Consider the following 57,671-nt stretch of genomic DNA (forward strand, 5'->3'; position numbering starts at 1 on the left):
GGAAAAAATACGATCAGTGGCCTCCGAGAAATACCGTTGAAAAAAAGCTCTACTTCCATCCTGACGGCACATTGTCATTTACACCCACTATGACAACCATGCAAGCAGGCGCGAAACCTGCCTTTCACGAATACACGAGCGATCCTGATAAGCCGGTGCCGTATACTTCCGAAATCCGCATTATCCGTGGGGCCGATTTTATGTACGAAGACCAGCGTTTTGCTGCTACCCGGCCTGATGTGCTGGTTTACGAATCGGCTCCGCTGGAACAGGACGTAACCATCTCGGGTAATGTATTAGCTGATCTTTTCATTTCATCCACGGGTACAGACGCCGATTTCGTAGTTAAACTGATCGATGTGTATCCGGGCGACGCGCCTAATGACAGTCCGATCAACCCGAACATGAAAATGGGCGGATTTCAGCTGCTGGTACGTGGCGAAGTAATGCGCTCCAAGTTCAGGAACAGCTTTTCCAGGCCGGAGCCGCTGGTGCCGGGCAAAATTGAACATGTGAAATTCGATATGCAGGACGCGGCGCATTGCTTCAAAAAGGGCCACAAAATCATGGTACAGGTGCAGAGCTCCTGGTTCCCGCTTGTCGACCGCAACCCGCAGCAGTTCGTCAACATTTACAAAGCTTCCGAGAAAGATTTCAAAAAGGCAAACCACCGGATCTATCTTTCAGGAAGCAGCTCTTCCTATGTTGGCGTGCGGGTTTTGGAATAAATGCGGTATCAGGCCTTTTTCAACCCGATGGTGAATGTGCTTCCGGCGCCGAGCTCGCTGGCCACCGTGAGCGTGCCTTCCTGCGCTTCCATGAACTCCCGGCTGATCGCAAGACCAAGCCCGGTGCCTTCTCGGGTGGATCCGGGAATACGGAAGTACCTGTCGAAAATGCGTTCCTGGTATTCCTGGGAGATTCCCTGCCCGGTATCTTTGACCAGAACTTGCACCAGATCCGCTAGTTCCTCTACCTGGATACTGATTGTTGAATGGTCATAGGAATAACGGATTGCATTGGAAATGAGGTTGGTAAGTACCCACGCGGTTTTTTCCGGATCTGCTAAAACCGGGACTTCCGGAATGTGATCGGGTAAATGCAACCTGATATGCCGGCTCTCCGCCTGCATTTCATTGGCGGCAACTGCATATTGCAGCATTTCAGTGATACTTGCATTGCCGATGTTGAGCTGGATCTGTCCGCTTTCCACCTGGGTAATGTTCAGGAGCTCACCTGTGATTTTCAGCAGCCGGTCTGCATCTTCGCGGATACTGTCCATTAAGCTCCGCTGATCCTCGTTTGTGGCGCCCACAGCCTCATTTTTCAGCAGGTCCAATGTTATTTTAATGGAAGAAATTGGTGTTTTGAGTTCGTGTGAAACGTTGGCAATGAAATTGGTTTTGGCAAAATCCAGTTCTTTATAAGGAGTCACATTCCTGAGGATAATTACATTCCCAATGGAGCGCACCGCTTTTTCACCGGTCGGGATAATGGAGATATCGACGATTTCCTTTTCGAAATAGCTTTCCTTTCCATTTGCATAAATCTTCATTGGCGCATTGTCGCTGGCCGCCGGGTTGCTTTCGAATGCATCTTTGACAAGCGAGCGGACCAGATCGTTTCGCAGTGCAATTTCGGCGGCATTACCTCCGATGAGCTCTCCGGCTTTCAAACCTGTGACCTTCTGAGCTTCTTCGTTCGCAAAAATGACGGTTTTATGTTCGTCCAGACCGATGACCGGATCGTGCATATTGTTGATCAGCGTTTCTACCCGCTTCTTCTCGATCATCACGCGGGCGAGGTTACTGTTGTTGTACTCCTCCAACTTTTCTGCCATTGTATTAAACGACTCTGCCAACTGTCCGTATTCGTCTTTGCTGCCAAAATGAACACGTTCGTTATAGTTCTCATTGGCAATCTGGCGGATACTCTCCGTTAGCTCGTGAATGGGATTAGCAATGTTTCCCGGGAGGTTGATAAAAAGCGTGAATGCGATCAGGAAGCAGATCGTGCCTGCAATCGCAATCCAGACCGTCGACTCTTTGGCTACTTCGCCCACATACTGGCTTTTCCGGTTGATCGCATTCAGGTTCAGGCTCATCAATTCGGTAATGTCGCGCCGCACAGCCGACAGGATCAATGGATCGTCAGGACTCGCCTTTAGTTCATCGAAGTGCCGCGCCAGCTGACCGGTTACCTCCTTCTCACCACGCTCGGTAATGTTACGCTGCTGACTTGCCAGATTTTCTGCAAATACCTGAAAAGCCCGTGCATCTTCCTGCCGGTCATCGAGTGCTTTCAGCATCAGCTTCGCGTATTGCAGGGAATTATAGTTTGCTTTTAATATATAACGCGCATCGGACGAGAGTACATTCACCTGCCGCACACCGAGGATTGCCAGGATCGTGATCATCGCGAACAGGATCCCGGTGCCCAGCCTCAGTTTGGTTTTGATTTTCATTTCAGGAAAGGATTACGAGGTCAATGTCGGAAGAAGACATCTTTTTTAAAAGTTCATTAAAGACATTCGTAGCCAGTATCACTTTGAAAAGGCTCAAATGCGGCTTACCAATGCAAATCGTCGTGATCTTGTTCTGCTCAGCTACTTCTATGATGGTCTTCGCAATGCTGCTGTTTTCTTTTTTGATTACATTCCCGCCCAATTCTGTAGCCAGCTTGAAGTTATTGATCAAATGACGCTGCTTGGCGAGTCCGATCCTGCTGGCAGATTCGTCCGGGGTTTGCACATAGAGCAGAAACCAGCTGCTATGATAGTAATTGGCGAGTCGCGCAGTTTTACGGATCACAGTCCGGGCCGTTTTTTCATTGCTGCTGATACATGCCAAAAACCGCTCATGCTTCATCGAAAGCTTGGGCTGTACCTCGTTTTCTACCTTTCGCTCCACCTGCGAAGCCACTTCTTTGAGCGCCAGCTCGCGCAATTGAAGGATATGCTGCGGCTTGAAAAAATGCTGCAATGCTTGCCCGACCTTCTCAGGTGCGTAAATTTTGCCTTCTTTCAGGCGCATGATCAGCTCGTCGGCGGTGAGATCGATATTTACCACCTCGTCTGCCTGCGCAAGTACCTTGTCGGGAATGCGCTCGGCCACTTCAATGCCGGTGATGTTCTTGACTTCCCGGTTGAGGCTTTCAATATGCTGGATGTTCACGGCTGAAATCACATTGATCCCGGCTTCAAGAATATCCAGCACATCCTGCCAGCGCTTCGCATTTTTGCTCCCTTCAATGTTGGTATGTGCAAGCTCGTCGACAATCACAACTTCCGGCCGGAGACTGATTACAGCCTGTACATCCAGCTCTTCCAGTTCCTTGCCTTTATAGAACAGCTTTCGGCGCGGGATCAGCGGAAGCCCGTCCAGCAATGCATGTGTCTCTTTTCGCAAATGCGTCTCAATGTACCCGATCTTCACGTCGATACCCGTCCGAAGCAGCGCGTGCGCTTCCTGCAACATCCGGTAAGTCTTCCCCACCCCGGCGCTCATGCCGATGTATATTTTAAACTTGCCCCGCCTCGATTTTTTGATCAGGTCCAGGAAGTGTTCGGCGCTGCTTTCCACCACGTTTTATTTCAGGTTAAAGGTTCAGGATTAATTTCAAATTGCAGTTTAAAGTGTACCGAAGTCGAAGGTCAATGCGGTAGTCAGGTAAGTTTTGCTTTTGCTGAAATCGCCGCCGCTTCTTTCAAACGTCGCATCTTTACTTTGCAGGTTTCTGGCTTCAATTCGCCACATGAGCTGCGGCGTGATACGAAAATCAAGGTTCAGAGACAGGCCGTAAGTCTGAAATCCGTTTTTTGTTCCTGAGCTAATAATCACTCCCTTTTTGTCATTGAAATACTCTCCGCGAGCGGTAATACTGATCTTCTCGGAAGGTGAAAACCTGGCGATCAGCACAGGCACAAACCACGTTTTGTAGCCGCTACTACCTTTCGCTTCTTGTTCGCTGCCGATATCAAAACCGGCTGTAATGCCCAAATTTTTTGACACCTGGAAAATACCGTAGATATTGTGATAATACCGCATTTGTCGGCTGCTGTCCGGCTTGTCGCTGCCTGCGAAGGTGCTGTAATTGAGCGTAACAGTGCTGCTTGGCTTGAAGGATATCTGTGTCCCAAATGCAGGTGTAGAGTTGCCGTGTGGCCGCTGAATGCGCTGCCAGCCATTGAGATATAATGCCGCCAGGTACCATTTCTGATTGTCACTTGTAAAGCCGATTTTCGCGCCTGATTCAAAATAAGGCGAATTTTCCGCGACGAGACTACGCGAAAGTGCCCAGTTATCCTTCCCGATTGCACTTTCAAAACCGATATGAGAAGGCATAATCCCTGCGTCAATCCACAGGTTTTTGTTTTTTGTAAGCTTAAATCCTGCATTTGCTTCAAAAACATTGCGGAGAACGCCAGGTTCGGCAGCATAATTGGCATTCATGTAAGTTCCTGCTGCCAATGCAAAGTTGCCGCGGACTCGATCATTCTGGTATGCCGCCCTGATGAAAGCAAGGTTCAGGTTTACCTCGCTGGTGCGGTTATGATTATATATAAAGCTGGGCAATGCGTTGTTTTCAATTTTATGCAGATCCTGCGTGTAGTAAGCCTCCACATAGCCGCCAATAGTAAATGGACGGGTAGTTTCCAGTGAATCCTGCACCGCCGCATTCAGCGCGGCACAACTAAATAGGGCATTGAAAAGTGTGGTTTTCATACTGTAAACGAGATACTATTGAAGTCTGTCAAGCGCCAGATTAAGTTCTAAGACATTGATTCTCGCCGGGCCGAAAAGTCCGAAAAGGGGCTTTTCGGTTGCATTGTCGACCAGGATTTTCACCTTCCCCGGAGGCAGGTTGCGCACCCGGGCAATCCGCTCGATTTGCACGAATGCAGCTTTCGGTGAGATGTCGGGATCCAGTCCGCTGCCACTTGCAGTAACCAGCTCCACCGGGATTTCTGAGCGGGAAACCTTTGGATTGTGTACCATGAAAGTATTAATCCTTGCTTTTACAGCAGCGAGATAGTCCGCGTTGGAAGAACCTTTGTTACTACCGCCGCTACCTGCCGCATTGTAATCCACCGCTGAAGGGCGGGAATTAAAATAGCGGTCTTCTGTGAATTTCTGGCCGATATCAGCATAATACCTTTTTCCATTGTGCTCAATGACTTCACCCTTACCATGATTAGGCGCGAGCTGCGCAATCCCAAGTACTATCAAAGTGTATAAGCCGGCAAAGAATACCAGCGTCACGATTGTCAACCTGACTGCCGGAAGAATGTGTTGTTTCATGATTGTTATTGTTATATTTAAGTTTGATTTTACGCTGTTCTTATGTATAGAAAAATATTTGTAGCCGAGCATTCCGACGACCTTACGGTACGGCTACCAGATGAATATTTACACAAAGGCATTGAAGTAATTGCCTTCGAACTCGACGGTAATACAGATGAGCTTTATGCCGCCAAGAAGGATGCTGCGCGAAAAGCACTGCGATTTTTCAACAGCATTCAGGTTGATCTGAGTGATTTTAGATTTGACAGGGATGAAGCCAATGAGAGATAAAGTTTTCATTGGCGGGGCAATCGCCACCGACGGTGAAAGACTCAGTAGTTTCATAATTGTTATTGTTATATCAAGATTCAAATAGAATATTATGGAAGCTGTTTTGAGAATTCAATCCTCTGAGTTTACCGACGATCTGATTGAGAAAATAAAGCTGTTATTGAGGGGAAAAGACAATGCAGAAATAACAATCAGCATCTCCGAATCGCCAAACCACGGTATTCTGCGCAACGAGAGCAGAGAAGCATATTTCAGCCGTCTTGAACGCGCGTTAGTCAACCTCGAAGAAGAAAATGTAGTTACATTCAGCGGGGACACATTCGAGCAGTTTTCGAAGCATGTCGCACATGAAGAATGAGTAACACGATATTCGACCCGATTGCAATCGAAGATCTTTCCAAATGGGCGAAGATCGAGCCAAAGCTTGTTAAAAAAGTATTTGAGCTGATTATGGATATTCATAAACATCCATTTGATGGTCTCGGGAAGCCGGAAGGCCTTAAACATCAGTTCAAAGGCTGTTGGAGCAGAAGGATCACCGATGAACATCGCCTGATCTACAAAGTTTTGAGCAATGGTGATATTTTCGTACTGAGTGTACATGGCCATTATGAACAATAATTAAAACCAAACACTCACGACCAGATCTATTGCCTTAATCCCGACAAATGGGACTAGAATACCGCCCAGGCCGTACATAACCAGGTTTCTTCTCAGCAACGCACTTGCGCCAATGGGTTTGTAAGCAACTCCTTTTAGAGCCAGCGGAATTAAAAGTGGGATAATGACCGCATTGAAAATAATGGCTGATAAAATCGCGCTTTCCGGACTGTGCAATCGCATGATATTCAAGCCCTGCAATGCGGGAATGGAAGCAATAAAGAGCGCCGGGACAATCGCGAAGTACTTGGCGACGTCGTTTGCGATACTAAAAGTGGTCAGCGTACCGCGTGTCATCAACAGCTGCTTACCTATCTCAACAATCTCAATCAACTTGGTAGGATCATTGTCCAGATCGACCATATTTCCCGCTTCTTTTGCAGCCTGCGTACCGCTGTTCATCGCTACACCCACATCTGCCTGCGCCAAAGCCGGTGCATCGTTGGTACCATCGCCCATCATCGCCACCAGCTTACCTTTTTGCTGTTCCGCTTTAATATAATTCATTTTGTCCTCCGGTTTGGCTTCCGCGATGTAATCGTCTACTCCGGCTTTTTCAGCAATAAACTTTGCAGTAAGTGGATTGTCGCCGGTAACCATTACCGTTTTTACCCCCATTTTCCTGAGCCGCTCGAAACGTTCCTGAATGCCCGGTTTGATGATATCCTGCAACTCTATTACCCCGATTACCTTTTCATTTTCCGCAACCACCAGCGGTGTTCCACCGTTGCTTGCTATTTCCCGCACCTTATCAGCCACATTGGAAGGAAAGCTATTGCCAGCCTTTTCAGCGAGCTTTCTGATCGAATCCGAAGCACCTTTGCGAATCCGAGTATCGTCAAAGTCGACGCCTGAACTCCTTGTTTCTGCTGTAAATTCAATAAAAACAGGATTTTCGACGCGCAGCTTTTCCGGGCTTAATGCGGCCAGCTCTATGATCGACTTACCCTCTGGTGTTTCGTCGGCAACTGAGCTTAATGCTGCGCTCGCAATGAAATGGTTTAAATCGACGCCCGCAGCAGGCCAAAAATGAGTTGCTTTTCTATTACCAATGGTAATGGTACCCGTTTTATCAAGCAGCAAAGTGTCAATATCACCTGCTGTTTCCACGGCTTTACCGCTTTTTGTGATCACGTTGGCGCGCAACGCTCTGTCCATTCCTGCGATACCAATCGCTGAAAGCAGACCACCGATTGTAGTCGGGATCAGACATACGAAAAGAGAAATGAATGCGGCAATGGTAATCTGGGTTCCCGCAAAATCGGCGAAGGGTTTCAAAGTAATGCAGACAATAATGAAAACAAGTGTAAAACCTGCGAGAAGTATCGTGAGGGCAATTTCGTTAGGTGTTTTCTGGCGGCTGGCACCTTCCACCAATGCGATCATCTTGTCCAGAAAACTTTCGCCCGGCTCCGTAGTTACCCTGACTTTGATGCGGTCGGAAAGTACTTTGGTACCACCAGTCACGCTGCTTTTATCGCCCCCTGCCTCGCGGATCACCGGTGCAGACTCACCTGTAATTGCACTTTCGTCAATCGTAGCCAAACCCTCGATGATTTCGCCGTCGGTCGGGATGATATCTCCCGTTTCACAAAGAAAAATATGTCCTTTTTGAAGCTGCGATGAAGGAATAATTTTCACTTCATTGACATACATATCTCCCACTGCCTGTATCCATTTAGCGGGCGTCTCTTCTCTTGTTTTACGCAGACTGTTTGCCTGCGCCTTGCCACGCGCCTCGGCGATTGCCTCAGCAAAATTGGCAAACAGCAATGTAAGCAGCAGGATCATAAAAATGATCAGGTTGTAAACCGGGCTACCCTGTGATTTCTCTCCCAGCAAAATCCAGATATTCACGATCAGCATCACCAAAGTTCCAATCCAAACTGTGAACATCACCGGGTTGCGGAACATTACTTTGGGATTCAGCTTGATAAAAGATTGGGTCAGGGCTTCCTTGACCAATTCGCCCTGAAACAGGGCATTATTTTGAGCTTTCATTTGAACAAGATTTATTTCATTGAAAAATATTCGGCAATGGGGCCGAGTGTCAGCGCTGGAAAGAAGGACAGCGCCGTGATAATCACGATCACAGCCAGCACCATGATACCGAAAGTGCCGGTATCCGTTTTTAGTGTTCCTGCACTTTCAGGAATGTGCTTTTTGGAAGCGAGTAAACCGGCAATCGCAACTGGCCCGATGATCGGTATAAACCTGGACAAAATCAGTACAATGCCGCAGCTGATGTTCCACCAGGGCGTATTGTCGCCCAAACCTTCAAACCCGCTGCCATTGTTAGCTGATGAAGAAGTGTATTCGTAAAGCATTTCGCTGAACCCGTGAAAGCCGGGATTATTGAGGGTCTCCGCAGTAAAATCAGGCAATGCGACGCCGAGCGCAGTGGAAGCGAGGATCAGTAGCGGGTGTAGTAACGCGACGATCATGGCGATCTTCATTTCCCGAGCCTCTATTTTCTTTCCCATTAACTCAGGTGTGCGACCCACCATCAAGCCGCTGATAAATACTGCCAGGATAATAAATATGTAGAAGTTAAGAATACCCACTCCTACTCCGCCGTAAAATGCATTGGTCATCATGGAAAGCATTTGAGTCAATCCGGAGACAGGCATGAAGCTATCGTGCATCGAAATCACGGAACCCGTTGAGATAACGGTAGTGGCTATACTCCAGTAAGCTGAAAAGGCTGTACCGAACCTGGTCTCCTTTCCTTCCGTAGCTCCTGACGAAATATCGATTCCCATTTCGGCAATCTTCGGATTTCCATGCAGCTCAGTGATGATGGTTGGGATAGTCAATGCCAGGAATCCGATTGTCATTACGCCAAAGATCATCCACGACAAGCGACGTCTGCGGAGGTAAAATCCCAGCGCAAAAATCATCGCGACCGGAATGAACATCTGCGCCCACATTTCGGTCATATTGGTCAGGAAATTGGGGTTTTCAAGGGGATGCGCAGAGTTGGCACCAAAAAAGCCACCACCATTGGTACCTACATGTTTAATGGGGACGAAAGCAGCCACCGGCCCCCTCGATACCTGAATGGTGTCACCTTGCACGGAAACAAAGCTATCCTTCCCTTCAAATGTCATAGGCACTCCATTGAAGAGCAGTACGACTGCCCCCCCCAGAGAAACCGGCAGGAGGATTCTTGTGCAAGATTTGATGAACAAACCATAAAAATTGCCAAGCTTATCTGCGGTTCGCTCTTTCAAAGCAATAATCACCACAGCAGCCGCGGCCATACCGGTTCCCGCACTCACAAATTGCAGGAACATCAGGAACAATTGTCCAAGATAGCTCATGCCGGATTCGCCGGAATAGTGCTGCAGATTACAGTTGACAACAAATGAAATGGCCGTATTAAAGGCGAGGTCGGGGGATTGGGAAGGATTTCCGTCTGGATTGAGCGGCAGCCAACCCTGGTTCATCAACACGAACATACCAAGGAAAAACCAGACCATGTTCATTGTCAGCAAAGCTGTTAAATGCTGTTTCCAGGTCATTTCCGCGGTACTTCTTATTGCACTCAGCTTATAAAATGCCTTTTCAAGCGGACCAAAAACAGGGTCGAGCAGTGTTCTCTCTCCTGCGTAAACCTTTGCGATGTATTTTCCAGAGGGAATTGCCAACGTCACGGTAGCAGCGAAAACGAAGACAATTCCAAGGATTTCAGTATTCATTAGATTTCAGGTTAAAATTTCTCAGGTTTCACGAGCACGTAGCACATGTACGCGAAAACCGCAACAGAGACGATGAGTAATGCGAGCATGATTTCAGATTATGTCGAAGAGGTCGACGGTTTTGAAAAATAGCCCGAAGCATAGTGCCCCGGCGAGCAGAAGAAGGATAGTTGTCATGATTTAAATGCGTTTTGTTAATGTTTGCAGGGATTAGTGCCAACATCATTCCACTGAAATCAAGACATCCTTAACCCACTCAAAATCAAGTCCTTTTAGGAAATTTCAAAAATTTAGCCAACAAAAAAGCCTATCAAAATGATAGGCTCCTTATCAGGATGATAGGGTTGATCAAAGCTTATATTCTTCGATTTTCCGGTACAATGTAGCGATACCGATCTCTAACAGGCGTGCTGCTTCTGCTTTATTGCCTTTTGTGTAGTTCAAGACTTTCTGAACATGAAGCTTCTCAGCGCTCGCCAGTGAAAATGCAGACAGGTTACCGGAATGACCGATACTTTCCTGCAGCAAATCCGCGGGGAGTGTTTCTATTCCTAAAACAGGTTCGTCGGTGAGAATGACGCTGCGTTCAATGATGTTTTTAAGCTCACGTATGTTCCCGTTCCAGCGGCTTCTTTGCAGGGCAGCGATGAAATCCGCCGAAAGTGACGTCACCTTTTTATTTGCTTTCAATGCATAGGTACTTGCAAAACCCTTTGCCAGCGCTTCAATATCGCCTTTTCTTTCCCTGAGCGCAGGAATGTTGATTTGAAAAACAGATAGCCGGTAATACAGATCGCTTCTGAAATTACCTGATTCGATTTCCCTGGTGAGATCACGGTTCGTAGCCGCGATTACGCGCACATTCACCTTGGTAGGCTGCGTATCTCCTATTTTGATGAATTCATGCGATTCCAGCACGCGCAGCAATTTGGCCTGGAGTTCCAATGCAAGCTCACCGATTTCGTCCAGGAAAATGGTACCGTTATGTGCTTCTTCAAAGAGCCCTTTCTTATCGCGAACTGCACTTGTAAATGCACCAGCTTTGTACCCGAACATCTCACTTTCAAGAAGCTCTTTCCCGAATGCAGAGCAATTAACAGCAACAAACGGTTTCTTCGACCGGCTACTCGCCTGGTGAATGGATTGTGCAAAAACCTCTTTACCTGTCCCGGTCTCGCCTAAAAGCAGTACAGTAGTATCCGTTGGAGCCACTTTCCTGGCCAATGCAATACTTTGCAGCAGGTTTTCCGACTTGCCTATCATCGAGTCGAATGAATATTTCTCGCCAACCTGCTTTTCGAGCTGATGAACGCGCCTGCTCAGCTCGGCCTTCTCAATTGCGCGGTGGACGAGTGGGATAATTTTGTTATTATCGTCGCCTTTGGTGATGTAATCGAATGCACCGTTTTTGATAGCCTGCACGCCATCGGGGATATTCCCGTATGCAGTCAGCAGGATTACCTCGACAAGCGGGTAGGTCTCTTTAACTGTTTTGATAAACTCTACGCCATTTCCGTCTGGCAGCTTTACGTCACAAAGTAACACATCAATGTCTGACTGATCCAGCCACTTCAATCCTGTTTTCAGGTCTCCCGCTTCTAAAACCTCGAAACCTTCCAGTCTGACGATCCGCCCGGTTAGCCCTCTTAACTTTTCTTCATCATCAATGATGAGTATCTTCTTCATGTTACAGCGCCTGAAAGACTTACTCAGGCGTGTTTATTAGGGTGAAGGCAGCATTGCCAGTAATCATAGATAATCTTGAGGCGATTTTTGAGATCTGTGAAGCTGTCTTCTTTCTTAAAAAAGCCTTGGATTGTGGAATCGTACGCAGCTTCAATTACCAGAGGATTGTCGGCGGTACTCAGGAAAACGAATGGAATCGACTTTCTTCTCAAAAATTCATTTTCATCAATGCGGCTCCTTAATTCCAGGCCGTTCATGACGGGCATATTGATATCGCAAATGATAAGGAACGGCTGCTCCTGAGTTGTTTCCAAATATAAAAGTGCTTCCAGGCCATTCCCGAAAAAGATAAGCTGATTTGGAAGGTTCAATTCCTCGATTACGCTTTGAATCAAAAATTGATCGTCAGCGTCGTCTTCGATAGAAATGATCGGTCCTCTAATTGACATGCCGGCTATTTTAAGCTATTAATGTCCGCAAATATCGCAATTATTCGGTCTAATAGCAATGCGAGACCGTGCCGGCGCAAGGGTTTTAGACACCTAGCTGCTTAAAATCAAGCAGCTAGGTTCTTTTCACTTCCAGAATTTAGTAATGGCTTATTTATTTACAATTAGTTTTTGAGTGAACGTCAGTTCACCACGTCTCACTCTGACAATATAAGTGCCTTCAGTTAGGTTGGAGATATCGACCTTCTCTCCCTCCCAGTTTACGTTAAGAACAGCCCTGCCTTGCTGGTCAAATATCTCTAAGGGATGTTGCAGGCCTTTCTTGTAGAGCCCCGGCATAAGCTCTACCTCACTGCTGGCAGGGTTGGGGAAAACCGTCATTTGAACTTCTGGGTATTTGACTTCGAAACCGTAAACCCGCAAAGCTATTTTGGCCCCCGGCTCCGCAGCGGAACGGTGATGAATGGTGTGATCCGCCAGGTTGACTTCGAACAGGAAGTGAAATTGAAGGTTTGTGACGGGCTCGAAAAAACCACCCTGAAAATCGGAGTCCAATTCTTGATTGCCAGTACCTATATCCCAGAGCTGCATCTGAAGATTAACAGATCCCTCAGAAGCTGGCGTTTTTAGGTAAATCGGATCAGCTTTGGTAATCAATGCATCGACCTTATAAATACCATTTGCTACTGGGAGAACACCTTTTGGATTGGAAAAGTGAGACTTCAACCCCATCTTACTAAATATCACATTCCCATTTGGATCGCGAATCACAAGGTTGTAATCAGCCACAGGTCCTGGTAAGCCGAAGCTATCGAAACACAAGAGGCTGAAATTAAAGTTCAGCTCGGGAACTATCGGCGCCCCCTCGGTATGAAACGTTGCGCCAACCTCTTTAGATTCGCAGGACTTATCTGTTCCTATCGAAGAAACAAACCAGCTCACATCCTCATCAAAGGGTAAGTTTTCGAGGGTAAAAGTGTTTCCAAGTACTTCGGTGTCAATCAGTGTAGCCCCGCCCTCTATTTTCGCGAATAGTCTGACATTCGTAACGCCTGGTGGCCGAGTCCACGTAAGTTGGACAGAATTATTGCTCCCAAGCTGCACCCCATTAACATTGTTGGGGCTTAGGTTTGACGGACTTGGGGGAACAATAAAGTAAAACGCCGATGCTGCAGGTCCAAGTAACCATACACCGTCGGAATTCTTCACAGCTCCCCGGACACTGCGAAGGTATGGACCTGGATATACGGAAGCATTGTATATGACAGGAGATTTTGTATCTCCCTCCACCCTATCCATGACAATAAAATTTTGAAATAATGGATCGTAGATACTATACTGATACGCCTCCACTCCCGGGATGGGCTTCCAGGATAATTGCACCTCTTTTCCTGCATTGACACACGCAACGCCCCCAATGTCCGGTTTTGGCGCAAGTTCGGCTTCGGTAGTGAAGTGGAACCACTCGGATACGGCACCTTCTTCCTCCTTTAAAATAAAAGGAGCTGTTGGCTTTTTCGTAGGGATGATGGCCCATGTATACTCTTTGTCATTGTTGAGTTCCAACAAATCTGGAATGTGAAGCGTAAAATCAGTGAACACTGCAGACGTATCCTGTGCAAGAGCCTGGTAGAGTGGATCTTTCACATATAATTGATAGTAGTCTGCACTATTGGGACTGAGCTTAGTAGCCATCAACCGAACGTCCTCGCCAAAAAGCGGAACCTTGGAATAGTTGCTCGGGGCGTTTAATTTAATCGTTGGCACATCTGTTTTGAACCATATCAAATTGCTCCATGCTCCGTAAATGGTTGGGAAATTCTTTTTTTCCTCATCTGTAAAATTGACGATCGTCCCGTTTGGTAAAACATGTACCGCCCACTCGGAGCCGAGCTTTTGCCTGGCAGCTATTTTATAAGTGTAACCTTTCTGCTTCGAAAGTGCGAGTTCGGTATTTACGACAAACTTGTCTTCATCGTACGGTACGTCAACGGGAATGAGATGCCCTGTTACGGGACTTACATCATCCATAACATGGATGTCATAACCAGCAGCCCCAGGTGTACTTCCAAAGGTGAATTGCGTACTCCATGCTGGGACGACGGCAGCCTGTAACGGCTGCGACACCGTAACTGCCGGTACGTCTTGCGTCGTGATTGAAAAAGGCAGAGTCCACTTTTTCTTGTTCAACAGCGATTCGCAAAAAGCAGGATCATCTGTGCCTGCACAATGTTGCCTCGCACCCGGCCCGTCTACCAAATGGGAGTGAACCGTGTATTTTCGACCTGGTTTTAGGTTAATTTGCCCGTAAGTCATACCAGTCATCAACTCTGGCGCTTGATTGCTGACGAAACGATAAACAGGAGCTTCGCTCTCGTTAAATGTAGCACTTTCACTTACTTCGAAAAGGCGGTAGCTCTCATACATCGGATATTCAACTTCCACCCCAACTTTTACAGGCCAGGGATACACCACCGCATCATCTTCTGGTGAATGCGCCAAAGTAGAAGCGTAATCCGGCAATTCCAGAACCGTCGCCCATGCATCAAAGAGTGTTATATGTTCCTTTGATTTGGGACCGTATTGAGGATCGGCGTGCAAAGCCGTCATAGTCGCTTGCCGGAATTCCTCAATGCCTGCATTGTAAGATATTGACCTCGACGCGTCCCAGAGCACACGCAGAGCAAGTTCTCTGGGCATTTTGTTCACGAAGTAGGTCAAGCTGCCTGGTTCATCATTTGTATATCCATTTACCCCTTCTGTTCCGTGCACAAGTAAGTAGTAAAAGAATTGGATAAAACCTGCATTGTGCCTCGCGCTTGTTGCACTCCAATTCGCTCCGTGATAAACCGCGGGTTGACCATAAAGCTTCGGTTGAGAGAAGTCGGTCATTGGAGTAGAGGGACTTATTTCTTCAAAAAGTGTCCAGATACTCTCTGCATTTGGATTTTGCTTAGCTCGCTCCTGATCTTTCTTCATTTCCAGCGCGAAAATGTTAGCAAGTCCTGACTTCCATATTCTAGCATCTTCACTGTAGTCTAAATTAACAGCTACGGGAAAGTCTCTGCACAATTGTATTGTTAATGCATAGGTCCTAAACACTTCATCTTTGCAGGCAGACTCAGGTTGATACGGATAAAATAAATAAGCATCCTTATCCGAATGCCAAAGCTCTGCTATGGTACCTGACGGATCACCTACTGTATTAATCAGGCTAACCTTTCCCTCGCCGTCCATTCCCGAATGTTGAAAGTTAGATCGGAACCAATCCCTGGCCACGCCAGAGAATGCATGTACGCTAACTCCCACTTTCGATTTCAACAAATTTTGATCTTTGCCATATAGGTTGCTTTGCAGCGGAGTGATGTTGATGAACGGCGACTGGCCAAGTGGATTCAGCGGATCAAACTCGACGGTCTCTATGCGGCTTTCGCTGGTACAATCGATTAACTGAAACGCACGTGCACTAGCCGGATCTTCTGTCAGAGTAACTTCCTGAGCATGGAAGCTTACCGGACCATTAAACCAGCTCTCCGCTTCCTTGGTAATCGCGCAATCAGGATTACTGGTAAATGGTAACGCCCCAATTCCAACAGCATAACACGCTATCATGATCCTCTTGTAAACCGGCGAGCCAACGGGATGCCCATTTGAAACTGCTGCGCTTAGAAGCATTTTCCGAAAGTCCGGATAGGTGGTACTTGCGTTCAAGCCAGGCACCAGTGCGTCGTAAAAAAGCTTCAATGCTAATTCATAAGTCGCGTGTTTGTCACCCGGAATGAGGGGTTCTGTAACGAAGAGCTCCTTCGAGGTATCATCGTCGGGATAGCCAACTTTTGCATTATTTAGCAGGTAAAAAAGGTACTTGCCGACCGATGAATTCAGTGCCATAAGATCAGCACCATCCACCCAGTATGTGCCTTTATAAGTACTTGGCACATTATGTTGCTTCGGATTATCAAAAGGAATAAAAGTTGCATAACCCGAAGGCAACACATCTTCGCCTAGAACCCAGCTAGGATTAATAAACTTTTTGGTGGAATTCTCCCAATTTACAAATGCCAGATCGACTACCTGACTGAAAACACTAGTCAAGCTGACTGCTTCGCTGCCACTATTCAACGCAGAGGGGAGGTGCGCAATAATAAGGCCATTCGCCAGCGAATAAGCAAGAGTCGATTTTGACACACGGGATATCCCGCCAGCTGTTTCTGCGTTAAAAACAAACCTCCCTCCAACAATCTCCGGTAAAGCACTTTTTCTTAAAGCGATTTTGATTGGCAATTGCCCCGACTTATCAAGCCCATCATGCCCTAGGAAAGTGTGCGTGAACTGGGTAAAGCGCTGTGCGATATGCAATGCGCTGGTTCCATAAGTCGACAAAATCGGGTTTGGTGTTAAAGGATTCCCCTCTTCATTTAGATTTGACAATAAACTAAATGAACCGGTATGCACCAATTGCGGCGGAATCTTTGCCAATACAGAGGCAAATGGCGATTCAATAGCTGTTTCGAAGTCACCGTCTTCGATAGCTGTAATTTCAATAGGAGCCCACAAACTAAGAGACGGATCCCGGGGAGAGCAAAGCGCCAATGCGGTAGTATAATGTGCCCCGAATGGCAGCGGAGCTTGCAACGGATCATACTCACTTTCAATGAAAGGTAAATACGCCTTCAACCACACACTTTGCATGCCGTAATACGTTGTGGGTACCTGTACCTGAAAATTCTGCGAATTATAAAGCACACCAAACTTATTCGGAGGCGGTGGTTGCAATGGATCGTAATTTACTTTCGGATAAGAAGGCGGCTTGACCGCTTCATCCTGCGCAAACACCGTGCTTTCTCCCCGGGTTAAAAGCACAAAAAACAGAAAGAGCCGGAATAGGGTAATCGGGACAGAGCCACCCTGTTTGGATGGAAAATGTAAAGTTCTGTTCATACATGGGTGTATTAATCTGAAAAACTCACCGATAATACCCCCACTCAGGACCCTTTGATTTTTTCAACGTACAAACGGCCTCAACCTGGTTATTCACCGGATCAAGGCCGCCTCAACTTTGTAGTACAATTGAATTCCGACTACTACAATCAAAAACTACTTAGCAAATCTTACAAGTTCATTCCGCCTGATACCTCTATACGTTGGCCGTTCACCCAGCGCGATTCATCGGAACACAGGAATGCCACTACCCCGCCAATATCATCCGGCTGCCCTACCCGACCCAGCGCGGTAATACTGTTCATGTGAGCCTCCAAGCCAGGATGCGACTCAAAGGCGCGTTTCGTAAAATCGGTGTGAATGATACCCGGAGCAACTGTATTTGCTGTGATACCCCGTGCGCCGAGTTCCTTTGCGAGGTACTTAGTCAGCACTTCTATCGCACCTTTCATGGATGCGTAGGCGGCGTAGCCGGGATTGGTGAAGCGGGCGAGTCCGGTAGAGAGATTGACGATCCGGCCCTGATCTGCGATAAATGGCAGCGCCTTTTGCGTAAGAAAGTAAACCCCCTTAAAGTGTACATTTAGAAGATCGTCAAAATCCTGCTCGGTGGTTTCAGCAAACGGAGAATACCTGTCGATACCCGCATTATTGATCAGGAAATCGAAAGTTGGACGGCCCCATTTCTCGCTTAATACACCTGATAAAGTCTCGAAAAAACTGTCAAAACTCTTGGTATCTGCTGTATTCAGTTGAAGAGCTACTGCTTTCTGACCCAATCCTTCGATTTCTGAAACTACATCCAAAGCCTCTTTTTCGCTGCTGTTATAAATGACAATCACATCATTCCCTTTCGCTGCAAGTGACAATGCCATATTCTTCCCAAGACCGCGGCCGGCGCCGGTAACAAGTGCTATTTTGCTATCTGATTTCATCTTTTTCTTTTGTTTAAATTGATGAAACAAAAGTAAAAGCGTACCCGCCGCGAAATTTGCCAGGATCAAATCAAAACTTGCAAAATTCAAATCTCACTTCGAAATGCACGTGGATTCAATGTCGTATGTTTCTTGAAAAGGTTGTTAAAATGAGATGTTTCCTCAAATCCCAGACTGTACGCGATCTCGGATACATTCCAATCTGTGTGCTTCAACAAGATCTTGGATTCTCTGATGATACGCTCCGTAATCAGCTCAGTCGTGGTTTTTCCGGTGATTTCCTTTAATACCTTATTGAGATAATTAACATGGATTGACAGTTGATCGGCGAAGTCCTTTGCAGAGCGGAATGCGAGTTTCTGGTGGGGAGGCTCGATAGGAAATTGCCTTTCCAACAGCTCCATAAACAAGGAAGATACCCGCCTGTATGCGTTTGTCTCGGTAAATAGTGATGAGGCAGGTTGCAGCTTTTGACCAAAATGGATCAGCTCAATGACATAGTTCCGCAGCAGATCATACTTATAAGTATAATCAGAGCTCATCTCGCGGAACATTTTGGAGAAAATGAGCTTTACTTCTTCTATTTGAGGTTCGCTCAGAAAGAAGATCGGGTTTCCACCCGGTTTAAAAACGGGAAGCTCTTTCAACCGGACACCACTATTATCCTGCGTCAGAAAATCCTCCGAAAAAATACAGAACATACCCGCTTGCTGATCATCAAGCGGGATATAGTGATAAGGGATCTGTGGGGTTGCAAAAAGCAATGCATTCTGCTCAATATCAATCACTTTATCCGCATACTCCGCTCTGTTCTTACCAAGGATCAAGCTGATCTTATAGTAGGCGCGGCGGTTATAAGGCATTTGCTGGTGCTTTCCGCCGCGGTATAGATCCGCGATCTGGAACACATTGAAGTGACCAATTTCCTTCTGAATCTGAGCGGGAATAAGCTGAGAAGTTTCATTGTAGAAACTTTCGAGCGACGTTGCTTTTTGCATAACCCAAACTTACGAAAATCAAATCTGTTCCTGATCTCAGGTATATCTTACAAAAGCTTCGTCTTCGTAGCACCATAACCAGTTTTCACCCGGCTCTGCCGAGATAACCACCGGGTGGCCGGTCGCATTGAAATGCTTTGTCATGTGCGTAGCTGGTGAGCTGTCGCAGCAAAGTGTAACTCCGCAGGTCTGGCAGGTACGCAAATGCAGCCAGCGTCCGTCCACTTTCACGCATTCTTCGCAAACGTGCTCGGCGGGCGTTTTTAACTCCGCTATTTCACTGATATGTTTACAAACCTGGTCCATTATACTTCACTTAAATATTGATGAACAAAACTGATTGACATTGATCCTTCACCTACTGCCGAAGTAACGCGGTTCATCGCGCCGGCACGCACGTCGCCCGCAGCAAAGATCCCCGGCGAGCTGGTTTCCAGCAGATAAGGGTCGCGGTCTGCTTTCCATATCTGTTTGAAGTTGCTGTAACTCTTCATTTCGCGGCCCGTTTCAATGAATCCTTTGCTGTTTTTGATGATTTCCAGACCGACCCAATCCGTGTACGGCCTTGCTCCAATAAAGATAAAAAGTGCATCAGCCGGCGCAGTACGCTGCTCATTTGTGTTCAGATCCACCAATCTGAGCGATTCCAGCCGATCACTTCCCGTGGCTTCCACAATCTCGGTACAGCCCAGCACGCTGATGTTTTCCGTACCTCTGATCTGGTCGATCAGGTAGGATGACATAGAGGACGTAAGGTCGGTTTTGCGGACGATGATGAACACATTTCTTGCAAATTTGGACAAATACATCGCTGCCTGCCCCGCAGAATTGCCGCCACCGAGCACATATACATCCTTGTTGCCACAGGAAGTTGCTTCCGTACTCGCTGCGCCGTAGTAAATGCCTTTTCCTGTAAATTCCTCAATTCCCTGCGTTTCCAGCTTGCGGTAATCTACGCCCGTGGTAATCACGACCGCTTTTGCATTGATCTCGCTGCCGTCGCCCAGGACAATCGTTTTGTATTTGTCTTTCAGCTTAATCTCTTTCACAGACTGCGGAGAAAGCATTTCAGTCCCGAAACGCGTCGCCTGGGTCACCGCGCGCCGCGTAAGTTCAGCGCCGCTGAGGCCCATTGGAAAGCCGAGGTAATTTTCAATGCGCGAACTTGTACCAGCCTGTCCGCCAGGCGCTTTGCGCTCGATCAATAAAGTACTTAAACCTTCCGAAGCGCCGTATACAGAGGCAGCAAGCCCCGCCGGACCTGCACCAATGATAATTACATCATAAATCTGCTGCTTGGTTTTTCCATTCAGACCAATGCGCTCTGCTACTTCCATCAGCGAAGGCGTTTTCAGCAAGCTCCCGTCTTCGAATATGATCGCTGGAAAATCTACCGGGCAAAGGTTGTTGGTAGTCCTGATCTGCTTCCCAAGTTCATTCGACTCGGCATCCAGCCAGGTATAAGGTACCAGGTTACCTGCAAGAAAATCTTTGAGCTCATGCGATTTAGGCGAGAATTGGTATCCCAGCACCTTGATTCCTTTGAAATCTGGGCGATAGTTGGCTTGCCAGTCTCTCAGCAGCTCGTCGACTGCCGGATAAAGTTTTTCCTCCGGCGGATCCCAGGGTTTCATCAGGTAGTAGTCGAGCTGCACATCATTGATTGCCTTGATCGCAGCTTCCGTATCAGAGTACGCAGTCAGCAACACTTTTTTGGCAAATGGAAAAAGGACTTTGGCCTTTTCAAGAAAATCAACACCCTGCATTTCAGGCATGCGCTGATCCGAGATAAAGATCGCCACCTCTTCTCCCTTGTTCTGCAATTCCAGCAAGCTCTCCATTGCTTCGGCTACGGATGTGGTGCTGAGTACCTTGTACTTGTCCCGGTAATGGGATTTAAGATCGCGGCTGATAGCCCTTAAAACCTGAGGGTCGTCGTCAATTGAAAATATAATGGGCAAACCCATAGTGAAATGTTGTTTATGAATGCAGAAACTAAATTATCCATTAATCGGGAAACAAACCAGAAACTCGGTTTTCCCTGGTTCGGAATGCAGTGTGACGGAGCCGTGGTGCTGCTTCACAATGCGCATTACCACATCCAACCCGAGACCGGTACCTTTTCCGACAGATTTGGTGGTAAAAAACGGATCGAAGATCTTGGAACGGATCTCTTTAGGTATTCCCGGCCCATTGTCGCAGATACCTACTTTAATAAACTCCTTATCCAGACTTGTGACAATGCGGAGCTCAGGTTCAGGCTGTCCTTCCAGTGCGTCAATTGCATTGTCTATAAGATTGGTCCAGACCTGGTTCAGCTCACCTACCATTGCTTTGATCTTCGGCAGGTCCGTGTTGAAGTCCTCAATGACTTTGATATTTCCCTTTTTGAGCTTGTAGTTGAGCATAGTAACCGTATTTCGGATACCGGTATGTATATCAATCACCTCCCGCTCGCCGCCACGGTCCATGTGTGTGAAGGTTTTTACAGAACCTACCAGGTCCGCAATGCGCTTGGAAGCTTCCTGAATGTCGGCTACCATTCTCTCCGTTGTCAGACTGTTATTGATCCACAGCAAAATCGGCGAAAAATCGTCTTTATTGATCTTGCTTTTTAAATCTTCCAAGTCTTCCTCACTGATCCCGAACTCTACAAGATTCTCGGCAATATCCTCGCAGCCCACTATATTGTTGTCTTCGAGCCAACCCAGGATTTCATCTTCCTTCTCCGACCTTTTCATCATACTGAGTACAGGCCGGTTCGTATTGCCCAGTATTGCGACCATCTTGTTGTTGATGACATCCACCTCTTCGGGAGACAAATGAATGGAGATCAGCTTCTTGAAATCGCCGGGCTGCATCAGCAAATGGTTCTTCAATGAAACAGAGCCGCGCACGATCGCAGCCGCAGGATTGTTCAGTTCATGCGCCAGTCCTGCCGACAATTTCCCCAACGCCATCATTTTCTCATTCTGCTGTTCGAGCTCGGTAAACTCACGGACCCGCGAAGTCATCACCACGACGAGTGCCTGCGTAAGCTCGTAATTATTGACAATGAGCTCGTGCAGCAGCTCCTTGGGAAAGGTCATAATTTGAGTAGGTTCCAGGCATTGCGCAAATGCAACGCCCACCTTGCCCCGGGAAAAAGGCAGAATGCCCGTCACAGTACCGGGGAGCAATTCTGAAATGGTATGTTTGGAGTTGTTTTGAATGCGGTACAGTTCGATCCGGCCGGAAAAAAGAACGTGCGTGCCGATGAGCGGTTCCTCTGGTTTGCCGAGGAACTCACCTTCCTGCATCTCATAATGATTGCTATTGTCAATCATCCATTGCAGCTGATCCTCAGGAACTTCTGCAAAAACCGGAATAGCCAGCAGATCCTGAACACTGATATTTTTCATAAAAAGGAAGCGTTGTGGTATTTGTCAGACCCTAAGTACGATATTAATCAGGATTCCACAGAAAAAATTCAGGCTGAACCTGCTGAAAACGCCGGTAAAATAGATCAGTTTAGACTCAGGCTGCACCTGGCGTCACAATGCGGTTGTATATCTTATATTCTGGGATACCCTGCATCGCCTCCATAATGCTCAGTTCCACCCAATCCCGGTTATTCTGATGCACGAATGCGCCATTGCAGCCAGGAAAGAGCTTTTGAAGTAAGGCAAGTGATTCTTCTTCCAGGTTGATTTCTTCGTGGCCGAGCTCACTCACATGATAATATCCTTTACACAAACCAATGGATGTTTCAAATTCAATCTTCACCAGACTGCCGGAAAGTTCGGGCTGCAAAGATTCCAGTACGATTTCCTCCCGCAGATCCTCAGCAGTTCCCAATGTTTCCTCCTGCTCACCAAGAATGTCTATCACGCTCATAGTTCCATGTTTATAAGTAAATCTCAGTGTCAAAGCACGCAAAAATTATTCCTGCTCCGCGTGAATAGAAGGTATGATTATTGCGATAACTCCGCTGTTGATAGTGAAAGAGATGCAGCACGAAACGAACATTCATATAGGCACGTCCGGTTGGAGCTATAAGCACTGGGCAAACATCTTTTATCCGCCGGAAGTCAAGCCGGATCAGTATCTGTCTTTTTACGCAAAACACTTCAGTGTTTCAGAACTCAACAGCAGCTTTTACAGGCTACCGCTAAAAAGCACAGTTAAAAAGTGGGTTGATGCAGTTCCGGAAGGTTTTTTGTTTTGTCCAAAAATGAACCGGTACCTCAGCCATCTCAAAAAACTACATGATCCTGAGGAGCCTCTGCAACGCTTTTTCCAGATTTTCGAAACTTACAAAGCCCGGCTTGGACCTATCCTGATCCAGCTTCCCGCCGCCGTCAGGTTCGATGAAGAAGTGGCTAGCCATTTTTACGAACTTTTGGAGCAAGAGTATGGCGATTACCGGTTCGCAATGGAAGTGCGGCACGAGTCGTGGTTTTCGGAGGAAAGTGTGCGATTAATGCGCCGATATAAGGTTACTCTTGTTATTGCCCAATCCGATCGCTACCCCTACTATGAAGAACTTACTGCCAGAGATGTTTTTCTCCGCTTTCACGGCCCACGGCAACTATACAGCTCTTCCTATCCCGAGAGCATGTTACGGGATTACGCGCAGAAGCTGGTGGAATGGAAAAGCAAGGGGCACAATATTTGGGCATTCTTTAATAATGATGTCAATGGTCACGCGCTGAAAAATGCGGCCATGCTTCAAACTTTTGTGAATGAGCTTTCCTGAATGCTTTAACCTAAAAACCTGAATAATCATGAGCTTATCAAAGTACAATGAGAAAAGAAAGTTTGACAAAACACCTGAGCCGAAAGGCGGCAAAGCCAAGTCGGACGAACTCATTTTTGTAATCCAGAAACACGACGCCTCGCGGCTGCATTATGATTTCAGACTCGAAATGGACGGTGTCCTGAAAAGCTGGGCAGTCCCAAAAGGTCCCTCTACGGACCCGTCGGTAAAGCGGCTGGCGATGATGGTGGAAGACCACCCTTACGATTACAAAGACTTTGAAGGCATTATTCCCGAGGGTAACTATGGCGCAGGTACCGTTATGGTTTGGGATTTCGGGACTTACGAGCCACTTGAAAAAGCGGAATCGAAAGAGGATATGGAAAAGATGCTTTTGAAAGAGTTGAAATCGGGCTCACTGAAAATCAGGCTGAAAGGTAAAAAGCTCAATGGGGAATTTGCATTGGTAAAAACCCACATGGAAGAGAACTCCTGGCTGCTGATCAAACACCGCGACAAATTTGCCAGCGAGGAAGATATCACGAAAAAAGACCGCTCTGTGATTTCGAAGAAGACCTTGAAAGGAATAGAAGAGAATCCAAACCATGAAGTTTATGGTGAAGATGCAAAAGATAATAAGAAGAAAAAGGCCGCAAAGCCTCCCAAAAATACCACAGCCGCCAATGAGGTTTTAGAGGAGCAAGCTTCCGAACCGACCAAAGCGGAGCCGAAAAAAAAAACCGCTGACATCCTGAAAAATGCACCGAAAGCGCCGTTTCCTGAAACACTGATACCGATGCTCGCGACGCTTGTAGACGAGCCTTTTGACGATCCCGGCTGGGAGTATGAAGTGAAATGGGACGGGTACCGCGCAGTCGCTTACCTCAATAAAGGTGAAGTGGAGATCAAGTCAAGAAATAAAAAGTCTTTTAATGAGAAATTTTATCCCGTGTACGACGCACTCAAATCGTGGGAGCTGAATGCGGTACTGGACGGAGAAATCGTCGTGATCAAAGACAATGGACAGTCAGATTTCAATGCTTTGCAAAACTGGCGCAGCGAAGCCGATGGTCAGCTCGTGTACTATGTTTTTGACATTCTCTGGCTGGACGGAAAGGACCTTACTAACCTGCCGCTGACGGACAGAAAGGCCATTTTACAAAACATCATCACCGAAGATAGTCCCGCTAAGCTCGGTTACAGCATTGCAGCCGAGGGAGCTGCGTTCTTTGAGGCTGCCAAGGGAATGGGATTGGAAGGTATTATTGCCAAGAAATCGGATAGCACCTATGCCCCGGGTGTGAGGACCAAAGACTGGCTGAAAATCAAGATTAACAAGCGACAAGAGGTGATCGTAGCGGGCTATACGCAGAATGCCGGCACCTCCAAACCTTTCAGCTCGCTGCTGTTGGGAGCTTACGAGAATGGGGTTTTGCAATATGTAGGCAAAGTCGGGACGGGCTTTAAAGACAAGCAGCAACGAGAAATGCTGGCCATGTTCAAACCGCTGATCATCAAAGACAGTCCATTCGAAAGTACTCCCGACTACAACAAACCGTCGCGGTTCAGGCCCAACCCGCCGAAAGCGGATGCGACCTGGCTGAAACCCGAGCTGGTCTGTGAAGTGAGCTTTGCGGAAATTACTTCCGACGGCGTGTTCAGGCATCCTTCATTTGAGGGAATGCGGGAGGACAAAGCGGCCAAAGATGTGGTAAGAGAGGTACAACAACCTACTGAGACCATTGTAGCAGAAAAGGAAAAACCCGAACAAGAGAAATCCGAAGCTCCGGAGGTGATCAAAGCGCCTGCCAAGGCGGGCAGGAAAACCCTTTTGAACCCGAAAGATGAAACACAGGTAAGGAAAGTGAATGGGCACGAGATCAAGTTTTCGAACCTGGGCAAGATTTTCTTCCCGGAGGAAAACTTTACAAAACGCGACCTGATCAACTACTACTATCAGATAGCGCCGTTCATCATCCCCTATCTTGAAAATCGCCCGCTTTCCCTGAACCGGTTTCCGAACGGGATCAATGGAAAAAGCTTTTATCAGAAAGACGTGACCGGCAAAGTGCCCGACTGGGTTGAGACTTTCCCCTATGAATCCGAAGGCGAAAAGAAGAATTTCATGCTTTGTAATAATGAAGCCGCGCTGCTTTATACAGTGAATCTGGGCTGTATCGATGCGAACCCGTGGAATAGTACCACTGCCGCACCCGACAATCCGGACTGGTGCCTGCTGGATCTGGACCCGGATACTTCCAATACTTTTGAGCAGGTGATTTTGACAGCACAAACGATCAAACAGTTGCTCGATTCCATTCAGGTGGAGAGTTACTGTAAAACTTCGGGCTCAACCGGCTTACACATTTACATCCCACTAGCAGCGAAATACACCTACGATCAATGCCAGATGTTTGCGCAATGGGTAGCCAGCCAGGTCCAGCAGGAGTTGCCTGAGTTCACCAGCATTGAGCGCATGACCAAGAACAGGAAAGGGAAGCTGTATATTGATTATCTGCAAAACAGGCCCAAAGCTACATTGGCCGCTCCCTATTCAGTGAGACCCAAACCGGGTGCAACCGTATCGATGCCGCTGCACTGGGATGAGGTGAAAGAAGGACTGCAACTACGTGATTTTACGATAAAGAATGCAGTGGAAAGGGCCCGGAGCGAGGGCGATTTGTTCAAGCCCGTTTTGGGCAAAGGTATCGATCTGGAAGCCGTAATCGCGAAAATTGAAGCAACCAGCGAGCTAGGTTAGTGAGAACTGTTGAATGATTTTTCCTTACCGGAGCCGTTGGTTAACTGAATCTTGCCAGTTACTCATCAACTTTGTAAAGAAGTGCTGCAACTATTTTGTTTGTGACAGCTTAATGAAGTGGGTAACACACACACTATAATCTTTTAAACTATACACACACTTACTTTTTTTACCTCCCCTCTCTTCCTTCCCGCATTTGATCCAAGCCTGCCCTTTAATACAAGTTTATAATCTAAAAGAGCATTCAGTTCAGCGATTCGGCGGCTTGCAGGAAAATCACTCTTCCATAATAATCAGGATCGTATTTCACCAAAACCTGACCTCCCTGCCTGATCTCGTCGTATTTAGAATAGCACAACACCTCTTTCATCTCTGCTACAAAATCTTCACCTTGTTCCGGCTTTATTTTGACCTTCACCTGAAATTCAGGTTGATTGTTCAGGTACTCGCCTGTTGGTGTGATATTCAGTACAGTTGCATTCGCCTCTACTCCTTCTTTAAGTATCTTCCGCTTTCTTTCCTCCCGTATCCGCTTCCTGACTGTTGAATAGCCCCAGTAAGCAATCATGCAAATAAGTATAATGGTTGCCCCAAATTCTCTGTTAGTGATTTCCACGGCTGGTTTTTTAATTGTTTAGGTCAAATTAAAGGGTGAACTCACGCAATTGAAACACTTCATTTAGTGAACGGCATTTGTTCTTAGCAAGTGGTCGTACCGAGGTGGCAAAAAAACAGCTGCTCCCCACCTCTGTTGTCAGAGATTGAGGAGCAAATGCGGCATTTTGACCAGATCGGCCGGATCACAAACTTTCGTTTTCAGACTCCGTCAGGCGATTTTCCGACGTTTTTGCCGGAGGTAGCAAATTGTAGTCAAGCCAGTAATGGCAGATTGTTTCTATCAGAAAACGCAGCTCTTCAAATTCCACCGGTTTGATCATGAAAGAGCTCGCGCCTGCATCATAGCATTTCTGAATGTCTACGCCCGAAGAGCTGTGTGTGAGGATTATCACGGGGATTGTAGACCAGCGTGTTACATTATTATCAGGCGTTTTTCTTAGTAATCTCAATAGATCATAGCCGTCAATATTTGGCATTTTCAAATCGAGAATGATCAGGCCTGGCCGACGTCCTGAATACTCTGGCGAAGACTGCAATATCATAAACTGATAAAGCTCGCTGGCGCCCTGAAAAAACCTTACGTGGTAGTTTGGTAAAAATTCATTGAAGATAGTGCGTACCAGCAAGCGATGATCAGCTGAATCGTCAACTAGATAAACTTCTTTTTTGTCCATAAAACTGGTTGAGGTTATACTGCTGTTAAGAAATAGCACATGACACAGAGCAAATATTGTACCAGATAGACCTCGATTTCCCTGCCGGTAGAACTGTGTACGAAGCCTGTGGCATAAACTTTTACGCGGCCCCGAGACCAAATGGATTGTACCAGAAAACACGATAACAATGGAAATCAAGTCAAACCAATCAACACAGAACCGGCCTGAGGGTGACAGGATATTGAACGCGCCCTATGTTTTTTCAGATATTCCAATGTACCTGGAACAATTAAGGTCTGAAAAGTCATGGGAGAAGAATGACCGCAACGCTATTACTGTATTTAAATCAGACAAAATCACCATTGTACTCTCTATTCTGCAAGCGGGTGCAGCTGTGAGCGAGCACGCAATCGACGAATGCCTGACTTGCCAGGTGCTTTCCGGCGAGCTGAAAGTGGAGGCGGAAGGCCGGACCTTCTACGTGACTACCGGCCAAATGATGACCTTCCATGCGCACCTGGCACATTCTATCCAAGCGCTGGAAGATTCCGAAATCCTGATTACTACTTACAAGGCATAAGAAAAACCCGCACCTTTTTTCAAAAGTGCGGGTCAAGATATTTCAACGACTACACGCGGAAGCTCCGATCATTCTTATACTTCGAATATAATGCTATCCCGATTGCAGTAACAGCGGCTGCCGCGCCGATAGTAAAAAGTACTTCCATCGGATTTGACCCTTCTTTCGGCAGAGAAACTACTCCCTGACTGTCGGTTATAGCCGGTGACATCACATAGCGCCCTTTCTTCGGGACGGCGAGCTGTTGGAAATAGTAGGCAAGTTCCAGCAAGTCCTGCTGCATTTCCTTTCCGCTCATCGGTTTTCCGTGTCCTGTTGCAACTACCTCCGGCAGCAGCGATGCAAGCGTTTCCACTGAATTTTCAGCTTCTTGCCAGTTACAGGTGAAATACTTGGGCGGACCCGATATGATCTTGCTCTGTGTTAATACAGAGAAAGCAGATTCTGATTCAGTCGTGACAAATGCATCACCAGCTATCAGAACCTTGTCCTTCCCGCGCCAGAAGCTGACGTGTCCCGGAGAATGTCCGGGGGTATGCAGGTACTGCCAATCTGGTAAGCCTGGCACATCGTGCCCGATTCCGGGGAATGCTTCAACCCTGTCGATCACATCGGCAGAATGCTTCGGGTAAAATTCCGAGAAGTACGACATCAGCCCACCTCCTACCGAAGGATCAGGTGGCGGATAGGCGGACTTACCTTGCAGATAAGCGAGTTCCAGGTAGTGCGCGTAAACGGGCACATCCCATTCGTCAGCCAGCTTTTTCAATGACCCGGTGTGATCAAAATGTCCGTGTGTGAGTAAAATAGCACTTGGGCGGGCGTTTTCGCCAAACAGGTTTGCGACCATTTTCCTGATCTTCGGATAAGCGGTCCGCATTCCTGCGTCGATCAAAACCCACGAATTGTCGGCTTCATTTCTGACTACATATACATTGACAAAAATATCAGTGAGTCCCCAAACCCCTTCCGCTACCTGGAAGTATGAATTGTCTGTTTCATTCTCATTTTGTTCCATATCAAGCAGAGTTAAGTCAAAGATTTGTCTACCTCATTTCAAAATCATGCCTGAATGGGATCAGCGGCTTCCAGAACCTTAACACCTGCGCCGATAACAGAAGCACGATAGCTGACCAGCGGACGCGCGCTATTCGATAGTGCGCCAGCATCCGCATCTTCCGCCCATTGCATGTCTGTCGAATCGAGGAGTACGGTCCATCGGGGCTTGTCTTCGGGGAAAGTCCAGGTGACGGTGTTATCAGAAAGGTTGAAAATACAAGCAAGCTGCACCTGCTGATCGGCGCTCAGTCTGATGAGCACGAATGCCTGCGAACCAAGCAGCTGAACGCGCAGGTCATTTCTATCAAAGTTCCGGAGCGCGGGATGCGTTTGGCGCAGTTTGATCAACGTGGAATGCCACTCCCGCATTACGCGGTATTTGCCGGTATCCCGTTTTTCCCATTGGATTTTGGATCTTTTAAATGTATCCTCCTCCTGTGGATTAGGCGGTTGCTGGTCCCAGCCAAACTCAGCGAATTCACTCCTTCTGCCCTCAACAACTTTCTCGATCAGCCCTTGGTCGGTGTGGCTTACGAAGTAGAAGAATGGGGTGTCTTCTCCATACTCTTCGCCCATAAACAACATAGGCACGTAAGGCGAAAGCATTATGGCAGCAGCCGCCAGTTTTTGTCGTTCGAAATCCACCAGCACAGTCAGCCGCTCGCCTCCTACCCGGTTCCCAACCTGATCATGATTGCAGTTGAACACCACGAAAGTATCTCCGGGCAGCCCCACTGACGACGCTCCGTGCCTGCGCTTACGGAACTTCACGTACTCACCACTATGTACAAAACCATCGGTAAAGGCTTTTGCCACTTGTTCTATTTTCCCAAAATCGACGTACCGGTCAGCGCCCGCCGGGTCCAGCATGACGTATAACGAATGGTGAAAATCGTCGAGCCACTGTGCGGTAAACCCGAAACCGCCGTACTCGGTGCTTTTCACAACTTTCGGACTGTTCAGGTCACTTTCGGCAATCATGTGAAAAGTGCGGCCATTACGTTGTCTGGCTTGTTTCAGCTTCTGTTCTACAAGCTCCCAGAAGTGTACCGCACCTTTGTCGTAGATGGTGTGGATCGCGTCGAGCCGGAGACCGTCGAGGTGGTATTCTTCGTACCAGAATGTGACCAGATCAGAAAAGTAATCCCGAACACCGTCCGACCACTCTCCATCCATATTGATCGCCTTTCCCCAGGGTGTCACGTAGCATTCGGTAAAATAGGGCCCAAACTGGTGCAGGTAGTTACCTTCCGGACCGAGGTGGTTAAAAACTACATCCAGGATCACGGCAATACCATTCTCGTGCGCTGCATTAACAAAATGCTTCAATCCGTCGGGGCCGCCGTAGCCACTATGCACAGCGTAAGGATAAGTGCCGTCGTAGCCCCAGTTGCGGTTCCCCGGAAACTCGGATACGGGCATCAGCTCAATGGCGTTAATGCCGGTTGCTGCAAGTTCGGGCAGCTTTTCAGCCGCGGCTCTGAATGTTCCTTCTACTGTAAATGTTCCGATGTGAAGCTCGTAAATGATCAGCTCGTTAAATGGTAATCCTTTCCACGCCAAGTCATTCCATTGAAAATGATGATGATCTACTACTGCCGAAGGACCGTGCACACCTTCGGGCTGGAATTGGGAAGCCGGATCGGGGAAAGCACCGTCGCTTTCAGGCATAAACTTGTACTTTGTTCCGTTCGCAACCCGATCTAAATGCAGTTCAAAATACCCCTCACCAACCTGCCTCATATCATAAATTCCTTCGTCAGGGCCAAAAACTTGAAGGCGCATCTGCTTCTTTTCTGGCGCCCATACTCTGAATTGAACTCCGGTTTCTGTGTGCCAAGCGCCGGCTCGTCTCATATAGGTGGTTTTTTCGGTTAATCTCGTGATAAGGTAAAATCAGAATGCCTTAAAATTATGCCACCAAGATTGCTGCGAATATGTGTAACCGTCATGCACATACTTTCCCAAAAGTAGCGTCCGAATGAGACAGGCGCGATTTTTGAGTGCTCGCGAGAAATCGACTTAATTGATAAACACCACTACCTATGATCACGGAGCAAACAAGAACCGAGACACTAAATCAAACCAAATACCTGTGGTGGCAGCACGGGGTTGTTTACCAAATTTACCCGCGCTCTTTTCAGGATTCCAATGGAGACGGTGTCGGTGACCTGAGAGGAATCACGAGCAGGCTTGACTACCTGCAATGGCTCGGCGTCGACTGTGTTTGGCTATCGCCTATATATCCTTCGCCAATGGCGGATTTCGGCTATGATATCTCCGATTACCGCGGTATTCATCCGCTTTTTGGTACAATGGAGGATTTTGACGAGCTGCTGCACGAAACACACAGCCGCGGCATGAAACTGTTGCTTGACCTGGTACCAAACCATACTTCTGACCAGCATCCCTGGTTTCTCGAAAGCCGCTCTTCCCGCGACAACCCGAAACGCGACTGGTATATCTGGCGCGATGGAGGCGAAAACGGCGCGCTGCCCAACAACTGGCTGAGCGTTTTCGGAGGCCACGCGTGGGAATGGGACGAACATACCGGGCAATATTACTACCACGCATTTCTCAAAGAGCAGCCCGATTTGAACTGGCGGAATCCGGAAGTTCAGCAGGCCATGCTGGATGTAATGCGTTTCTGGCTGGACAAGGGAGTCGATGGTTTCCGTGTGGATGTGATGTGGCACATGATCAAAGATGAACAGCTGCGCGACAATCCGCCGTCGCCTGATTCCATTTACAATGCAGATGATCTGATTTATGACCATTATATTCCGGTCTATTCAACGGACCAGCCCGAGATACACGATATCGTGAGAATGATGCGTGAGCTTACTGACCAGTATGACGAGCGCGTTCTGATCGGTGAAATATATCTGCCGATCCAGAAACTGGTAACCTATTATGGTTTGAACAACAAAGGCGCACATTTACCTTTCAACTTCCAGCTCCTGACGTTGCCCTGGGACGCAGCGAGAATTGCTGCGGCGATTGACGAGTACGAAGGCGCGTTACCTGTTGAGGGTTGGCCAAACTGGGTATTGAGTAATCATGATAAACCACGGATTTCCAGCCGCGTCGGCCGGTCGCAGGCGAAGATTGCTGCACTAATGCTGCTGACGCTGCGAGGCACACCTACTATTTATTACGGTGATGAAATCGGAATGCGGGATGTGGCGATACCGATCAACGAGATTGTAGACCCGCAGGGATTGAATATGCCCGACCTTAATATCAGTCGCGATCCGTCCCGCACTCCAATGCAATGGAGCAGCGAGATCAACAGCGGATTTTCACAAAATAAACCCTGGCTGCGGCTGCCTTACAATTCAGGAAGGGTGAATGTGGAAACACAGAAGAACAATCCTTATTCAATGCTCGCCTTTTACAGGAAACTGATTGCGTTGCGCAAAGAATCGGCTGCATTGAATATTGGCGCTTACAGTCCGGTGTACTCCGATCAGCAGCTGATCTCCTATACACGCGAATTCGGTGACGAAAAATTCCTCATTATTCTGAACCTCAGTCACCGCCCCTGCTACTTCAAACCTCGCAACAACACAACGTACCGGGGAACCGTCGTACTCGGAACCGAAAATGAGCGCACTGGAATGCAGGTGGAAGATATCATCACATTAGCCGGCGATGAAGGTTTACTGATCAGGCTTTCTTAATCTTTGAAACATATCTTACAAAAACATGCCTTCACAAATAGTTATTGAATGTGGCAAAGCATTGGCAGCTCAAAAGCTGTCAGTAGCTTTTGCCGAAAGTGCAACCGCCGGAAGACTGGCCGCAGAGTTCTCCTTGTGTGAAGAGTCCGGGACCATTTTGAAAGGTGGACTGGTGTGCTACGACGCGCTTCTAAAACAAACGATTCTGCACGTACCAGCAGACATGATCCGCAAGTTTACTCCCGAAAGCGCGGAGGTGACCCAGGAACTGGCAAATCGCCTGCAATCATTTATTCCGGCCGATATACACATTGGGGTAACCGGACTTACCACTTCGGGCGGCAGCGAAACGGAAGAAAAACCCGTAGGTACCATGTTTGTCCATGCCTATTTCAAGGGGAAGTCGGTGGCAGCCCGGGAGGTTTTCAAGGGAGAGCCCGAAGAGATTGTGCTTCAATGCATTGACATGGTAGCGCAACTGATTTTACAGGAGATACCACGTACATAACCGGGCCGGGAGGCCGCTAACCTGCATAAAGGATATGAAGATTGGTGATAAGTTGTTGAAACAGCTAAGCAAGAAGTACACACCGGCCACGATGATCAATCAAAGGTTTGGCCGGTACGATATTGCATTCAAAACTGACGACGAAGGAAATCCTGTGATGCTGTTCATCGGAACGCTCGACGAAGAAGGCCGCATAAAAGGTGACCGGTTCTCGCGTGTATTGGTGAAAGATCAGTCAGGTAAGCTGATTAAAGATCACTGGGACAATAAGGGGAAAGTCTGAATTGGTAATACTTGCTACTCAGGCAAAACCATTTTGTATATCAATAAGAAAGCCGGCAAACGCCGGCTTTCTCTTCCTTATTTGTTGATGAAGTATAATATTAGTGAAGCACTTTCTCTGCGTCACGCAATCTTTTGATTGTATCGTGGCCGCTTTTCAAAGTTGCTTTTTGTCTTGTTACAAGTGAGTGTAGTTCTGGTGTCAATGCATCTGACTTCAATGCTGCCTCGTAAGCTTTCTGCGCTGCATCTTCGCCAAATTCTGAGTTTTCAAGCGCTGTCTGTCTGTCTTTGCTGCTGAACACTGCTTTCACATCCATCCACGCCCGATATATTTTACCTGAAATCATCGTGCCAGTAGCTGGCTCACCGCCCAATGAAGTCACTTCTGTTCTAAGTTCTTCAACATGCTGTCTGCTATGCTCAGCCAGATTGCTGAATAGCGATTTTAGGTCTGAGTCAGTAGCATTTGTTTCGTCTGATGCCTTCTTATATCCTTCAATACGATCGTTGTTGATCAGAATCAAATCATTCAGTACTTCTACAATTTCTGAATTTTGTGCCATGACAATTTTCATATTTGGTTATGCATTACAAATGCGAAACAATCATTCCATAGCTCTAAAGCAGCTAAAAAGCTTGTTTGCCCAGGTACTTTGTAGAGGTTTTTGCGCCGTATATAATCAAAATGTAACATTAATTTACCTGGGCATATCTATTGGGCACTCAGCTTCCGGCGGACTTTACTCAGGAACTCGGGCGAAAAGCCCAGGTAAGATGCGATATAATGCTGGGCAACACGTTGGGGAATGGTTGGATAACGGTTGAGAAAATCGAGGTACTTCTCGACGGCGCTGGTAGAAATGGTCCTGAAAAGCCGCTCCTGGGTCTGTGCTAGGTTACGCTGCACCATCAGTCTGAACATCCGCTCAAAGCCCGGTACGCTCGCCAGCAGTTTTTCTTTGTTTTCAGGCGTCAAAAGCAGCACTTCACAATCTTCAAGCGTCTCAATATACATGTGGCTGGGCGTCTGGTTCTGGAAGCTTGTGATATCGCTCACCCACCAGTCTTCAATTGCAAATTGCAGCGTCACCTCCGCGCCCGTACTATCAATATAGTAAGTCCGTATGCAGCCTTTCAGAATAAATGCCTCAAACTGACAAACTTCACCTTCCAGCAATAGAAATGTTTTCTTCGGAAATTTCTTGTGTTGAAGGAGTGAGTCAAACAGTTCAAGTTCCAGGGGCGAGAACTGCATGCACCGCAATGCATATTGGTTAATTTGTTCAAACATATTACTTGTGATCCATTTGCCGGCAAGATATGATTTTACACCCTTTAAACACGGAAAAACCCGGTCTTCGAAGCAAAACCGGGTTTTCTGATAGACAAAACTGCTTACTCACGATAAAACATGTGCGTTGGCAAGCTTAAATTCACCTGGCAAAATCGTATGCGGCCTGCCGGGATAAATCATGAAAGTAACAAATGCATTGAGCCTTTCCAGCACAGCGATACTCTCCTTTACCCTCGAAACCGGAACATGCGGGTCGGGATCGCCAGTGGATATAAAGACCGGGGTACCAGCGAAATCGCCTTGATAGTTGCCTACTGCCAGCTCCTCTCCTACCAGTCCGCCAGTCAGCGCAATGACGCCGCCATACCTTTTTGCATTCCGCGACACGTATTCCAGACTGAGACAAGCACCCTGGGAAAAGCCGGCAAAGTAAATGTGCTCAGGACCGATCCCGCTACTTTCAATTTGAGCCACAACCTGGGCGATCGTTTCCAAAGCAGAATCAAGCGCCGGCTGATTTTGCGAGACAGGTGCCATAAAACTGTATGGATACCAGCTGCTATTGGTCGCCTGCGGCGCAAAGATCGCCATCTCGTCCAGGTTCAAATGCCGCCTGAGCGTGATGATGTTCTCGGCTGAGCCGCCCCGCCCGTGCAGCATAACAATCGCCTTTTTGGCTTGTGCGACGGGTAGCCCGTCTGTCACAACTTCCATTTGATGCGTGTACATATCAATTCAGTTTTGGAAGAACAGCTTCGATTTTTGCTCTTCTTGGTTCGTACTGAGGTGGAAGCATTAAGCCTGAACCTAGTTCCTCCACTGTTTCGTCCGTGGCAAAGCCGGGATTATCACTTGCAATCTCGAACAATACGCCACCCGGCTCACGGAAGTAAAGCGAATAGAAGTAATTTCTGTCGATCTTATCCGTGATCTGGTGACCTGCTTCCATTACTTTTTTACGGAATTCCATTAGGATATCATCGTTTGCAACTCTGAATGCAACGTGGTGAACGGATCCACCGGCCACGTGTCCCGCTCTTTCACCGGGTACTTCCACCAGGTCAACAAGCGCCGCATTCTCTACTGCATCTGTGATGAATCTGAAACGGTTCACACTTTGTTCCAGCAAACGGTACCCGAAAATATCAGTCAGGATTTTGGCTGTTTCTTCAATTTTATTGCTTGTAATCGTGATATGGTGAAAACCGCGTGTTGCATGCTCGGCAGTAACCTCATTGGTTTCCCAAGGCTTTCTCAGGTCTGCTTTTGCAGGCACCGTCAATTCGAATTTCAAACCATCGGGATCAAGAAATGTAAGATACTGCTCGCCAAACTTCTCCGATACCTTATTATAAGTCACTCCATTTGCCTCAAATCTTTTTAACCAAAAATCTAAACTGCCCTCGGGAACAGCATATCCGATTTCCGTTACCTGCCGCGTACCTCTCCTTCCAGCAGGAATTTGACTCCCCCAGGGAAAGAATGTCAGGATTGTTCCCGGCGTACCATTCTCGTCACCATAGTAGAAGTGATAGGTATTAGGGTCATCGAAATTGACGGTTTTTTTAACCATTCTCAAACCGAGTATACGGGTGTAGAAATCGTAATTCTTTTTGGCATCACTTGCAATGGCTGTAATGTGATGTATCCCGCTGATCGTATTTTCCATTTCGCTTTGTTGTTTAAATCCGTTTTTTATTTTGATGATACAAAGCTACGGCATCGACGAGGCCCAAAACATTGAACTAGGACAAGAAAACAGGAGATATTTAGAGACAGAATCACGAACTATTTATAAAGCAATGAATAAGCTTATAACCGTTCTTTCTGCCGTTTCACCCGGCAGATAATTAGAGTTGCTCCTGCTGATTTCTCCATTCCAACTTTGATATATTCGTCACAGTTCGCTTTCAATCCAGGTCAAATTACGCGTGCCTTCATGCAACCTAAGGCAGTGGGGCGAGCTATGCCTTTTGCGTGAATTGCGGTGTTGATTTTGTTCGGATCTCATTCAATACGCTACTAAATCATTCGTGTATGAAGAAAATTTTACAACTGATTGCATCAATTATCATCCTACATTCTGCTCAACCAAGCCTTGCGCAGGTTGTAGTAAGTTTCCCTGCTGAACGTGCTGTCTTCCAAAGAAACAATGCAGATGAGGCCAGCGTATATATCGGAGGGTACCTCACGAAATCTTACCAGCAGATCGAAGCCCGTTTTGTTCCCTGGATTGCTGGCGAAGGGGAAGCCGCTCCTGCCGGCGGCGGCTGGACAATAATTGATAACACCATAGAAGCCGGTCACTTCTACGGCTCGATGAATGTAAAAGGCGGCTGGTACAGGCTTGAAGTGCGCGCTGTGAAAGCAGGCAGCGAGCCGGTAGTAACAACGGTGCAGCACGTCGGTGTCGGCGAAGTGTTCGTAGTTGCAGGACAATCCAATGCTACCGGCGGCGATTCCAATCCAAACGGGCCGGGTGCAGCACACGATCAGGTCAACAGTGTCGATTATCAAAATTTAAATGCGGGCAGCATTACTCCTTATCCTTCGCTGGAACTGCCTTGTCCAGAGTTTGTACAACTGGGCGCGAATGTAAAAACGGCTCCGTTCGGCAACTACGCGTGGTGCTGGGGATCATTTGGTGACAAGATTTATGAGAAGTTCAGGGTTCCTGTCATGATCTTCAATGCGGGCTGGTCAAGTACAGGCGTAGAAAACTGGAAACAATCCATTGACCCGAACACCTCGCCAGTCAGCGCTTTTGGCTACACCTTTCCAGCCGGAATGCCATTTGGTCACCTGCGCATCGCGCTGAACTACTATATTGCCCAACTGGGCGTCCGCGCCGTGCTCTGGCACCAGGGCGAAACCGACAATTACCTCGAACAGCCCGGCGACAACACTTACAGCCGCTACATTTCGAACCTGTGGGAAGTAATCAGCGCCAGCCGCTCGCTGACTGGCAAAAGCAATCTTGCCTGGATCGTTGCACGCGCTTCCAGGTTTACCGTGGGCGGTACCAGCCGGGTTTCTGCCAATGTAATCAATGCACAAAATGAGCTCGTCAATAATGATGGAACTTACCCGCACGTGTATCCAGGGCCGGAAACGGATCCTTATTACGACACAAACTATCGCAGCGACGAGATTCATTTCAGGGGCGATGGCGTGACAATGTCGCCTGACGGACAAGTGTATTCCGGACTGATCCACCTGGCGGGCTTCTGGTCGGACAAGATAACCCCGGAATTTCTTGCACAGTCAGAACCCTGTACTGCGACGCCCCCGCCTGCTGTATCCGCGGCTTATAACTCAGGAAGCTCTCAAATTACATTCACCGGACCTGCTACCCAGGCTGGCTCGCAGTACCAGTGGTTTGGCAGTAATTGCAATCAAATCGAAAATACCTCACAGCAATGGACAGTAGGCCCAGGAGTTTACCGCCTGAAAATTGTGGACGCCAATCGAAATACAATCCTGTCGCCGCAGCTTTCCGTAACCGGGTTCTTACTTCCCGTAACGTGGAAAAGTTTTACTGCGAAATCGAACAACAATGGCCGGGTAATGGTTGAATGGGCCACCTCAGCCGAGGTCCGAGCGTCGCATTTTGAAGTAGAGCGCAGCACGAACGCCACTTCTTTTGAAATCATCAAATCAGTTGCCGCCGCTGGTAACACACACCATTCGACAACGTATCAGTTCGAAGATGAATTCCTGCTGCCTGGCACCTACTATTATAGAATAAAACAGGTAGACGACAATGGTGATTTTGAACATACCCGCATAATTCCTGTTCAAATCGACGGCTCAGAAACGGTGAGTGCATTTCCCAATCCTGTGATGGACCAACTGAATATCCGGTCGCAGCTTGCCTTGGAGAATGTGGAGCTGATCAATGCAGCTGGCAGGTCAGTTTTCAAATCTGCAACAACCAGCAAAAGCATGGAAGTGGATATGAGGAAGATGCCCGGCGGTATTTATACCATTGTTGTTGGCACCAAAAGCATCAGGATTGTGAGATAAGCTTTCGCGCCCTTTTGGCGGATTGTTAAACAGCAATCCGTCACATTGGCACATTTCATCTGCTGGCCGTTTTTTTGACCATGATGAAAAAAGCTAAACTCAGCAGTTATGGATACGTTTTCAACTATGATAATCAGCGCGGTGGATCAGATCAAGAACGCCGTCGTCAAGATAGATACCTTCAAAACAAACAATGGTAAGCTCCGGCCTGCTGGCTCGGGTTCCGGCTTCATATTTTCCTCCGACGGTTTTATTTTCACAAACAGCCACGTGGTCGAAGGCGCGGAGAAGATCATGGTAAGTCTTTTGAATGAAAATGAAATTGAGGCAACGCTTGTCGGAAAAGACCCGGATACAGATCTGGCTATTTTGAAAATCTACACGGAGGGGTACTCGGTAGCCAAACTGGGTGACGCCAGTCAGTTGCAGATCGGGCAATTTGTGATCGCGATCGGAAATCCTTATGGATATCAGCATACTGTTACAACGGGCGTTGTAAGTGCATTGGGACGGACTTTACAGACGCAATCTGGCCGAATGGTTGATAATGTGATCCAATCCGACGCTGCATTGAACCCTGGAAACTCGGGTGGGCCGATGATCAACACGGATGGCGAAGTAGTAGGCGTAAATACAGCCGTGATCCAGGGCGCTCAGGGTCTGAGTTTTTCTGTTGACATTAATACAGCCAAGGAGATTGCGCGCCAGCTGATCCGCGACGGAAAGGTGTTTAAGGCTTATCTGGGTTTGCAGTTGCAGGATGTACCTGTGAATGAGAAAATCAGGCAGCATTACAAGCTTCCGAACAAGAGCGGCATTTTTGTCACCCACATCGAAGAAAACACCCCCGCATCGCGCTCTCAGCTGTTGGAAGGTGACATTATCGTTTCTTTCAATGATAGACCGGTGAGTAATTCCAATGAACTGTTCAGGGAGCTTACGCGCCGGGAAATACTGAATGTGACGAACATTTCTGTATTACGCCACACAGAATTGCTCCATTTCATCATCGTACCGACCGAGAAGAAAGCTTAGCCCGCCTGCACTGTATCTTGAAAAGGTAGCTCGATTAATTTAATCCCGAGGATCTTTTCAAGCTTACAGATGGTGTCAAGCGTCATATTTTCAGACCCGCGAACGAGCTTGTTCACGTACTGCGGCGAGCATTGCATTTCCTTTGCAAGATCCTTCTGACTCATTTTGCGTTCTCTCAGCCTCCGCAAAATGGCCAGGCTGATCTTAAACGACACATCCATCCAAGCCGCATTTTCTGCTCTGAAACGCGCCTCATCCTGCCATTCAAGATCGACTACCGCCCGCTTGATGACCTTCTCTTTCACCTTTTGAATACTCATAGTTCTGATATTTAAAACAGTTCGAAAATTCCAAATTCGTCACTCTCGTCAGTCCGCAAATAATTCACTACTGCGTCCAGTTTACGAAGCTCCTTCAACAAATGCGCGCGCTCATTCATAGTCCTTGTCAGTTTAATAGCGCCGCCCGTAATGATGAAAAAATTCACATCTACTCTCACAGCATAAATCCGCAGCCAACTCTGCCTCTGATCACCACTTGCTTTACTTTTTTCAAAAGTATCGAGGCGCTGAGTACCATTATGTAATGGCCGGAACAACGTTGAGAGCCCCTCGTACTTGCTTCTCATTCCCCTCTCCGCTATCGTTAGCAAACGCTTTTCAAGCCTTGCTGCCTCGTGCCTCGTTCTTAATACAGCATCTTCCACAGTAACACCTCGCCAAAATTCCTCTAAATCCCGCTTATGAGTTTCGAAAAACTCTTCCAGATACAAAGCGTCATTCCATTCCGCAAATAACCTTGCAAACTCGTGACGTGCCTCGGAACCAAACCGAACCGTGTAAAGGCTATACGGAACCACCACAAAGATACTACTAATCTTCATAAATCAACCTATAAGTTTATTTTGTTTTAATATTTTCTATTCCTCCATTTAGACGACAGTTCGGGAGATTGGTAACGCGCTGAAAAGAAATAGGAGAAGACCGGCTATGCGACAAGCTTACATTCTGCCGGAAGCATTTGTCATTGACTGATATAGCAGCCTGCAAATGGCACTTATGCGCTTTTTTTGACTGGCTCGGGAATGAAAAGCACGCTTTGTTGTGTTGAAGTTGCAAGTCACCAACAACAACGTTACCGATCAGTTATGAATTGGATTGCAATCAATAGTGAAGAAGAAGTTCAGAAAATACACCAGTCAGGCGAATATTCCATTATTTACAAGCATAGCCCAAGATGCATGACAAGCCTGATGGCGTATCGCCAGCTGAAAATGGACGTTAACGCTGCCCCTGAGATCTCCACTCCTATTTACATTGTGGATGTAATCAGCAACCGGAGAGAGTCAATGGCTATTGCTGAAAGCTTCCAAGTGCAGCACCAGTCGCCGCAGATCCTCGTTGTGAAGAACGGGGAATGCATTTATGATGCCTCTCATGAAGCAGTATCCCTGCGGGATACACTCGCACATATAAATTAAGAAACTGGAAGTGAGGATTTAAGAAACTCACTTCCAATTTTTTGAAAATTACAGATGGATTATTTCCATTTAAATGGATTAATTCCATAACTTTGGAGCGTTATTTACGTCAACGAACATGGAAAAGCTGCATTATACGATTGTATCGGAGGAGATGGTCTGGCTGTGGTATTACGACCAGCTGGGCAGTAAGCACATCAAGGAGTTGCTTGCAAGGGACGCAATGGATTTTGTAAAAAACATGAAAGCAGCCACGCAGCCCGACAGCGTTGCAGCAGAACCCACTCCTGATTTTCCGCAAACAGGTTTATTGGCAATCAGGTAACAGCCGGGTTAACATCTGGCGACTCACACGTATTTCCTAACACTTCATCTATAACAAACTCAAAAGAGCAGCCCTCGGGCTGCTCTTCTTGTATGCAATGAAATCAGGTAGCCAGCGGTGGGCCCGAAGGAATAAAAACCTTTTCCCGTTTGTATTTGAATTTATACTTTTTGGCTGTGAATTTAGCTGTCATATACTCGCCCATGTAAATGGAACCCGTCATCACATCGTCCTTCACAGTACCAGAGAACAGAAACGTGATCGCGTCGGCAGGCTGCCTGTCTGTACTGCGCATTCTGAACTCATTTCCCTCGACAGTTCCTTGCAGCTCACGGACGCTGAACTCCCCTTTATGCGACCCATTCAGCCAGTTTCCGTCCTGTTCAATGATCAGCGAATGCTTGCTTTTGCTGGAAAAGAACTCGATATCTGCGTCCCAGTGACCTTTGAGCGAAACGGAAGCTGCTGCCATTTCGGTCTTTTGTGCGGTTCTTTTTTGAGATAAAACCTCCACGAGCCGGTCTGCTACTACTTTTTCGTCGCCGGGCTGCATTTGTCCCGTTGTAATAGTCACGAATGTTTCATCATTTTTGGTGCCGCCGCCCAATGCGATCCTCGGCTTGCTACGACCGAAAAGCTCCGCTACTTCTTCTCCCGTGATCTTCAACTTCGCAGCATCCCAGGTTACCCGCAAAACCGGTGTTCTGTTTGAAAGGTCTTTGGGCTCTATCACGGTGGTTTTCACGGAATCCACCGTTGTAACTTTTTTAGAAATGCTGTCGAGCCACGACAACCATCTTTTCCATTCACCAGCATGGTCCCTTTTAGTCCAGGCTTCCACTGCGGCGATCATACCCATTGTTTCCTCGCGCCCTACTTTATTATCCCTTCCCGGACCATGATGCGGTGCGCTTGCCTGCCAGGCCGACATCAGCAGGTCTTTCCGTCCTAACACAAGCCCCGCGCACTGGGGACCGCACAAAGCTTTTCCACCACTGTAAACCACCACATCAGCACCCAACTTCAAATGTACGTTCGGGATTGTAAGATCCTCGGCTGCTGCGTCAATCAGAATGGGAATGTTTTTGGTTTTAGCGATCTTGGAAATAGCTTCCAGGGAAACAGGCCCGCTCATTGATTCCGGACACGCCATTAAATAAATCATCGCTGTCCTGGGATTAATCGCATTCGAAAGCTCCTCGATCGTATCAATGGTTACCAGCTGCACGCCCACATTCCGCAATGCATGATCATAAACGTTCCGTGAGTACCTCGGTACGATCACTTCCGTTTTTTCAAAACCGGATAAATCGGGTATCCTGACCAGCTTCTCCGGGTTGCCACCGGTCACGCAGGCAACAGTAACGTGTTTCAGCCCCGCAGCACAGCCAGAGGATACCAGGCCCCATTCAGCGCCAGTCAACTCTGAAAGGCGTTTTCCCGCGGCAAATGCAAGTTCATCGTATTGTACGAAAACCTGCGCAGCTGCATCCATTGCCGCCCGCACTTCCGGCCGCTCGACGGAGCCGCCGATAATGGTAAATGTACCCCGGCAATTGATAATCGGCTCCACACCGATCGCCTGGTAAATCTGCTTGCCCGCTGCCGCGTCGTTCATTGCAACGGTTGCAGGGTCTTCCTGGCGGGAAGGCAGCATCACGCCGCCAGCGAGTGGCAGCATCGACAAATCTTTGAGAGCATCTCTTCTTTTCATTACTTTCCGGTGGGTGTTTAGGAAATATCTAGCGATTTTATTCTGCGAATGAGAAAATCAACAACACACGTCAATAAAAAACTCAAACTTCAACCAAATATAATAATCCTTTTCGGGTAGGTTAACGAATAAGCTAAAAGCCTTTATCAAATCTAATAAAAGCGCTGATATTTTATAAAGGCATGCAACGTCCTGCTGTTTTGCTTCTCCTTTACCAGAGTTTTGCAAAACCAACCAGCCATGAAAAAAATTTTATTAGTAAGTTCATTATTGTTATCGTCCATTCCCGCAATTTGCCAGACCTTCAAAGTCTCGGGTTCCATCAAAAACCAGACGGGCGAACCGCTTCCTTTCGCGGCCGTTTCAGTCAACAATTCCGCAGACTCCGCGCTTGTGAAGGCGGATGTAGCCGACGAAAACGGCAAATTCACAATTACGGAAATCAAACAGGGCAAATACTTTCTGCGGATCACTGCGGTTGGTACCAAGCCCTTCCAGTCACCCGTTTTCGGCGTGGTCGACAGCGATGTGCAGCTTGCAGCAATGCAAGTTGAGTCGGAAACACAACAATTGAACGAAGTAAAGGTTACTGCTGCCAAGCCGCTCATTGAGGTCAAAGGCGACCGGCTGGTATTCAATGTTGAGTCGAGTATCAACTCCACCGGTTCCAATGCGCTGGAACTGCTGCAAAAATCACCGGGCGTGCAGGTGGATAAGGATGAGAACATCCTGGTCAAAGGAAAAACCGGGGTTCGCATTTATATAGACGGGCGCCCTTCTCCCATGAGCGGAAAAGATCTTGCGTCGACCTTGAAAAGCATGAACTCCGCTGATATTGAAGCGATCGAGATTATCACAAACCCTTCGGCCAAATACGATGCCGCCGGTGATCTGGGCATTATTAATATCCGGTTAAAGAAGAATGTGAAGCTGGGTACCAATGGAAATGTGAGCCTCGGGGCTATGTTCGGCATCACGCCGAAGTACAACGCTTCGCTGAATTTGAACCATCGCGACAAAAAGGTGAACGTATTTGGCTCGTACGGATTCAACCAGGGAGCCTGGCAAAATACCACCTACGATAATCAGGTATTGAATAATGTGGCTTACAACAAAGTGTGGCAGGGAATCTGGCGGGATACCACCCATAGTGCGAAGCTCGGCGCGGATTATTTTATCAATTCCAAAAATACGATCGGTTTCAATGTAAACTGCCGGCTGAGTAACCACAACGGCGGCGGCGAAAGTGAGACTTTTATCAGTAGAAAATACCAGCTCGGTGCCGATTCTCTCCTGCTATCTTCCCAAACTTCAAACCCGGAAAAGAACAAGAACCTGAATGTAAACCTGAATTACCATTATGCAGATACCACCGGCCGGGAACTGAATATCGACGCCGATTATGGCCGGTTTTCATCAAGAGGGATTAGCTACCAGCCGAATAAGTACTTTTTCACAGGTACAGAAGAAGTACCGTTGGTGAGAAATTACGTGACCAGAACACCTGTGGATATTACAATCAGATCGGTGAAAGCAGATTACGAGCAAAATGTGAAGAAAGGTAAGCTGGGGTACGGCTTCAAATTGTCGGACGTGAAATCGGATAATACGTTCGATTTCTTTAATGTACTTGGCAACACAGAAGTGATTGATACCAACAGGAGCAACCGGTTCAAATACACCGAGCGCGTGTATGCGGCTTATGCCAACTATAATGTGACATTGGGAAAGAAATGGGACTTGCAGGTGGGTGTAAGAGCGGAACACACCAAGTCGTTGGGTGATCTCACCAGCTTCAAACATAATGATCTGGACCGCGTCGATACGACTTACCTCAACTTTTTCCCAAGCGGCGCGTTGTCGTTTAAGGCTTCCAAAAACCATAACTGGAACATTAATTACAGCCGGAGGATCAATCGGCCGAGCTATCAGAACCTGAACCCGTTTGAATACCGCATTGATGAACTGGTTTATTCAAAAGGAAATCCATTCCTGAAACCTGAATACGCCAACAGCGTCAAGCTGTCGCACGTTTATAAAGCTGCGTTGACCACATCGCTGGGTTACCGCCGCACACGCTTTCCGGTAGTCGGACTGCGCATTCCATACGACAGCAGCCGCACTTATTTCATTACTGAGAACCTGGACCATTCGCAGGCATTCAGCCTGGATATCAGTGTTACCACGCCCATTACCAAGTGGTGGGAAATCTACTTTAATGTGAGCGGCTATCACAATATCTGGAAGGCTGCGCTGGATAATGGGCTCATCATCAATAACCGCACGACTGCGCTCAATTTCAACGGGCAAAATACTTTTAAGCTGAAAAACAACTGGACTGTGGAGCTGACTGGCTGGTACAACTCTCCCTATCGCCGGATTGACTACAACTGGGCAATGGGTATGATGGATATTGGTGTTCAGAAAAAATTCTGGAAGGAAAATGCGACTCTGAAAGTCTCGTTCAGCGATATCCTGCACACTGCCAAAGGCGGCTACACATCGGAATATGCAGGGATCCGAACCGATTTGCGATTCCGGTTCGAAGGTCAGATGCTGAAACTGAACTTCAATTACCGGTTCGGCAGCAAAGAGATCAAAGCGGCACGTAGCAGGAGAAGTGGCTCAGAAGACGAACTAAACCGCATTAAAGGTGGCTGATAGGCTAATTATTTTAAACTAGTTCTACGTGACATTACAAATATGCCCGCTTATATTTGTAGGAACGAAAAGAAAGATACCTTGCCTCCTAAGCTTTACCTGTATCAACTCTGGGCCAGACTTTCCGGAGAGCCAAGTAAATTCCCTCTGAATGCACGCATATTCCACTCAGTATGCCTGATTTCGATTTTTGCATTAACCTATAACATACCATTCAATTATTTTATCGGCTTGCCGGAAGTGGCGCTGACAAGCCTGGTGGTACTCCTGATCGCATTTGGCCTGTACTATCTGTCCCGGTTTAAAAACCAGGCACCCGCTACCATCCGAGCTACCAATCTGATCGGTCTGGCCCTGTTTACACTGAATTACTTTTTGAATTCAGGACTAAGCGGCCCGACCGATCTCTTTTTTCTCCTTTTCCTGCTGCTCAGCATAGCGATCAGTCCGCGCAGTGAGTATAAATTCTGGATCCCAGTCAATGTAGGTGTCTTCATCCTGCTGTGCATTTTCGAATATGTGCAGCCGCATTCCGTGCCCGACTCTTACCAAAGCCGGTTTGCCCGCTTCGTAGACCACATGTCGGCTTACGTCGTGGTGGCAGCAATCGCCTATTTTTGCATTCACTATATCCGCCGGAGCTACGAGCGGGAAAAGCTCATTACTGTCGAGAAATCCAAGGCGATAGAAGCGCAGAATGCGCAGATTGTCGCCCAAAACCAGGAGCTGGAAAGGATCAATGCCGAGAAGAATAAACTGATGTCTATCGTGGCGCACGATTTGCGGTCGCCGCTGGGCAGCATTCAAAACTACCTTGAACTCATCACTCAGCATGAACTTGAAGAGGATCAAAAGCTGGCAATAAAGCTCGATTTGCTTAATGCGACCAAAAGTACCCTCGCTATGCTGAGCAAGCTGCTCGACTGGTCGAAGTCGCAGCTTTACGGCGTTTCGGCCAGACTGGAATTTGTTCAGCTCGCAAAATTGCTGGAACCTACCCTGCGCCTGGAAAAGGATATCGCCACCGCAAAAGGGATTACACTTGACTACAATATTGACCCTGAGACCATCGTATATGCCGACACTAATATGATGCAGATCATTGTCCGCAACATCACCGGGAATGCAATCAAGTTTACCCAAAGCGGCGGTACCATCTTGATCAGGTCTGAAATTAATGAGGGTCAATGCATTATTACTGTGCGTGACGATGGTATGGGAATGTCGGCTGAAAAGAGCGACAGCATATTTTCTCTTCATGTACAATCCACCTACGGTACCAAAAACGAAAAAGGAGTAGGACTCGGCCTGCTGCTTTGCATTGAATTCATCAAAGCACAGAACGGCAACATCTGGTTTGAGAGCAAGCCCGAAGAAGGTACCTGTTTCTTCATCAGCATTCCAATATCGAACCGCATCGCCAACACTGATCCGCAAATCGCCTGAGTCTGGCGGCGCACCTCATGGCTACATATCTGATCATTTGATTACTTTTGATCAAAATCTGATCACATGACAATTCAGGAGAGAAAAAAGAAAATCCTGGCAGAGGTTTATGAAGCCGGCAGCTCGTCGGTATTTGAGCTCGCCGACAAAATGGCTGCCTCCCCAGCCACAATCCGGCGCGACTTACATGAAATAGCCGAACAGGGTTTGCTGATCAGAACGCACGGGGGCGCCATGAAGCCTGACAACGCGGTGATTACCGGATTTGCGGAAAAGAAAGTACAGCGCAATGCGGATAAGGAACGCATTGCATTGGAAGCGGCAGCGCTTGTCCGTGATGGTGATACGATTTTTATGGATTGCGGGAGTACCGTTTTTCAGATGTGTGCGCATTTGAAGAAAAAGGCCAACATTCACGTCATTACCAATTCACTGCCCGTCCTGGCCGAGCTCATTGACGTACCCGCGATCCGCATTAATTTGATCGGAGGCGAACTGGATAAAAAACGGAAGGCGGTGCACGGACAAAAGGCGATCGAGCACATTCAGAGTTACCATGCAGCCAAATGCTTCATTGGGGTAGACGGTATCTCCGCCGAAAACGGCTTAACTGCACATAGCGAACACGAATCAAGTATTACCTCAGCTTATCTGCAGAATGCCGGAGAAGCTATCCTGCTATGTGACTCGTCTAAAATAGGCCGCGATAGCTACATTAAATTCGCCAGACTGGCAGATGTTTCGTGCCTGATCACAGACAGCGGAATTGAAGAAGAAACGAGAAAGGCGCTCCGTGAAAAAGGTCTCGGTCAACTAATTATCGTGTAGCCCGACGGTTTAGAATCATCCTTCCTTTTACTACACTAAAACCCTGCGGAGTATCTGAACCAGATCGTCGAAACTGTGCGGCTTGGTGATAAAATCCACGGCGCCGAGCTTTTTTGCCTGCTGTATCGCAGCCTGATTGGATGAAGTGGAAAGTATGATAACAGGGATATCCTTCAAATCCTGCTGCTTCTTGATCTGTGCAAGAAACTCCTGACCATTCATTAGAGGCATATTGAGGTCGAGAAAGATGATATCGGTATCCAGCTCGCTTTTCCGCAACTTGTCAAATGCCTGAACAGCATTGTCCAACACCACACATTTTACGGTGTTGGAGGCATTTTCGAGTGCGCTTAAAAATATTTCCTGATCATCTTCATCATCGTCGATGAGGAGAATGTTTTGATAAAGCATTTAGGGGGCCGGATAAATCTGTATGCAAATTAACAATATTGAAAAGTAATGCAATAGGCAAGATCAGGTTTGCCCCGAATCTTGCCGTCGATTTATCCGGAAAGAGGAATATTCTTGGAGGTACTTACCTGATATCCTCGTATCTCCCCTGGTTCAGGTCTCCGGTGTCAAATCCTTTTTTGAACCAGTACATCCGCTGCTCCGAGCTACCGTGTGTAAATGCATCCGGCACCACATAGCCCTGTGATTCTTTCTGCAGCTTGTCGTCACCGATCGCATTTGCCGCCTTCAATGCCGATTCAAGGTCGCCTGGTTCAAGTATATTGCTCATTTCCTGTGCGTGATTGGCCCAAACACCTGCGAGAAAGTCAGCCTGCAATTCCAGCTTTACGGAAAGCTTGTTGTATTCAGCCTCGCTAATACGCCCTCTCTGCCGTTGCAGCTGCTCGGAAATGCCCATCAGATTCTGTACGTGATGCCCTACTTCATGCGCCACCACGTAGGCTACGGCGAAATCTCCCGGAGCCTTGAAGCGTGTTCTCAGCTCGTCACAAAATGACAGATCAATGTATACTTTGTGATCTGCCGGACAGTAAAATGGCCCCATCGCAGAGGAAGCACTTCCACAGCCGCTCTGGGTTGCATTTTCGAAGATCTGCAAGCGCGGCTTTTCGTACTGGCCGTCGTTTTCAGCGTATATATTGCTCCAAACATCCTCAGTACTTTTCAAAACCGCCGAAATCATATCGGCAGTGCGGTCGTCAGGACGCGGGCCCGGCGGGCGGGTTTGTACCTGCTCTGCACCCTCATTCCCTTGAAGATTGCCCAGGATCACACCGGGATCTTGTCCGGTCAAAAGTCCGATTACGAGCACAATAACAGCTCCAATGCCGCCGATAGCTACTTTTCCGCCTCCGGACATACCCCGGCGGTCTTCAACATTGCTACTTCTTCCTAGATCCTGCCAACGCATTTTGTGTAAAGTTTAGATTAGTGTAAGGTTTTTAGAAGACATGCTAATAATATGCCATGATAGTGAATATTAAATTATATTTAGATAAAGAACCGCTTCTTACCTGCGATGAAAAAGGCGATCGCATATCTGATCTGGAGTTTGGCCAGCTACTGTTTCGTCGGATGCGCACCGCAGCTTCCTGTGAATTCTTTCACCGCATTATCTCTGCCAATCCGGAGTATGTGATGCCCACGCCGGAGTCGCACCTCTCGCTTTCAGCCGTCGAAAAAGCGATACTGATCAAATGGATCCGGGAACGCGCAGCATATCAGCCACATTGGGCATTTGCATCGTTAAAGATCCCGTGCATGTACACGATTTCCACGCCACTTTATTGCATTTAATGGGCGTAGACCACGAGCGACTTACCTATAAATTTCAAGGCCGCCGCTTCCGGCTGACCGATGTGCATGGAAATCCGGTAAAAGGGCTTCTGGCCTGACAGGTATTCAGCGCAGTTTTTCGTCTTATGAAGATATTAGGCTACTGCCGCTACTTTATTATTACAAATTCAATGAAAATACTCAGATCTGCGCTACTTGCCTCAGCGACTTTGGTTGCTACCCAGACCGTACATGCGCAGCAGGCCAATGTTAACCTGGATTTCAATCCGCAAAAAAATACGCAGAACCTGGTGCCTTACGGTGGAAGCGTGATTTCTCCCGAGGTACACGATGATCACACGATCACTTTCAGGCTCAAAGCACCGGAAGCACAAAAGGTAGAGCTCACCGGCGGGCCGATTCTGCTTGCATTGAAATCAAAGAATGCAATCCCATTTACCAAAGATAATGAAGGCAACTGGTCGCTGACGGTAGGTCCCGTTACGCCGAATATTTATGTATACCGGATCATGCTGGATGGAGTACCCGTTGTCGATCCTAACAATACATTGACGGGCAGCGCCAATCAGCCTGGTTACAGCAATGTGGTCGTACACGATACCAAACCTTCCTATTATGATGCTCAAAATGTGCCGCACGGAAGTGTAACCCGGCATATCTACCATTCGGATGTACTGAATGGCGAGCGAGAAATGTTTGTGTATACTCCGCCCGGCTACGATCCGAAAAACAAATATCCGGTATTGTACCTGCTTGGCGGAAGCGGCGAGCTTGCGAATGGCTGGGAGCTCGACGGTCGCGCCAACTTCATAGCAGATAACCTGCTTGCCGCAGGAAAGATCACACCGATGATCATAGCGATGCCCAACAACCAGGTGCTGCACCGCTCTGATCCGCAGCATTTACAGAAGACTTACAAGTTTTTTGAAGATGAATTAAGAAAACAGATCGTGCCATTCGTCGACGCACATTACAGTACCATCAAAGACCGGAAGGCGCGCGCTATTTCGGGTTTGTCAATGGGTGGCCGGCATACCCAGGCGGTGGGTTTTAACGCAATTGACCTGTTTAGTTCGTTCGGTATCCTGAGCGCGGGCGACCTTGAACCTGAAAAGCTGAACCCGGCTTTTTTCAGTGACTCCAGAATCAAAGACAAGGTAGACTACCTGCTTGTGGGTCTGGGAAGTGGTGAACTGGATTTTGTTGGAAAACGATCGGAAGCAACGCATTTGGCGCTTGACAAAATAGGCGTGAAACACGAGTACTTCATTGGTGGCGAAGGCGCGCACGACTGGGGCACCTGGCGGATGCTTTTACACGACAAGCTGCTGCCCAACTTATGGAAAAAGAAACCCTGAACGGTAAAAACTAAAATGGCATACTTCAATATTGATGCAGAAAAAGCCCGGACATTCGATGCAATTGTTGTCGGCACGGGTATTAGCGGCGGTTGGGCAGCGAAGGAGCTGACTGAAAAAGGCTTGAAAACGCTGGTGCTGGAACGCGGACAGGATGTAAGGCACATTGTCGATTACCCCACTACAAACATGCTCCCCTGGGAATTTGAGCACCGCGGACAGCCTTCACTGGCGATCCGTGAAGCCAACCCGATCGCCAGTAAACATTACATCTTCAAGGAAGACGCCATGCACTTTGTGGTAAAAGATGCATTCCACCCTTATGTGCAGGATAAACCCTTCGACTGGATGCGCGGCTACCAGGTGGGCGGTCGGTCGCTGCTGTGGGCACGGCAGACACAGCGATGGTCAGACTATGATTTTGAGGGTCCCGCCCGCGACGGCTTCGGGATCGACTGGCCGATCAGGTACAAGGATATTGCTCCCTGGTACAGCTACGTAGAGAAATTTGCAGGCATTTCGGGAAACAAAGACGGATTGCCGCAGCTGCCTGACGGCGAATTCCTACCGCCGCATGAAATGAGCTGCGTAGAAAAGCATTTCAGCGAGCAGACCGCCAAAAACTATAAAAATGCGAGACCGATCATTATCGGCAGGGCTGCGCACATAACCGACCCGCAGCCTGTTCATCTGGAACAGGGCCGGGCCAAATGCCAGCACCGGAATATGTGTCAGCGGGGCTGTCCTTTTGGCGGATATTTCAGTACCAATTCTTCTACTTTGCCATGGGCTGAGAAAACCGGGAACCTTACGCTCAGGCCGCATTCCGTTGTGCATTCCGTTATTTATGACGAAAAGAAAAAGAGGGCGACCGGTGTTCGGGTGGTTGATGCATTGACAAAGGAAATGAGCGAATATTATGCGAAAGTGATTTTCATCAATGCCTCCGCGATCAATTCAAACCTGATATTGCTTAATTCAAAATCCAGCCGCTTTCCAAACGGGCTCGGTAATGACAGCGGAACACTGGGTAAATACATTGGTTTTCACAATTACCGCGGCCGCGTAAGTGCCGAGTTTGACGGGTATCACGATCGTACCACCGACGGTCGCCGCCCGAATGGCGCCTATATACCAAGGTTCCGGAATGTTTTCAAGCAGGAAACAGATTTTCTGCGCGGCTATGCAGTTTCTATGAGCGCGTCCAAAATGGGCAATGCGAACAATGGAATTGGTGAAGATCTTAAAACAAGCCTTTTTGCACCAGACGAGAGTGGTTGGAGCATCGGTACCCAGATGATGGGTGAAACCCTGCCGAAAGAAAGCAATATGGTCAGCCTGCACCCGACACTTACCGACGTCTGGGGTATCCCGCAGCTGCGGATGTCAGTCGCATTTGACGACAATGACATGAAAATGGTTCAGGACTTTTATACGGAGCTGAGTGAAATGCTGTCCCAGGCAGGTTTTACAAACATCAAAACCGCAGATACAAAAAGAAACCCAGGCAGCGAGAACCACGAAATGGGCGGCATCAGAATGGGTAACGATCCCAAGACCTCCATGCTCAACAAATGGAACCAGCTACACCACTGTCCAAACGTAATCGTAACCGACGGCGCCTGCATGACTTCTACATCAACACAGAATCCGTCACTGACCTATATGGCACTGAAAGCGAGGGCGGTGGATCATTTTTTAAAAGGCTAAGGAGGAAAGGGAAGAAAGGGAGGATGGAGGAAAGGTAGGAAGGAGGAAGTATTTTGAAGGCTTGTCACCCTGAGCGGAGTCGAAGGAGCGTTACTACCAAGCAGTAGCGCCCTTCGACTCCGCTCAGGGTGACAAACTTCATCCTCCCTAAAACATTCACTCATTCACTCATTCAATCATTCAAAATTCATTCATCGATCTTCTCAAACTCAAAATTCCCCTTAATGTATTTATTCAAAAAAGTACCCTTGGAAGTCGTGGCTTTCATGGCCTGGTAGACTTCCAGAGGTACTTTTTTGTAGTCGTAGACCAGCCCGGACACGTAGGTTATTCTAAGTGTTTCCTTATCTCCGTCATAGCTGTATGATGAAACGACCGAGGATGGCATGGTGCATTAATTGTTGAATTCGTCCAGTCTGGCGCGCAGGTCTTCTACTTGTTTAGAAGAAACATTCGAACTTTTGAATGTAGTGTTCGCGTCTTTCCAGCCGTCGTAAAAGTCATTGTTTGCCTTGGTATCTACCGCTAGTGCAGCTCCGTTGAGCGTAATTCCGGCAAATAATCCTTTGCTCCGGGAATAAGAATATACTTCGGCTTCCAGCTTGTAGTCGGTTTGGGCGGAGGAACTTCTTCCCATTGGGCCTGCTGCTACCGACAGGTCTCCGCCGAGTGTAAAGCTGCCTTTGCCGATTTCGAGCAATGTTTTCCTGTTTTTGAATACCAGTACAAGATCCACAGCCTGTACGCCGATCTGCGCACCGATACTTCCGCCAGTAATAGTGATAAATACGGGATCACTCCATTCGCCGTTCTCTTTTTTGACCATAGCTACTCCGCGTCCATACTTACCTCCCAGCATCAGCCCCGCGTTGATCATTTTCGGAATAATGATCACACCTTTTGACATATTGAGCAGCTGTGCGGGAATGCTCTCCTGCATTTCATTAAAGTCATTTAAAACCGCAGTAGCCGCTACCAACTTTTCTTCTTCTTTCGCCTGCGCCATTAGATATGTGCTTGAAAAAACACACAAGAGCATCAAGATTCCGATCGATCTTCCTTTCAATTCTGCAATGAACATGGTTAAAATAATTAGTGGATTGTGAGTGGTTATGTATAAAGTATCGTGCCGCAAATGCGCTTTTTTATATTCCAGGCCGCAAGAGCCGACCTGTTTGTCATACTTTATTCATTTTCGTCCGGATTAACGTATACTAATGCGTTATATGATATATTGGTACGATTTTGTTGCTCCAATTAAACCAAAACACGAATTCTAATTTTTCCGCTACTATTATGGATGCCAAAGCAATCAGCCTTGATGAACAGGAAGTAAAACCTGTCGTAGACCTGCTCAACGACTACCTCGCCAACTACCACATCCACTACCAGAAACTGCGTGGATGCCACTGGAATATAAAGGGTCAAAACTTTTTTACCCTGCATGTGAAATTTGAAGAACTCTATACAAATGCGCAGCTGACAATCGACGAGATTGCGGAAAGGGTACTTACGCTGGGTAAAGCACCGCACAGCCGTTTCGCGGATTATATCAATGAATCACAGATCCAGGAAATCAACACGATCGGAATGCAGGATCTTGCAATGGTAGACGCGATCCTGGATGATATGGCGAAACTGATCGAGCTGGAACGCGAGCTGCTGGAAGCTACTTCTCAGGCTGGCGACGACGGTTCCAATGATATGGTCAACCGTTTTATGCAGTTTAAAGAAAAGAATACCTGGATGCTGCGCTCTTTTGCAGGCAAAAAATAACGTCAGGTACACCCGATTTTACCAAAACCATCTGCCTGGCAGGTGGTTTTTTGCATTTCTATGATTTACTTGTAGCTGTCTTAAAGATGAAAACAATGCGCGCTATACCAGAATACCGGATTGGAAGATTTAGCCTATTGGGAGCTGTCAAATTTGCACGGGACCCGCTGCACTTTCTGCGGGAGGGTTTCGAACAATGCGGCGACACTTTCAGGATCAAACTTTTCAGGGAATTTGTGATCAGCCGCGAGCCCGGGTTTTTCAGGTACATTCTGCAGCAGCATAACAAAGACTTCAAAAAAGGAAGCTCTTCCAAAATGCTGCAACCCGTGCTGGGCAATGGACTGGTGACGAGCGAAGGTGATTTCTGGCTGCGGCAGCGGCGACTGGTACAGCCTGCCTTTCACCGCGAGCGTTTGCAGGAATTATTTCTCACAATGGGTGAGCTCACTGTCACTTTCCTGGATGATATGGAAGCATTCCGTGGCAAAGAGGCTGTCGATATCGATGCTCAGATGATGGCGATCACTTCGGATATCGCATTGAAAACACTGTTTGGAAATATGAACAGCGAGGACAAAGCGCAGATCTACAAACAGGTGACACGAACACAAAAGTACCTGGTAACCCGGGTGCGCCGGCCGTATCGCAGGCCGCTCATGGCGATCAATGGAGAGGACAAATACTTCCGCACCGATCTGGGCTACTTTAATAAGCTGGTCTTCAACTTTATCGAGCAAAGAAGAAAGTCGGGGGAAGCGCCGAATGACCTGCTGCAGCTGCTGCTGGACAGCACAGACGAAGATACGGGCGAGCAAATGAACGATCAGCAGATCCGCGACGAAGCGATCACCATGTTCGCGGCAGGTCATGAAACTTCTGCGACCGGCCTGAGCTGGCTTCTGTGGGAGCTATCCAGGCAACCCGATATTACGAATCGAATCAGAGAAGAAAGTCAGATCTTCGACAGCGTCCCTACTTTTGAACAGCTGATGCGTATGCCGTATACCAGGCAGGTTGTTGAAGAAGGGCTGCGGCTCTACCCGCCCGCCTGGACAATGACGCGGGAGGCTGTTATCAACAGCGAGATCGAAGGTTACTATATTCCGAAGGGTACCTCCGTGTTTCTCTCTGTATTCGAGCTGCACCGAAACCCGCATTTATGGGAAAATCCACTCACCTTTAACCCCGATAATTTCAGTCCCGAGCGTGTCAAGAACCGGCCGAAGTTCAACTATCTGCCTTTTGGAGCTGGTCCGCGTATATGCATCGGGCAGCAATTTGCGATGATGGAAATGCAGTTGCTGCTTGCTTCGCTTGTCAAGCGGTTCTCTTTTGAGATTGATCCCGCACATGCAGTGGGAATGCACCCGCTGATTGTTCTTAAATCGACAAACGGCATTAAATTGTACGTGAGATAAGTCGCTCCCCTGCTGTATGCACAACGATATCATTCTGTACCTTTCGCTCATTGTCATTATTTTATTCCTGGTAATGCTGGCGCAGCGGATCAGGATCTCTTACCCAATCGTACTTGTACTGGGCGGACTGGTACTCGGCTTTATTCCCGGCACCCCGCAGGTTGACATCAATCCGGATTTTATCTTCCTGATCTTCTTGCCACCCCTGCTTTTTGAAGCTGCCTGGCAGACCTCCTGGAAAGACTTTTGGAAATGGCGCCGCGTCATCGGCTCGTTTGCATTTGGCATTGTCATATTCACTTCCTGCGTAATCGCGTTTGTTTCAAAGGCAATTATCCCGGGCTTTACACTTGCGCTTGGCTTTCTGCTGGGTGGCATTATCTCCCCGCCCGATGCGGTAGCAGCTACTTCTGTTCTCAAGGATGTAAAAGTATCCAAACGACTTATCGCCATTGTAGAAGGCGAGAGCCTGCTCAATGATGCATCCAGCCTGATCGTCTTCCGGTTCGCATTGGCAGCCATTATCACCGGGCAGTTTGTCTTCGCCGAAGCTGTTTCCAGCTTCTTTCTCGTCATTATAATGGGCTTTGCGATTGGTTTCGGCATTGCATTGCTGTTTTACGCCATCCATCGCTGGATGCCGACTACCCCCAGCATTGACACGATCCTCACTTTCGTCGCGCCCTACACCATGTACATAGTAGCCGAGGAATTTCATTTTTCTGGCGTCATAGCGGTAGTAACCGGCGGCTTATTCCTGTCCGACAGGAGTCACAGTATTTTGAGCCACCTCAGCCGCATTCAGGGCGTAAATGTGTGGAGCACGGCAGGCTTTGTGCTTAACGGGATTGTTTTCATGCTCATCGGACTTGAACTGCCTGTTATTGTAGCCCAGCTGGGAGATACTTCTCTTTCCGAGGCGATCAAATACGGTCTGATGATTTCGCTGGTCGTGATTGTAACGCGCATTATCAGTGCGCTGGGCGCGTCCGTGTT

Annotated in this window: 54 protein-coding genes and 1 pseudogene (2 of these 55 running past the window's edge); 24 read left to right on the forward strand and 31 right to left on the reverse strand. The window is 47.7% G+C overall.

What is annotated here, in order from left to right:
- Positions 1-728, forward strand: partial view of a CocE/NonD family hydrolase gene (locus tag Q369_RS0107200; RefSeq protein ID WP_051663954.1) — the final stretch only. Its footprint begins 1,198 nt before the window's first position; the window shows 728 of its 1,926 coding nt (coding positions 1,199-1,926); its start codon lies off the left edge, out of view; its stop codon occupies positions 726-728.
- Positions 729-736: 8 nt separating this feature from the next.
- Here Q369_RS0107200 and Q369_RS0107205 read toward each other — a convergent pair whose 3' ends face one another.
- From Q369_RS0107205 to Q369_RS0107220, 4 genes are read right to left on the reverse strand one after another with little or no spacing between them, the layout of a single operon-like run.
- Positions 737-2,464: a HAMP domain-containing sensor histidine kinase gene (locus tag Q369_RS0107205; protein WP_031527130.1), complete on the reverse strand. Its 1,728-nt coding sequence runs from the start codon at positions 2,462-2,464 to the stop codon at positions 737-739.
- 1 nt (position 2,465) lies between these two features.
- Positions 2,466-3,581: a histidine kinase gene (locus tag Q369_RS0107210; RefSeq protein WP_084165683.1), complete on the reverse strand. Its 1,116-nt coding sequence runs from the start codon at positions 3,579-3,581 to the stop codon at positions 2,466-2,468.
- Positions 3,582-3,629: 48 nt separating this feature from the next.
- Positions 3,630-4,724 (reverse strand): porin, encoded by a 1,095-nt coding sequence (locus Q369_RS0107215; protein WP_031527132.1) that lies wholly within the window; start codon positions 4,722-4,724, stop codon positions 3,630-3,632.
- 15 nt (positions 4,725-4,739) lie between these two features.
- Positions 4,740-5,300 carry a K(+)-transporting ATPase subunit C gene (locus Q369_RS0107220; RefSeq protein WP_031527133.1) on the reverse strand — a complete coding sequence of 187 codons (561 nt, stop codon included), beginning with the start codon at positions 5,298-5,300 and terminating at the stop codon, positions 4,740-4,742.
- Positions 5,301-5,342: 42 nt separating this feature from the next.
- Here Q369_RS0107220 and Q369_RS0107225 point away from each other — a divergent pair, with 42 nt between their 5' ends.
- The 3 genes from Q369_RS0107225 to Q369_RS0107235 all read left to right on the forward strand — a co-directional run bounded on the left by Q369_RS0107225 (position 5,343) and on the right by Q369_RS0107235 (position 6,194).
- Positions 5,343-5,573: a hypothetical protein gene (locus Q369_RS0107225; protein WP_031527134.1), complete on the forward strand. Its 231-nt coding sequence runs from the start codon at positions 5,343-5,345 to the stop codon at positions 5,571-5,573.
- Positions 5,574-5,664: 91 nt separating this feature from the next.
- On the forward strand, positions 5,665-5,931 hold the full coding sequence (locus tag Q369_RS0107230) for a hypothetical protein (RefSeq protein ID WP_031527135.1): 267 nt from the start codon (positions 5,665-5,667) through the stop codon (positions 5,929-5,931).
- Positions 5,928-6,194, forward strand: a complete 267-nt coding sequence (locus Q369_RS0107235) for a Txe/YoeB family addiction module toxin (RefSeq protein ID WP_031527136.1) — start codon at positions 5,928-5,930, stop codon at positions 6,192-6,194. Before Q369_RS0107230 ends, Q369_RS0107235 begins: the two co-directional genes overlap by 4 nt.
- Here the strand turns inward: Q369_RS0107235 and kdpB are convergent, their stop codons facing one another.
- From kdpB to Q369_RS0107295, 12 genes are all read right to left on the reverse strand, one after another.
- Positions 6,195-8,234, reverse strand: coding sequence for a potassium-transporting ATPase subunit KdpB (gene kdpB, locus Q369_RS0107240; RefSeq protein WP_031527137.1), 2,040 nt, complete (start codon positions 8,232-8,234; stop codon positions 6,195-6,197). It abuts the gene before it with no gap.
- An 11-nt stretch (positions 8,235-8,245) separates the two neighbouring features.
- The gene (gene kdpA, locus Q369_RS0107245) at positions 8,246-9,934 is read right to left on the reverse strand and encodes a potassium-transporting ATPase subunit KdpA (protein ID WP_031527138.1); all 1,689 of its coding nucleotides are present in this window, start codon (positions 9,932-9,934) and stop codon (positions 8,246-8,248) included.
- A gap of 11 nt (positions 9,935-9,945) precedes the next feature.
- Positions 9,946-10,023, reverse strand: coding sequence for a K(+)-transporting ATPase subunit F (gene kdpF, locus Q369_RS29845; protein WP_084165684.1), 78 nt, complete (start codon positions 10,021-10,023; stop codon positions 9,946-9,948).
- A gap of 259 nt (positions 10,024-10,282) precedes the next feature.
- Complete coding sequence (locus Q369_RS0107255; protein ID WP_031527139.1) at positions 10,283-11,620, reverse strand: sigma-54-dependent transcriptional regulator; 1,338 nt, start codon at positions 11,618-11,620, stop codon at positions 10,283-10,285.
- Positions 11,621-11,643: 23 nt separating this feature from the next.
- Complete coding sequence (locus Q369_RS0107260) at positions 11,644-12,069, reverse strand: response regulator (protein ID WP_031527140.1); 426 nt, start codon at positions 12,067-12,069, stop codon at positions 11,644-11,646.
- A gap of 150 nt (positions 12,070-12,219) precedes the next feature.
- A complete protein-coding gene (locus tag Q369_RS0107265; RefSeq protein ID WP_031527141.1) occupies positions 12,220-17,010 on the reverse strand; it encodes a M4 family metallopeptidase in 4,791 nt (1,596 codons plus the stop codon).
- Between the two features lie 170 nt (positions 17,011-17,180).
- Positions 17,181-17,945 carry an SDR family NAD(P)-dependent oxidoreductase gene (locus Q369_RS0107270; RefSeq protein WP_031527142.1) on the reverse strand — a complete coding sequence of 255 codons (765 nt, stop codon included), beginning with the start codon at positions 17,943-17,945 and terminating at the stop codon, positions 17,181-17,183.
- An 86-nt stretch (positions 17,946-18,031) separates the two neighbouring features.
- Positions 18,032-18,943 carry a helix-turn-helix domain-containing protein gene (locus Q369_RS0107275; RefSeq protein WP_031527143.1) on the reverse strand — a complete coding sequence of 304 codons (912 nt, stop codon included), beginning with the start codon at positions 18,941-18,943 and terminating at the stop codon, positions 18,032-18,034.
- A gap of 36 nt (positions 18,944-18,979) precedes the next feature.
- Positions 18,980-19,249, reverse strand: coding sequence for a UBP-type zinc finger domain-containing protein (locus tag Q369_RS0107280; protein ID WP_031527144.1), 270 nt, complete (start codon positions 19,247-19,249; stop codon positions 18,980-18,982).
- The gene (locus tag Q369_RS0107285; RefSeq protein ID WP_031527145.1) at positions 19,249-20,910 is read right to left on the reverse strand and encodes an NAD(P)/FAD-dependent oxidoreductase; all 1,662 of its coding nucleotides are present in this window, start codon (positions 20,908-20,910) and stop codon (positions 19,249-19,251) included. Before Q369_RS0107285 ends, Q369_RS0107280 begins: the two co-directional genes overlap by 1 nt.
- 33 nt (positions 20,911-20,943) lie before the next feature.
- The gene (locus Q369_RS0107290) at positions 20,944-22,344 is read right to left on the reverse strand and encodes a sensor histidine kinase (RefSeq protein WP_031527146.1); all 1,401 of its coding nucleotides are present in this window, start codon (positions 22,342-22,344) and stop codon (positions 20,944-20,946) included.
- A 115-nt stretch (positions 22,345-22,459) separates the two neighbouring features.
- Positions 22,460-22,819: a hypothetical protein gene (locus Q369_RS0107295; RefSeq protein ID WP_031527147.1), complete on the reverse strand. Its 360-nt coding sequence runs from the start codon at positions 22,817-22,819 to the stop codon at positions 22,460-22,462.
- Positions 22,820-22,892: 73 nt separating this feature from the next.
- On the opposite strand from Q369_RS0107295, the gene Q369_RS0107300 reads away from it, so the two are divergent.
- Together Q369_RS0107300 and ligD are read left to right on the forward strand one after the other, a co-directional pair.
- Positions 22,893-23,681 (forward strand): DUF72 domain-containing protein, encoded by a 789-nt coding sequence (locus tag Q369_RS0107300; RefSeq protein WP_229206761.1) that lies wholly within the window; start codon positions 22,893-22,895, stop codon positions 23,679-23,681.
- Between the two features lie 28 nt (positions 23,682-23,709).
- Positions 23,710-26,442, forward strand: coding sequence for a DNA ligase D (ligD, locus tag Q369_RS0107305; protein ID WP_031527149.1), 2,733 nt, complete (start codon positions 23,710-23,712; stop codon positions 26,440-26,442).
- 244 nt (positions 26,443-26,686) lie between these two features.
- Here ligD and Q369_RS0107310 read toward each other — a convergent pair whose 3' ends face one another.
- Positions 26,687-27,058: a hypothetical protein gene (locus Q369_RS0107310; protein WP_031527150.1), complete on the reverse strand. Its 372-nt coding sequence runs from the start codon at positions 27,056-27,058 to the stop codon at positions 26,687-26,689.
- A 184-nt stretch (positions 27,059-27,242) separates the two neighbouring features.
- Positions 27,243-27,734, reverse strand: a complete 492-nt coding sequence (locus tag Q369_RS28275; protein ID WP_051663955.1) for a response regulator — start codon at positions 27,732-27,734, stop codon at positions 27,243-27,245.
- Between the two features lie 169 nt (positions 27,735-27,903).
- Here Q369_RS28275 and Q369_RS0107320 point away from each other — a divergent pair, with 169 nt between their 5' ends.
- On the forward strand, positions 27,904-28,296 hold the full coding sequence (locus Q369_RS0107320) for an AraC family ligand binding domain-containing protein (protein ID WP_031527152.1): 393 nt from the start codon (positions 27,904-27,906) through the stop codon (positions 28,294-28,296).
- Positions 28,297-28,345: 49 nt separating this feature from the next.
- Here Q369_RS0107320 and Q369_RS0107325 read toward each other — a convergent pair whose 3' ends face one another.
- Positions 28,346-29,314 carry an MBL fold metallo-hydrolase gene (locus Q369_RS0107325; protein ID WP_031527153.1) on the reverse strand — a complete coding sequence of 323 codons (969 nt, stop codon included), beginning with the start codon at positions 29,312-29,314 and terminating at the stop codon, positions 28,346-28,348.
- 44 nt (positions 29,315-29,358) lie between these two features.
- Positions 29,359-31,212: a malto-oligosyltrehalose trehalohydrolase gene (gene treZ, locus Q369_RS0107330; protein ID WP_051663956.1), complete on the reverse strand. Its 1,854-nt coding sequence runs from the start codon at positions 31,210-31,212 to the stop codon at positions 29,359-29,361.
- Between the two features lie 188 nt (positions 31,213-31,400).
- Between treZ and Q369_RS0107335 the strand changes: the two genes are divergently transcribed.
- The 3 genes from Q369_RS0107335 to Q369_RS0107345 are packed head-to-tail and all read left to right on the forward strand — an operon-like array spanning position 31,401 to position 33,829.
- Complete coding sequence (locus Q369_RS0107335) at positions 31,401-33,038, forward strand: alpha-amylase family glycosyl hydrolase (RefSeq protein WP_051663957.1); 1,638 nt, start codon at positions 31,401-31,403, stop codon at positions 33,036-33,038.
- Positions 33,039-33,063: 25 nt separating this feature from the next.
- Positions 33,064-33,546, forward strand: a complete 483-nt coding sequence (locus tag Q369_RS0107340) for a CinA family protein (protein WP_031527156.1) — start codon at positions 33,064-33,066, stop codon at positions 33,544-33,546.
- 34 nt (positions 33,547-33,580) lie between these two features.
- Positions 33,581-33,829 carry a hypothetical protein gene (locus tag Q369_RS0107345; protein WP_031527157.1) on the forward strand — a complete coding sequence of 83 codons (249 nt, stop codon included), beginning with the start codon at positions 33,581-33,583 and terminating at the stop codon, positions 33,827-33,829.
- Between the two features lie 100 nt (positions 33,830-33,929).
- On the opposite strand, the gene Q369_RS0107350 is transcribed toward Q369_RS0107345, so the two are convergent.
- The 4 genes from Q369_RS0107350 to Q369_RS0107365 form a co-directional block, all read right to left on the reverse strand.
- A complete protein-coding gene (locus tag Q369_RS0107350) occupies positions 33,930-34,394 on the reverse strand; it encodes a ferritin-like domain-containing protein (RefSeq protein WP_031527158.1) in 465 nt (154 codons plus the stop codon).
- Positions 34,395-34,543: 149 nt separating this feature from the next.
- The gene (locus Q369_RS0107355; RefSeq protein ID WP_031527159.1) at positions 34,544-35,122 is read right to left on the reverse strand and encodes a Crp/Fnr family transcriptional regulator; all 579 of its coding nucleotides are present in this window, start codon (positions 35,120-35,122) and stop codon (positions 34,544-34,546) included.
- Positions 35,123-35,230: 108 nt separating this feature from the next.
- Positions 35,231-35,854 carry an alpha/beta hydrolase gene (locus tag Q369_RS0107360; protein ID WP_031527160.1) on the reverse strand — a complete coding sequence of 208 codons (624 nt, stop codon included), beginning with the start codon at positions 35,852-35,854 and terminating at the stop codon, positions 35,231-35,233.
- Position 35,855: 1 nt separating this feature from the next.
- Positions 35,856-36,794 (reverse strand): ring-cleaving dioxygenase, encoded by a 939-nt coding sequence (locus Q369_RS0107365; protein WP_031527161.1) that lies wholly within the window; start codon positions 36,792-36,794, stop codon positions 35,856-35,858.
- A gap of 368 nt (positions 36,795-37,162) precedes the next feature.
- Here Q369_RS0107365 and Q369_RS0107375 point away from each other — a divergent pair, with 368 nt between their 5' ends.
- Positions 37,163-39,151, forward strand: coding sequence for a T9SS type A sorting domain-containing protein (locus Q369_RS0107375; RefSeq protein WP_031527162.1), 1,989 nt, complete (start codon positions 37,163-37,165; stop codon positions 39,149-39,151).
- A gap of 108 nt (positions 39,152-39,259) precedes the next feature.
- Positions 39,260-40,186, forward strand: a complete 927-nt coding sequence (locus tag Q369_RS0107380; protein WP_051663958.1) for a S1C family serine protease — start codon at positions 39,260-39,262, stop codon at positions 40,184-40,186.
- On the opposite strand, the gene Q369_RS0107385 is transcribed toward Q369_RS0107380, so the two are convergent.
- On the reverse strand, positions 40,183-40,506 hold the full coding sequence (locus Q369_RS0107385) for a helix-turn-helix domain-containing protein (RefSeq protein WP_035333119.1): 324 nt from the start codon (positions 40,504-40,506) through the stop codon (positions 40,183-40,185). The two genes, Q369_RS0107380 and Q369_RS0107385, sit on opposite strands and share 4 nt — an antisense overlap.
- 11 nt (positions 40,507-40,517) lie before the next feature.
- On the reverse strand, positions 40,518-41,069 hold the full coding sequence (locus Q369_RS0107390) for a hypothetical protein (RefSeq protein ID WP_051663959.1): 552 nt from the start codon (positions 41,067-41,069) through the stop codon (positions 40,518-40,520).
- 264 nt (positions 41,070-41,333) lie between these two features.
- Between Q369_RS0107390 and ytxJ the strand changes: the two genes are divergently transcribed.
- Both ytxJ and Q369_RS27545 read left to right on the forward strand, forming a co-directional pair.
- Positions 41,334-41,666 carry a bacillithiol system redox-active protein YtxJ gene (gene ytxJ, locus Q369_RS0107395; protein WP_031527166.1) on the forward strand — a complete coding sequence of 111 codons (333 nt, stop codon included), beginning with the start codon at positions 41,334-41,336 and terminating at the stop codon, positions 41,664-41,666.
- A 118-nt stretch (positions 41,667-41,784) separates the two neighbouring features.
- Positions 41,785-41,991, forward strand: coding sequence for a hypothetical protein (locus tag Q369_RS27545; RefSeq protein ID WP_035333122.1), 207 nt, complete (start codon positions 41,785-41,787; stop codon positions 41,989-41,991).
- 103 nt (positions 41,992-42,094) lie between these two features.
- Here Q369_RS27545 and Q369_RS0107405 read toward each other — a convergent pair whose 3' ends face one another.
- The gene (locus tag Q369_RS0107405) at positions 42,095-43,705 is read right to left on the reverse strand and encodes an aminotransferase class V-fold PLP-dependent enzyme (RefSeq protein ID WP_031527167.1); all 1,611 of its coding nucleotides are present in this window, start codon (positions 43,703-43,705) and stop codon (positions 42,095-42,097) included.
- Positions 43,706-43,945: 240 nt separating this feature from the next.
- On the opposite strand from Q369_RS0107405, the gene Q369_RS0107410 reads away from it, so the two are divergent.
- From Q369_RS0107410 to Q369_RS0107420, 3 genes are all read left to right on the forward strand, one after another.
- The gene (locus tag Q369_RS0107410) at positions 43,946-46,366 is read left to right on the forward strand and encodes a TonB-dependent receptor (RefSeq protein ID WP_031527168.1); all 2,421 of its coding nucleotides are present in this window, start codon (positions 43,946-43,948) and stop codon (positions 46,364-46,366) included.
- Positions 46,367-46,408: 42 nt separating this feature from the next.
- The gene (locus tag Q369_RS0107415) at positions 46,409-47,812 is read left to right on the forward strand and encodes a sensor histidine kinase (protein ID WP_229206763.1); all 1,404 of its coding nucleotides are present in this window, start codon (positions 46,409-46,411) and stop codon (positions 47,810-47,812) included.
- A 66-nt stretch (positions 47,813-47,878) separates the two neighbouring features.
- Positions 47,879-48,640 (forward strand): DeoR/GlpR family DNA-binding transcription regulator, encoded by a 762-nt coding sequence (locus Q369_RS0107420; protein ID WP_031527170.1) that lies wholly within the window; start codon positions 47,879-47,881, stop codon positions 48,638-48,640.
- A gap of 30 nt (positions 48,641-48,670) precedes the next feature.
- Here Q369_RS0107420 and Q369_RS0107425 read toward each other — a convergent pair whose 3' ends face one another.
- A complete protein-coding gene (locus Q369_RS0107425; RefSeq protein ID WP_031527171.1) occupies positions 48,671-49,051 on the reverse strand; it encodes a response regulator in 381 nt (126 codons plus the stop codon).
- Between the two features lie 124 nt (positions 49,052-49,175).
- Positions 49,176-50,024, reverse strand: coding sequence for a KPN_02809 family neutral zinc metallopeptidase (gene ypfJ, locus Q369_RS0107430; RefSeq protein WP_031527172.1), 849 nt, complete (start codon positions 50,022-50,024; stop codon positions 49,176-49,178).
- 62 nt (positions 50,025-50,086) lie between these two features.
- Between ypfJ and Q369_RS0107435 the strand changes: the two genes are divergently transcribed.
- The 4 genes and pseudogenes from Q369_RS0107435 (at position 50,087) to Q369_RS0107450 (ending at position 53,478) form a co-directional block, all read left to right on the forward strand.
- Positions 50,087-50,410 carry a hypothetical protein gene (locus Q369_RS0107435; protein WP_157488092.1) on the forward strand — a complete coding sequence of 108 codons (324 nt, stop codon included), beginning with the start codon at positions 50,087-50,089 and terminating at the stop codon, positions 50,408-50,410.
- Positions 50,347-50,508, forward strand: a pseudogene (locus tag Q369_RS28710) (DUF1501 domain-containing protein); the annotation flags it as partial. The gene Q369_RS0107435 and the pseudogene Q369_RS28710, both read left to right, overlap by 64 nt.
- A 72-nt stretch (positions 50,509-50,580) precedes the next feature.
- Positions 50,581-51,768: an esterase gene (locus tag Q369_RS0107445; RefSeq protein WP_031527174.1), complete on the forward strand. Its 1,188-nt coding sequence runs from the start codon at positions 50,581-50,583 to the stop codon at positions 51,766-51,768.
- A 15-nt stretch (positions 51,769-51,783) separates the two neighbouring features.
- Positions 51,784-53,478, forward strand: coding sequence for a GMC oxidoreductase (locus Q369_RS0107450; RefSeq protein ID WP_031527175.1), 1,695 nt, complete (start codon positions 51,784-51,786; stop codon positions 53,476-53,478).
- Positions 53,479-53,665: 187 nt separating this feature from the next.
- Here the strand turns inward: Q369_RS0107450 and Q369_RS0107455 are convergent, their stop codons facing one another.
- Positions 53,666-53,866: a KTSC domain-containing protein gene (locus tag Q369_RS0107455; RefSeq protein WP_031527176.1), complete on the reverse strand. Its 201-nt coding sequence runs from the start codon at positions 53,864-53,866 to the stop codon at positions 53,666-53,668.
- A gap of 6 nt (positions 53,867-53,872) precedes the next feature.
- On the reverse strand, positions 53,873-54,559 hold the full coding sequence (locus Q369_RS0107460) for a lipid-binding SYLF domain-containing protein (RefSeq protein WP_031527177.1): 687 nt from the start codon (positions 54,557-54,559) through the stop codon (positions 53,873-53,875).
- 215 nt (positions 54,560-54,774) lie between these two features.
- Between Q369_RS0107460 and Q369_RS0107465 the strand changes: the two genes are divergently transcribed.
- From Q369_RS0107465 to Q369_RS0107475, 3 genes are all read left to right on the forward strand, one after another.
- Positions 54,775-55,254, forward strand: coding sequence for a Dps family protein (locus Q369_RS0107465; RefSeq protein WP_031527178.1), 480 nt, complete (start codon positions 54,775-54,777; stop codon positions 55,252-55,254).
- Positions 55,255-55,349: 95 nt separating this feature from the next.
- Positions 55,350-56,675: a cytochrome P450 gene (locus tag Q369_RS0107470; RefSeq protein ID WP_031527179.1), complete on the forward strand. Its 1,326-nt coding sequence runs from the start codon at positions 55,350-55,352 to the stop codon at positions 56,673-56,675.
- 16 nt (positions 56,676-56,691) lie between these two features.
- A protein-coding gene (locus Q369_RS0107475) for a Na+/H+ antiporter (RefSeq protein WP_031527180.1) crosses the window boundary here: on the forward strand, positions 56,692-57,671 show its 5' portion. Its footprint extends 634 nt past the window's final position; 980 of the gene's 1,614 nt are visible here — the first part of the coding sequence; its start codon is at positions 56,692-56,694; its stop codon lies beyond the right edge, outside the window.

Source organism: Dyadobacter crusticola DSM 16708 (genome assembly GCF_000701505.1).
In the GTDB taxonomy this organism is placed as follows: Bacteria; Bacteroidota; Bacteroidia; order Cytophagales; family Spirosomataceae; genus Dyadobacter; species Dyadobacter crusticola.

Bases quoted from the DNA above. Each gene is read 5' to 3' on its own strand.
- Q369_RS0107205 (WP_031527130.1), bottom strand. From the start codon at position 2,464: ATGAAAATCAAAACCAAACTGAGGCTGGGCACCGGGATCCTGTTCGCG.
- Q369_RS0107215 (WP_031527132.1), bottom strand. From the start codon at position 4,724: ATGAAAACCACACTTTTCAATGCCCTATTTAGTTGTGCCGCGCTGAAT.
- Q369_RS0107220 (WP_031527133.1), bottom strand. From the start codon at position 5,300: ATGAAACAACACATTCTTCCGGCAGTCAGGTTGACAATCGTGACGCTG.
- Q369_RS0107225 (WP_031527134.1), top strand. From the start codon at position 5,343: ATGTATAGAAAAATATTTGTAGCCGAGCATTCCGACGACCTTACGGTA.
- Q369_RS0107230 (WP_031527135.1), top strand. From the start codon at position 5,665: ATGGAAGCTGTTTTGAGAATTCAATCCTCTGAGTTTACCGACGATCTG.
- Q369_RS0107235 (WP_031527136.1), top strand. From the start codon at position 5,928: ATGAGTAACACGATATTCGACCCGATTGCAATCGAAGATCTTTCCAAA.
- kdpB (WP_031527137.1), bottom strand. From the start codon at position 8,234: ATGAAAGCTCAAAATAATGCCCTGTTTCAGGGCGAATTGGTCAAGGAA.
- kdpA (WP_031527138.1), bottom strand. From the start codon at position 9,934: ATGAATACTGAAATCCTTGGAATTGTCTTCGTTTTCGCTGCTACCGTG.
- kdpF (WP_084165684.1), bottom strand. From the start codon at position 10,023: ATGCTCGCATTACTCATCGTCTCTGTTGCGGTTTTCGCGTACATGTGC.
- Q369_RS0107255 (WP_031527139.1), bottom strand. From the start codon at position 11,620: ATGAAGAAGATACTCATCATTGATGATGAAGAAAAGTTAAGAGGGCTA.
- Q369_RS0107260 (WP_031527140.1), bottom strand. From the start codon at position 12,069: ATGTCAATTAGAGGACCGATCATTTCTATCGAAGACGACGCTGACGAT.
- Q369_RS0107265 (WP_031527141.1), bottom strand. From the start codon at position 17,010: ATGAACAGAACTTTACATTTTCCATCCAAACAGGGTGGCTCTGTCCCG.
- Q369_RS0107270 (WP_031527142.1), bottom strand. From the start codon at position 17,945: ATGAAATCAGATAGCAAAATAGCACTTGTTACCGGCGCCGGCCGCGGT.
- Q369_RS0107275 (WP_031527143.1), bottom strand. From the start codon at position 18,943: ATGCAAAAAGCAACGTCGCTCGAAAGTTTCTACAATGAAACTTCTCAG.
- Q369_RS0107280 (WP_031527144.1), bottom strand. From the start codon at position 19,249: ATGGACCAGGTTTGTAAACATATCAGTGAAATAGCGGAGTTAAAAACG.
- Q369_RS0107285 (WP_031527145.1), bottom strand. From the start codon at position 20,910: ATGGGTTTGCCCATTATATTTTCAATTGACGACGACCCTCAGGTTTTA.
- Q369_RS0107290 (WP_031527146.1), bottom strand. From the start codon at position 22,344: ATGAAAAATATCAGTGTTCAGGATCTGCTGGCTATTCCGGTTTTTGCA.
- Q369_RS0107295 (WP_031527147.1), bottom strand. From the start codon at position 22,819: ATGAGCGTGATAGACATTCTTGGTGAGCAGGAGGAAACATTGGGAACT.
- Q369_RS0107300 (WP_229206761.1), top strand. From the start codon at position 22,893: ATGATTATTGCGATAACTCCGCTGTTGATAGTGAAAGAGATGCAGCAC.
- ligD (WP_031527149.1), top strand. From the start codon at position 23,710: ATGAGCTTATCAAAGTACAATGAGAAAAGAAAGTTTGACAAAACACCT.
- Q369_RS28275 (WP_051663955.1), bottom strand. From the start codon at position 27,734: ATGGACAAAAAAGAAGTTTATCTAGTTGACGATTCAGCTGATCATCGC.
- Q369_RS0107320 (WP_031527152.1), top strand. From the start codon at position 27,904: ATGGAAATCAAGTCAAACCAATCAACACAGAACCGGCCTGAGGGTGAC.
- Q369_RS0107325 (WP_031527153.1), bottom strand. From the start codon at position 29,314: ATGGAACAAAATGAGAATGAAACAGACAATTCATACTTCCAGGTAGCG.
- treZ (WP_051663956.1), bottom strand. From the start codon at position 31,212: ATGAGACGAGCCGGCGCTTGGCACACAGAAACCGGAGTTCAATTCAGA.
- Q369_RS0107335 (WP_051663957.1), top strand. From the start codon at position 31,401: ATGATCACGGAGCAAACAAGAACCGAGACACTAAATCAAACCAAATAC.
- Q369_RS0107340 (WP_031527156.1), top strand. From the start codon at position 33,064: ATGCCTTCACAAATAGTTATTGAATGTGGCAAAGCATTGGCAGCTCAA.
- Q369_RS0107345 (WP_031527157.1), top strand. From the start codon at position 33,581: ATGAAGATTGGTGATAAGTTGTTGAAACAGCTAAGCAAGAAGTACACA.
- Q369_RS0107350 (WP_031527158.1), bottom strand. From the start codon at position 34,394: ATGGCACAAAATTCAGAAATTGTAGAAGTACTGAATGATTTGATTCTG.
- Q369_RS0107355 (WP_031527159.1), bottom strand. From the start codon at position 35,122: ATGTTTGAACAAATTAACCAATATGCATTGCGGTGCATGCAGTTCTCG.
- Q369_RS0107360 (WP_031527160.1), bottom strand. From the start codon at position 35,854: ATGTACACGCATCAAATGGAAGTTGTGACAGACGGGCTACCCGTCGCA.
- Q369_RS0107365 (WP_031527161.1), bottom strand. From the start codon at position 36,794: ATGGAAAATACGATCAGCGGGATACATCACATTACAGCCATTGCAAGT.
- Q369_RS0107375 (WP_031527162.1), top strand. From the start codon at position 37,163: ATGAAGAAAATTTTACAACTGATTGCATCAATTATCATCCTACATTCT.
- Q369_RS0107380 (WP_051663958.1), top strand. From the start codon at position 39,260: ATGGATACGTTTTCAACTATGATAATCAGCGCGGTGGATCAGATCAAG.
- Q369_RS0107385 (WP_035333119.1), bottom strand. From the start codon at position 40,506: ATGAGTATTCAAAAGGTGAAAGAGAAGGTCATCAAGCGGGCGGTAGTC.
- Q369_RS0107390 (WP_051663959.1), bottom strand. From the start codon at position 41,069: ATGAAGATTAGTAGTATCTTTGTGGTGGTTCCGTATAGCCTTTACACG.
- ytxJ (WP_031527166.1), top strand. From the start codon at position 41,334: ATGAATTGGATTGCAATCAATAGTGAAGAAGAAGTTCAGAAAATACAC.
- Q369_RS27545 (WP_035333122.1), top strand. From the start codon at position 41,785: ATGGAAAAGCTGCATTATACGATTGTATCGGAGGAGATGGTCTGGCTG.
- Q369_RS0107405 (WP_031527167.1), bottom strand. From the start codon at position 43,705: ATGAAAAGAAGAGATGCTCTCAAAGATTTGTCGATGCTGCCACTCGCT.
- Q369_RS0107410 (WP_031527168.1), top strand. From the start codon at position 43,946: ATGAAAAAAATTTTATTAGTAAGTTCATTATTGTTATCGTCCATTCCC.
- Q369_RS0107415 (WP_229206763.1), top strand. From the start codon at position 46,409: ATGCCCGCTTATATTTGTAGGAACGAAAAGAAAGATACCTTGCCTCCT.
- Q369_RS0107420 (WP_031527170.1), top strand. From the start codon at position 47,879: ATGACAATTCAGGAGAGAAAAAAGAAAATCCTGGCAGAGGTTTATGAA.
- Q369_RS0107425 (WP_031527171.1), bottom strand. From the start codon at position 49,051: ATGCTTTATCAAAACATTCTCCTCATCGACGATGATGAAGATGATCAG.
- ypfJ (WP_031527172.1), bottom strand. From the start codon at position 50,024: ATGCGTTGGCAGGATCTAGGAAGAAGTAGCAATGTTGAAGACCGCCGG.
- Q369_RS0107445 (WP_031527174.1), top strand. From the start codon at position 50,581: ATGAAAATACTCAGATCTGCGCTACTTGCCTCAGCGACTTTGGTTGCT.
- Q369_RS0107450 (WP_031527175.1), top strand. From the start codon at position 51,784: ATGGCATACTTCAATATTGATGCAGAAAAAGCCCGGACATTCGATGCA.
- Q369_RS0107455 (WP_031527176.1), bottom strand. From the start codon at position 53,866: ATGCCATCCTCGGTCGTTTCATCATACAGCTATGACGGAGATAAGGAA.
- Q369_RS0107460 (WP_031527177.1), bottom strand. From the start codon at position 54,559: ATGTTCATTGCAGAATTGAAAGGAAGATCGATCGGAATCTTGATGCTC.
- Q369_RS0107465 (WP_031527178.1), top strand. From the start codon at position 54,775: ATGGATGCCAAAGCAATCAGCCTTGATGAACAGGAAGTAAAACCTGTC.
- Q369_RS0107470 (WP_031527179.1), top strand. From the start codon at position 55,350: ATGCGCGCTATACCAGAATACCGGATTGGAAGATTTAGCCTATTGGGA.